General features: G+C 63.7%; 57 protein-coding genes and 2 pseudogenes (1 of these 59 running past the window's edge). 30 read left to right on the top strand and 29 right to left on the bottom strand.

The window, feature by feature from the left end:
• On the top strand, window positions 1-407 hold the 3' portion of the coding sequence (locus MVC20_RS09850; protein ID WP_297541443.1) for a GNAT family protein. It extends 178 nt beyond the left edge of the window; the window shows 407 of its 585 coding nt (coding positions 179-585); the start codon falls outside the window, past its left edge; its stop codon occupies window positions 405-407.
• 9 nt (window positions 408-416) lie between these two features.
• Here the strand turns inward: MVC20_RS09850 and MVC20_RS09855 are convergent, their stop codons facing one another.
• Both MVC20_RS09855 and MVC20_RS09860 read right to left on the bottom strand, forming a co-directional pair.
• Complete coding sequence (locus MVC20_RS09855) at window positions 417-1724, bottom strand: HlyD family type I secretion periplasmic adaptor subunit (protein WP_297540834.1); 1308 nt, start codon at window positions 1722-1724, stop codon at window positions 417-419.
• Window positions 1721-3445 (bottom strand): type I secretion system permease/ATPase, encoded by a 1725-nt coding sequence (locus MVC20_RS09860; RefSeq protein ID WP_297540836.1) that lies wholly within the window; start codon window positions 3443-3445, stop codon window positions 1721-1723. The genes MVC20_RS09855 and MVC20_RS09860 overlap by 4 nt, the downstream gene beginning before the upstream one ends.
• 204 nt (window positions 3446-3649) lie before the next feature.
• On the opposite strand from MVC20_RS09860, the gene MVC20_RS09865 reads away from it, so the two are divergent.
• Window positions 3650-4429, top strand: a complete 780-nt coding sequence (locus MVC20_RS09865) for a VacJ family lipoprotein (RefSeq protein WP_297540838.1) — start codon at window positions 3650-3652, stop codon at window positions 4427-4429.
• Entirely contained in the window at window positions 4419-5024 is a 606-nt protein-coding gene (locus MVC20_RS09870) for an ABC transporter substrate-binding protein (RefSeq protein WP_297540840.1), read from the top strand. Before MVC20_RS09865 ends, MVC20_RS09870 begins: the two co-directional genes overlap by 11 nt.
• Window positions 5025-5076: 52 nt before the next feature.
• Here the strand turns inward: MVC20_RS09870 and MVC20_RS09875 are convergent, their stop codons facing one another.
• Window positions 5077-7209 carry a transglycosylase domain-containing protein gene (locus MVC20_RS09875; RefSeq protein ID WP_297540842.1) on the bottom strand — a complete coding sequence of 711 codons (2133 nt, stop codon included), beginning with the start codon at window positions 7207-7209 and terminating at the stop codon, window positions 5077-5079.
• 255 nt (window positions 7210-7464) lie between these two features.
• Between MVC20_RS09875 and MVC20_RS09880 the strand changes: the two genes are divergently transcribed.
• The 5 genes and pseudogenes from MVC20_RS09880 (at window position 7465) to MVC20_RS09900 (ending at window position 13165) form a co-directional block, all read left to right on the top strand.
• On the top strand, window positions 7465-7803 hold the full coding sequence (locus tag MVC20_RS09880) for a P-II family nitrogen regulator (RefSeq protein WP_008279099.1): 339 nt from the start codon (window positions 7465-7467) through the stop codon (window positions 7801-7803).
• A gap of 25 nt (window positions 7804-7828) precedes the next feature.
• Window positions 7829-9163, top strand: coding sequence for an ammonium transporter (locus MVC20_RS09885; RefSeq protein WP_297540844.1), 1335 nt, complete (start codon window positions 7829-7831; stop codon window positions 9161-9163).
• Between the two features lie 124 nt (window positions 9164-9287).
• The gene (gene mutL / locus MVC20_RS09890; RefSeq protein ID WP_297540846.1) at window positions 9288-11123 is read left to right on the top strand and encodes a DNA mismatch repair endonuclease MutL; all 1836 of its coding nucleotides are present in this window, start codon (window positions 9288-9290) and stop codon (window positions 11121-11123) included.
• Entirely contained in the window at window positions 11120-12289 is a 1170-nt protein-coding gene (locus MVC20_RS09895; protein WP_297540848.1) for a DNA recombination protein RmuC, read from the top strand. The genes mutL and MVC20_RS09895 overlap by 4 nt, the downstream gene beginning before the upstream one ends.
• A gap of 71 nt (window positions 12290-12360) precedes the next feature.
• A pseudogene (locus MVC20_RS09900) lies at window positions 12361-13165 on the top strand (MBL fold metallo-hydrolase).
• Window positions 13166-13302: 137 nt separating this feature from the next.
• On the opposite strand, the gene MVC20_RS09905 reads toward MVC20_RS09900, so the two are convergent.
• Window positions 13303-13515, bottom strand: coding sequence for a hypothetical protein (locus MVC20_RS09905; RefSeq protein WP_297540850.1), 213 nt, complete (start codon window positions 13513-13515; stop codon window positions 13303-13305).
• 13 nt (window positions 13516-13528) lie between these two features.
• Here MVC20_RS09905 and MVC20_RS09910 point away from each other — a divergent pair, with 13 nt between their 5' ends.
• Window positions 13529-13768, top strand: a complete 240-nt coding sequence (locus tag MVC20_RS09910; RefSeq protein WP_297540852.1) for a hypothetical protein — start codon at window positions 13529-13531, stop codon at window positions 13766-13768.
• Window positions 13769-13850: 82 nt separating this feature from the next.
• On the opposite strand, the gene ispH is transcribed toward MVC20_RS09910, so the two are convergent.
• The 3 genes from ispH to MVC20_RS09925 all read right to left on the bottom strand — a co-directional run bounded on the left by ispH (window position 13851) and on the right by MVC20_RS09925 (window position 16002).
• Entirely contained in the window at window positions 13851-14801 is a 951-nt protein-coding gene (gene ispH, locus MVC20_RS09915; RefSeq protein ID WP_297540854.1) for a 4-hydroxy-3-methylbut-2-enyl diphosphate reductase, read from the bottom strand.
• Window positions 14802-14934: 133 nt separating this feature from the next.
• Window positions 14935-15387: a YqaA family protein gene (locus tag MVC20_RS09920; protein WP_297540856.1), complete on the bottom strand. Its 453-nt coding sequence runs from the start codon at window positions 15385-15387 to the stop codon at window positions 14935-14937.
• A 42-nt stretch (window positions 15388-15429) separates the two neighbouring features.
• The gene (locus MVC20_RS09925; RefSeq protein WP_297540858.1) at window positions 15430-16002 is read right to left on the bottom strand and encodes an NYN domain-containing protein; all 573 of its coding nucleotides are present in this window, start codon (window positions 16000-16002) and stop codon (window positions 15430-15432) included.
• A 176-nt stretch (window positions 16003-16178) separates the two neighbouring features.
• Here MVC20_RS09925 and folK point away from each other — a divergent pair, with 176 nt between their 5' ends.
• The 13 genes from folK to recO all read left to right on the top strand — a co-directional run bounded on the left by folK (window position 16179) and on the right by recO (window position 26654).
• Window positions 16179-16715, top strand: a complete 537-nt coding sequence (folK, locus tag MVC20_RS09930) for a 2-amino-4-hydroxy-6-hydroxymethyldihydropteridine diphosphokinase (protein ID WP_297540860.1) — start codon at window positions 16179-16181, stop codon at window positions 16713-16715.
• A gap of 79 nt (window positions 16716-16794) precedes the next feature.
• Window positions 16795-17148 (top strand): DNA-directed RNA polymerase subunit omega, encoded by a 354-nt coding sequence (gene rpoZ, locus MVC20_RS09935; protein ID WP_037272337.1) that lies wholly within the window; start codon window positions 16795-16797, stop codon window positions 17146-17148.
• A gap of 30 nt (window positions 17149-17178) precedes the next feature.
• Window positions 17179-19305, top strand: coding sequence for a bifunctional (p)ppGpp synthetase/guanosine-3',5'-bis(diphosphate) 3'-pyrophosphohydrolase (locus tag MVC20_RS09940; RefSeq protein ID WP_297540863.1), 2127 nt, complete (start codon window positions 17179-17181; stop codon window positions 19303-19305).
• Window positions 19306-19328: 23 nt separating this feature from the next.
• Complete coding sequence (locus MVC20_RS09945) at window positions 19329-20009, top strand: DUF2062 domain-containing protein (RefSeq protein WP_297540864.1); 681 nt, start codon at window positions 19329-19331, stop codon at window positions 20007-20009.
• Between the two features lie 39 nt (window positions 20010-20048).
• Window positions 20049-20798 carry a pyridoxine 5'-phosphate synthase gene (locus tag MVC20_RS09950; RefSeq protein WP_297540866.1) on the top strand — a complete coding sequence of 250 codons (750 nt, stop codon included), beginning with the start codon at window positions 20049-20051 and terminating at the stop codon, window positions 20796-20798.
• Window positions 20799-20850: 52 nt separating this feature from the next.
• On the top strand, window positions 20851-22302 hold the full coding sequence (locus MVC20_RS09955) for an alpha/beta fold hydrolase (RefSeq protein WP_297540868.1): 1452 nt from the start codon (window positions 20851-20853) through the stop codon (window positions 22300-22302).
• Window positions 22299-22709 (top strand): holo-ACP synthase, encoded by a 411-nt coding sequence (gene acpS / locus MVC20_RS09960; RefSeq protein ID WP_297540870.1) that lies wholly within the window; start codon window positions 22299-22301, stop codon window positions 22707-22709. Before MVC20_RS09955 ends, acpS begins: the two co-directional genes overlap by 4 nt.
• Before the next feature lie 53 nt (window positions 22710-22762).
• Window positions 22763-23593, top strand: coding sequence for a signal peptidase I (lepB, locus tag MVC20_RS09965; protein ID WP_297540872.1), 831 nt, complete (start codon window positions 22763-22765; stop codon window positions 23591-23593).
• Window positions 23590-24273 carry a ribonuclease III gene (gene rnc / locus MVC20_RS09970; protein ID WP_297540874.1) on the top strand — a complete coding sequence of 228 codons (684 nt, stop codon included), beginning with the start codon at window positions 23590-23592 and terminating at the stop codon, window positions 24271-24273. The genes lepB and rnc overlap by 4 nt, the downstream gene beginning before the upstream one ends.
• A gap of 31 nt (window positions 24274-24304) precedes the next feature.
• On the top strand, window positions 24305-24601 hold the full coding sequence (locus tag MVC20_RS09975; protein WP_297540876.1) for a hypothetical protein: 297 nt from the start codon (window positions 24305-24307) through the stop codon (window positions 24599-24601).
• Between the two features lie 69 nt (window positions 24602-24670).
• Window positions 24671-25576, top strand: a complete 906-nt coding sequence (era, locus tag MVC20_RS09980; RefSeq protein ID WP_297540878.1) for a GTPase Era — start codon at window positions 24671-24673, stop codon at window positions 25574-25576.
• Window positions 25577-25580: 4 nt separating this feature from the next.
• The gene (locus MVC20_RS09985) at window positions 25581-25913 is read left to right on the top strand and encodes a DUF1491 family protein (protein WP_297540880.1); all 333 of its coding nucleotides are present in this window, start codon (window positions 25581-25583) and stop codon (window positions 25911-25913) included.
• 6 nt (window positions 25914-25919) lie between these two features.
• A complete protein-coding gene (gene recO / locus MVC20_RS09990; RefSeq protein ID WP_297540882.1) occupies window positions 25920-26654 on the top strand; it encodes a DNA repair protein RecO in 735 nt (244 codons plus the stop codon).
• Between the two features lie 141 nt (window positions 26655-26795).
• Here recO and MVC20_RS09995 read toward each other — a convergent pair whose 3' ends face one another.
• The gene (locus MVC20_RS09995; RefSeq protein ID WP_297540884.1) at window positions 26796-27527 is read right to left on the bottom strand and encodes a sulfite exporter TauE/SafE family protein; all 732 of its coding nucleotides are present in this window, start codon (window positions 27525-27527) and stop codon (window positions 26796-26798) included.
• Window positions 27528-27746: 219 nt separating this feature from the next.
• Here MVC20_RS09995 and MVC20_RS10000 point away from each other — a divergent pair, with 219 nt between their 5' ends.
• Entirely contained in the window at window positions 27747-29435 is a 1689-nt protein-coding gene (locus MVC20_RS10000) for an acyl-CoA dehydrogenase family protein (protein WP_297540886.1), read from the top strand.
• A 206-nt stretch (window positions 29436-29641) separates the two neighbouring features.
• Here MVC20_RS10000 and MVC20_RS10005 read toward each other — a convergent pair whose 3' ends face one another.
• The 3 genes from MVC20_RS10005 to MVC20_RS10015 form a co-directional block, all read right to left on the bottom strand.
• Window positions 29642-30604: an SLAC1 anion channel family protein gene (locus tag MVC20_RS10005; RefSeq protein ID WP_297540888.1), complete on the bottom strand. Its 963-nt coding sequence runs from the start codon at window positions 30602-30604 to the stop codon at window positions 29642-29644.
• A 5-nt stretch (window positions 30605-30609) separates the two neighbouring features.
• Window positions 30610-31308, bottom strand: coding sequence for a fumarylacetoacetate hydrolase family protein (locus MVC20_RS10010; RefSeq protein WP_297540890.1), 699 nt, complete (start codon window positions 31306-31308; stop codon window positions 30610-30612).
• Between the two features lie 71 nt (window positions 31309-31379).
• Window positions 31380-32522, bottom strand: a complete 1143-nt coding sequence (locus MVC20_RS10015; RefSeq protein WP_297540892.1) for an alpha-D-ribose 1-methylphosphonate 5-triphosphate diphosphatase — start codon at window positions 32520-32522, stop codon at window positions 31380-31382.
• Window positions 32523-32572: 50 nt separating this feature from the next.
• Here MVC20_RS10015 and MVC20_RS10020 point away from each other — a divergent pair, with 50 nt between their 5' ends.
• Window positions 32573-33259 (top strand): DUF1045 domain-containing protein, encoded by a 687-nt coding sequence (locus MVC20_RS10020; protein WP_297540894.1) that lies wholly within the window; start codon window positions 32573-32575, stop codon window positions 33257-33259.
• Here MVC20_RS10020 and phnN read toward each other — a convergent pair.
• The 8 genes from phnN to phnG are packed head-to-tail and all read right to left on the bottom strand — an operon-like array spanning window position 33241 to window position 38859.
• Window positions 33241-33789 (bottom strand): phosphonate metabolism protein/1,5-bisphosphokinase (PRPP-forming) PhnN, encoded by a 549-nt coding sequence (gene phnN, locus MVC20_RS10025; RefSeq protein ID WP_297540896.1) that lies wholly within the window; start codon window positions 33787-33789, stop codon window positions 33241-33243. The two genes, MVC20_RS10020 and phnN, sit on opposite strands and share 19 nt — an antisense overlap.
• Complete coding sequence (phnL, locus tag MVC20_RS10030; protein ID WP_297540898.1) at window positions 33786-34469, bottom strand: phosphonate C-P lyase system protein PhnL; 684 nt, start codon at window positions 34467-34469, stop codon at window positions 33786-33788. The genes phnN and phnL overlap by 4 nt, the downstream gene beginning before the upstream one ends.
• 21 nt (window positions 34470-34490) lie before the next feature.
• Window positions 34491-35261 (bottom strand): phosphonate C-P lyase system protein PhnK, encoded by a 771-nt coding sequence (phnK, locus tag MVC20_RS10035; RefSeq protein WP_297540900.1) that lies wholly within the window; start codon window positions 35259-35261, stop codon window positions 34491-34493.
• A complete protein-coding gene (locus tag MVC20_RS10040) occupies window positions 35258-36127 on the bottom strand; it encodes an alpha-D-ribose 1-methylphosphonate 5-phosphate C-P-lyase PhnJ (protein ID WP_297540902.1) in 870 nt (289 codons plus the stop codon). Before MVC20_RS10040 ends, phnK begins: the two co-directional genes overlap by 4 nt.
• Complete coding sequence (locus MVC20_RS10045) at window positions 36124-36726, bottom strand: HAD family phosphatase (protein WP_297540904.1); 603 nt, start codon at window positions 36724-36726, stop codon at window positions 36124-36126. The genes MVC20_RS10040 and MVC20_RS10045 overlap by 4 nt, the downstream gene beginning before the upstream one ends.
• A 31-nt stretch (window positions 36727-36757) precedes the next feature.
• Window positions 36758-37846 (bottom strand): carbon-phosphorus lyase complex subunit PhnI, encoded by a 1089-nt coding sequence (locus MVC20_RS10050; RefSeq protein WP_297540906.1) that lies wholly within the window; start codon window positions 37844-37846, stop codon window positions 36758-36760.
• Window positions 37847-38416 (bottom strand): phosphonate C-P lyase system protein PhnH, encoded by a 570-nt coding sequence (gene phnH / locus MVC20_RS10055; protein WP_297540908.1) that lies wholly within the window; start codon window positions 38414-38416, stop codon window positions 37847-37849.
• Window positions 38416-38859 (bottom strand): phosphonate C-P lyase system protein PhnG, encoded by a 444-nt coding sequence (phnG, locus tag MVC20_RS10060; RefSeq protein WP_297540910.1) that lies wholly within the window; start codon window positions 38857-38859, stop codon window positions 38416-38418. The genes phnH and phnG overlap by 1 nt, the downstream gene beginning before the upstream one ends.
• 114 nt (window positions 38860-38973) lie before the next feature.
• On the opposite strand from phnG, the gene phnF reads away from it, so the two are divergent.
• Window positions 38974-39693: a phosphonate metabolism transcriptional regulator PhnF gene (gene phnF / locus MVC20_RS10065; protein ID WP_297540912.1), complete on the top strand. Its 720-nt coding sequence runs from the start codon at window positions 38974-38976 to the stop codon at window positions 39691-39693.
• 129 nt (window positions 39694-39822) lie between these two features.
• On the opposite strand, the gene MVC20_RS10070 is transcribed toward phnF, so the two are convergent.
• The 3 genes and pseudogenes from MVC20_RS10070 to MVC20_RS10080 form a co-directional block, all read right to left on the bottom strand.
• The gene (locus MVC20_RS10070; protein WP_297540914.1) at window positions 39823-40440 is read right to left on the bottom strand and encodes a chloramphenicol acetyltransferase; all 618 of its coding nucleotides are present in this window, start codon (window positions 40438-40440) and stop codon (window positions 39823-39825) included.
• A gap of 186 nt (window positions 40441-40626) precedes the next feature.
• Window positions 40627-40743: pseudogene (locus MVC20_RS10075) on the bottom strand (DDE-type integrase/transposase/recombinase); the annotation flags it as partial.
• Between the two features lie 74 nt (window positions 40744-40817).
• Window positions 40818-41693, bottom strand: coding sequence for a LysR substrate-binding domain-containing protein (locus tag MVC20_RS10080; RefSeq protein ID WP_297540915.1), 876 nt, complete (start codon window positions 41691-41693; stop codon window positions 40818-40820).
• Between the two features lie 106 nt (window positions 41694-41799).
• On the opposite strand from MVC20_RS10080, the gene MVC20_RS10085 reads away from it, so the two are divergent.
• The 5 genes from MVC20_RS10085 to MVC20_RS10105 all read left to right on the top strand — a co-directional run bounded on the left by MVC20_RS10085 (window position 41800) and on the right by MVC20_RS10105 (window position 45426).
• The gene (locus MVC20_RS10085; RefSeq protein WP_297540917.1) at window positions 41800-42216 is read left to right on the top strand and encodes a hypothetical protein; all 417 of its coding nucleotides are present in this window, start codon (window positions 41800-41802) and stop codon (window positions 42214-42216) included.
• 170 nt (window positions 42217-42386) lie between these two features.
• A complete protein-coding gene (locus tag MVC20_RS10090; protein ID WP_297540919.1) occupies window positions 42387-43262 on the top strand; it encodes an amino acid ABC transporter substrate-binding protein in 876 nt (291 codons plus the stop codon).
• Window positions 43263-43320: 58 nt separating this feature from the next.
• Window positions 43321-44040 carry an amino acid ABC transporter permease gene (locus MVC20_RS10095; RefSeq protein WP_297540921.1) on the top strand — a complete coding sequence of 240 codons (720 nt, stop codon included), beginning with the start codon at window positions 43321-43323 and terminating at the stop codon, window positions 44038-44040.
• 1 nt (window position 44041) lies between these two features.
• Window positions 44042-44698, top strand: coding sequence for an amino acid ABC transporter permease (locus MVC20_RS10100; RefSeq protein WP_297540923.1), 657 nt, complete (start codon window positions 44042-44044; stop codon window positions 44696-44698).
• On the top strand, window positions 44695-45426 hold the full coding sequence (locus MVC20_RS10105; RefSeq protein WP_297540925.1) for an amino acid ABC transporter ATP-binding protein: 732 nt from the start codon (window positions 44695-44697) through the stop codon (window positions 45424-45426). The genes MVC20_RS10100 and MVC20_RS10105 overlap by 4 nt, the downstream gene beginning before the upstream one ends.
• A 281-nt stretch (window positions 45427-45707) precedes the next feature.
• Here the strand turns inward: MVC20_RS10105 and MVC20_RS10110 are convergent, their stop codons facing one another.
• Genes MVC20_RS10110 through MVC20_RS10140 form a run of 7 tightly spaced genes read right to left on the bottom strand, consistent with a single transcriptional unit; the run spans window position 45708 to window position 54286 of the window.
• Window positions 45708-46604, bottom strand: a complete 897-nt coding sequence (locus MVC20_RS10110; RefSeq protein WP_297540927.1) for an FAD:protein FMN transferase — start codon at window positions 46602-46604, stop codon at window positions 45708-45710.
• A 9-nt stretch (window positions 46605-46613) separates the two neighbouring features.
• The gene (locus MVC20_RS10115) at window positions 46614-47162 is read right to left on the bottom strand and encodes a nitrous oxide reductase accessory protein NosL (RefSeq protein ID WP_297540929.1); all 549 of its coding nucleotides are present in this window, start codon (window positions 47160-47162) and stop codon (window positions 46614-46616) included.
• The gene (locus MVC20_RS10120; RefSeq protein WP_297540930.1) at window positions 47159-47980 is read right to left on the bottom strand and encodes an ABC transporter permease subunit; all 822 of its coding nucleotides are present in this window, start codon (window positions 47978-47980) and stop codon (window positions 47159-47161) included. Before MVC20_RS10120 ends, MVC20_RS10115 begins: the two co-directional genes overlap by 4 nt.
• On the bottom strand, window positions 47977-48864 hold the full coding sequence (locus MVC20_RS10125; RefSeq protein ID WP_297540931.1) for an ABC transporter ATP-binding protein: 888 nt from the start codon (window positions 48862-48864) through the stop codon (window positions 47977-47979). The genes MVC20_RS10120 and MVC20_RS10125 overlap by 4 nt, the downstream gene beginning before the upstream one ends.
• Entirely contained in the window at window positions 48839-50176 is a 1338-nt protein-coding gene (locus MVC20_RS10130) for a nitrous oxide reductase family maturation protein NosD (protein WP_297540932.1), read from the bottom strand. Before MVC20_RS10130 ends, MVC20_RS10125 begins: the two co-directional genes overlap by 26 nt.
• 2 nt (window positions 50177-50178) lie before the next feature.
• A complete protein-coding gene (gene nosZ / locus MVC20_RS10135) occupies window positions 50179-52107 on the bottom strand; it encodes a TAT-dependent nitrous-oxide reductase (protein WP_297540934.1) in 1929 nt (642 codons plus the stop codon).
• Window positions 52100-54286 carry a NosR/NirI family protein gene (locus MVC20_RS10140; RefSeq protein WP_297540936.1) on the bottom strand — a complete coding sequence of 729 codons (2187 nt, stop codon included), beginning with the start codon at window positions 54284-54286 and terminating at the stop codon, window positions 52100-52102. The genes nosZ and MVC20_RS10140 overlap by 8 nt, the downstream gene beginning before the upstream one ends.
• Between the last annotated feature and the right edge of the window lie 629 nt (window positions 54287-54915).

Here is a 54915-nt window from a genome sequence, read left to right on the forward strand (position 1 = left end):
TCTGGTGGGCGCAGCGGTCGATTGCCAGTGGCAGTGCGATGCCGCTCTTTCTTGTCCGCCGCGCGGATCAGGCGTTGCTCGGGGCGATCACGCTGGACAATATCCGTCGCGGTCCGGCGCAGGCGGGCACGCTGGGTTACTGGATCGGCCAGCCCTATGCGCGCCAGGGCTACATGCGCGAGGCGATTGCGGGGGTGGTGCACCACGCCTTTGACCGGCTGGATCTGAGCCGGATCGAGGCGGCCTGCCTGCCTGAAAATCAGGCATCACGCGCGCTGTTGGAAAAATGTGGCTTCAAATACGAGGGCGTCGCCCAGAGTTATTTGCAGATCAACGGACGCTGGCGGACGCATGTTCTCTATGCGCAATTGCGGGCGGACCGGCGCGGGCGGACCGATGTGGGCTAGGCCCACGGGTCATTCGCGGAATGCCTTGGCCAGATAATCGGTGAAGGGTTTGACCAGATAGGCCAGCGGCGTGCGGTCGGCGGTGCGGATGAACGCCTCGACCGGCATACCGGGGATGAGCGTGCTGCCCTCGGGCAAGCGGGCCTGTTCCCCCTCGCTCAGCGCGATTTCGGCGCGGTAATAACTGGCGCGCGTGGCCTCATCCTCGAACGCATCGGCCGAGATCTGCGTCACGCGACCAAAGAGCTCGGGCGTGGTGCGTTGATCCAGCGCCGAGAAACGCAGGGTCACTTCCTGTCCGACAAAGAGTTTGTCGACATGGATGCTGTCGACACGGGCGTTGATCACCAGCGGGCGATCCTGCGGCACGATGAAGAGGACCGGATCAGCCGGGCGGATGACCGAGCGCAGGGCAAAAACCTGAAGGTTGTAGACCACACCGGAAAGCGGCGCTGTAATGTCCAGCCGCCCCATCTGTTCGATCAGGGCGCGGCGCTGTTCCCGCAGCTCTAGCTCGCGGAATTGCAGGTCGCGCAGGGTGGTGATTGCCTCTTCGCGCCGGTCGGTCCCAAGCTTGAGGATGGATATTTCGATCTCGGTGATGCGCCCTTCGGCCTCGGCCTTTTGGGCGGCAAGATCGCCCATGGTGCCGCTCAGCCGCGCCTGTTCGCGTTGCAGCCCGAGAACGCGGGTCGCCTGTGCAAGGCCGCGATCCAGCAGCGATTGCTGGTCGGTCAGTTCCATCTCGATCAGGTCTAGTTGACGGGCGAGGGCCGCCTGCTGGGCCTCGATGCCGTCGATCTGGTTGGAAATCTGGCCACGCCGCTTGTCGAGTTGGTCGATTTCGGCGGCAACGGTCTGGGCGCGGGCCTCGAACAGGGTCTTTTGACCGATCATCAGACCGCTGGCGTCCGTGTTCCCGGCGGAGATTTCGATCAAAAGGGGGTCGAAAGTCAGGGTGTCGCGCCCGTCACGCTCGGCCTCAAGACGGCCACGGCGCGCCATGAGTTCGGCCAACTGGTTCTCGATGATCGAGAGCTCTGACTTGAGTTCGGCAGGATCGAGCCGCACGAGCACCTGACCGGTGCTGACCTTGTCGCCCTCCTTGACCTCGATGGCAGAGACCACGCCCCCGTCGGGATGTTGCACCACTTGCCGGTTCTGATCCACCTCGATGCGCCCCGGCGCGATGATCGCCCCGGAAATCTGGGTAAAGGCGGCCCATGTGCCAAAGCCGCCCACCAGCAGGACAAGGCCGATGAGACCGATGATCAGCGGTTTGCGTGCCGGCCAAGCGCTGTTTTCCCGGGCGCTCATCGCACACCTCCGGGGCCGGTTGATCCGGTGACCTGTTGATGGTTCTGGAGCACTTCCTTGAGCACCTTTTCGCGCGGACCAAAGGCGCGCATGACGCCGGCCTCAAGCATCAGAAGCATATCGCATTCCTTGATTGCGGCGGGACGATGGGCGACGACGACCACCGCCTTGCCTTCGGCCTTGAGGCTGCGAATGGCAAGATTGACCGCCTCGCTGCCTTCGTTGTCGAGATTGGAATTGGGTTCGTCGAGCACGAGGATCATGGGATCGCCATACATCGCGCGGGCAAGGCCGATGCGCTGCATCTGCCCACCCGAGAGCCGCCCGCCGCTGGCGGTGACGCGGGTGTCATAGCCGTTGGGCAGTTTGAGGATCATCTCATGCGCGTCGGCCTTGCGGGCGGCTGCGACGATCTTGGCGGGGTCGGGTTGCGGGGCGAGGCGCGCGATATTTTCCGCGATGGTGCCGTCAAAAAGCTGCACGCGCTGCGGCAGGTAGCCGATCAGCTCGCCCAACACGGAGGGCGCGTATTGGTCGAGTGTCGCCCCATCAAGCCGGATCTTGCCGCCCGCAGGCCGCCAGACACCGGTGATGGCGCGTGCAAGGGTGGATTTGCCCGCCCCGGAGGGTCCGATCACGCCCACCGCCTGCCCCGGTTCGATCTTGAAACTCAGGGTTTTCAGCACGGCCTGGCTCTCGCCCGGAGGGACCATGGTGAGCTGCTGCACCTCAAGCCGCGCCTTGGGGCGGGGCAGGGGCGTGCGCGGCTGTTCAGGCGGCACAGAGCCGAGAAGTTCGGCCAAGCTGCGCCAGCCTTTGGTGGCGCGCTGCACCAGCGCCCATTGGCCAATGGCTTGCTCGATGGGCGCAAGGGCGCGCCCCATCAGGATCGAGCCTGCGATCATCGCGCCGGGCGTCAATTCCCCACGCAGCACCAGCCACGCGCCAAGGCCCAGCATCGCCGATTGCAGCAGCAGGCGCAGCGTCTTGGTGGTGGTGGTAAAGGTGCCACCGAGATCGGCGGCGTCGATCGCGGTCGAGAGGGCACGCCCACGCATGGCCTGCCAGCGGTCAAAGGCGGCATCGCGCATGCCCATGGCCTGAATCATTTCGGATTCATTGCGCAACTGCTCTGAAATCGCTTCGGCCTGAACGCTTGCGCTGTTGGCCTGCCCCGTGGGGCGACGGGTCACGACCTGATTGACGAGGGTCACGACCACAAGGAGCGCGCCCCCGGTAAGGGCAAGTATGCCAAGCCAGGGGTGAAACACCCAGATCGCGGCCAGAAAGAACGGCGCCCATGGCATGTCGAAAATCGCCAATAGCACGGGCGAGGTCATCAGGCGCTGAATGGATTCGAGGTCGCGCAGGCCGGTGGCGGTGTTGGCATCGGGTTGAACGGCGGATTTGCGAATCACCGCGTCGAACACGCGCCGGTCCAGCCGCGCCTGAAAGCGTGCGCCCACCCGCCCCATGATGCGGCCCCGAGCGTAATCGAGAAGGCCCATCATCGTGTAAAGAAAGAGCACGAGAACCGAGAGCGCGATCAGGGTTTCGATCGAACGACTGCCGAGGACGCGATCATAAACCTGCAACATGTAGATCGGACCAGTCAGCATCAGCAGATTGGCGAAAAAGCTGAAGACGCCGACAAACCAGTAGAGACTGCGGCTTTCGCGTCGGGCCGCGCGCAATTCCTGGCGGCCCGCTTCCAGTTTCATCTTGTCCAAACGCGTATTCCGTCTTTTGTGTTCAAGCCTTTAAGGCATCAAAGCAATCCTGCCTTCCCATACAGTCAATGTCACCATTCTGCCACAGCATTGTGAACATGGGGCGTAGGATGATGGGTTTGTTCGGGCTATAGTTTATGTAAGGCTGAGACTCGTTTAATGACGGATACCCCATTGCTACGCTTATCTTTCCCCGTGCCCGCCGGATCTGTGTTGCGCTTGATCGCCCTGTCGGGCGTGGTCGCGCTGAGCGCCTGCGCAAAGCCCAGCCCGTCCGAGGCCACGCGCGACGTGTTCGATCCCTACGAATCTCAGAACCGCGAAGTGCATCAATTCAACCGGGGGTTTGACCGCGCGCTCGTGCGGCCGGTCGCAAAGGGCTACAGTGCCGCAATTCCCGATGACATCGAAACGGTGATCGGGCGTTTCGCGACCAATCTCTCGCTGCCCAGTGACATCGTGAACAATGTTCTGCAATTGAACATGCGCGGCGCGTTTCAGGACACTGCGCGGCTGGTGGTCAATACCACCTTTGGCCTTGGCGGCCTGTTCGATCCGGCGAGCGAAATGGGGATGCCTGCGGGCACCAACACCGATTTCGGCGAAACCTTGCACGTCTGGGGCGCGCGGGAAGGGGCCTATGTGGAACTGCCGGTCCTGGGGCCGTCGACCGAGCGGGATACCTGGGGCATCGCCGTCGATCTCTTTACCAACCCGTTGAGTTATATTGTAGAATCCCCTGAGAACCTGATCGGTACGGGGGCGGGTGTGGCCGCTGGCCTGTCCAAGCGCGACAAGTTCAGCGAGACGATTGACGCCATTCTCTACGAGAGCGCGGACAGCTATGCGCAGTCGCGGTCGATCTTCCTGCAAAACCGGCGCTTCAAACTGGGCGGCACGGCTGGTAGTGTCTATGACGACCCTTACGGTAGTCTCGAGCCATCCGCGCCATTGGAGGACCCCTATGCTGAGTGACATCTCCCGCCGCCATTTCATGACCACGGGCCTTGCCGTGACCGCCTTGGCCACGCTGCCCGGCACGGGCTGGGCGCTGGATGATGCGCGGGCGCGCACGCTGGTGGATGAAGTCGTGGTCAACATCAACCGCGTCATCGCCTCGGGCAAGCCGCTGTCGGGGATGATCAACGATTTCGAGCGGATTTTCAGCACCTATGCCGATGTGAACATCATCGCGCGCTCGACCCTTGGGGCGGACGCCAACCGGGTGTCGTCGGCGCAGATGCGCGCCTTTACCGAGGCGTTCCGCGGTTATATCGCGCGCAAGTACGGCAAGCGGTTCAACGAATTCGTGGGTGGTCGGATCGAGGTGAATTCGGTCAAACAGGTGAAATCCTGGCATGAGGTAAAATCCACCGCCTATTTGCGCGGGCAATCGCCGTTCGAGGTGAGTTTCCTTGTGTCGGACCGGTCGGGCAAGGACCTGTTCTTCGATATGATCATCGAGGGGATCAGCCTGCGGTTGAGCGAACGCACCGAGATTGGCGCGATGCTGGACCGTCGCAATGGTGATGTGAACGCGCTGATTGCGGACCTCAAGCAAGCGGGCTGAGGCGCCCTGCCCATTACGATTATCGAGAACGGCGCCCCTGCGGGCGCCGTTTTCAATTTCCGCCAAAGATGCTGCGCAGGATGTTCTCGATCGGGTTGCCGCTGGCCAATGGCGCGCGGCGTTGCTGGTTCTGCGGGGCGGGGGTGGGCGCGGGCCGGGGTTGCGGGCGCAGCATCGGCAGGGGTTTGGGATCAATCCCCTCATGCACGCGCACCATGGTTTCCTGCCAGATTTCCGCAGGCAGTCCGCCGCCGGTCACGCCTTTGAGGGGCGTATTGTCGTCATAGCCCATCCAGACCCCGGCCACGTAATCGGCGGTAAAGCCGAGAAACCATGCATCGCGGGCGGCCTGGGTGGTGCCTGTCTTGCCCGCGGCCTCGCGGCCCGGAAGGCGGGCACGGCTGCCGGTGCCGCCTTCGATCACCTTGGTCATCATGTAGATGAGTTCCTGCGCCGCGCTCTCCTGAATGACACGCTCGCCGATGCCGCCGCCGCTGCCCATGAGCGGCTCTGACTCGCCCAGAAGTTTCAACTCGACCAGGCCGTAGGGCGTGACCGACGAGCCGCCATTGAGGATGCCCGCATAGGCCCCGGTCATTTCCAGAAGCGTGCTTTCCGAGGCCCCGAGGGCGAGAGCCGGACCTGCGGCCAGATCGCTGTCGATGCCGAAATCGCTGGCCACCTTGCGCACGAGATCACGTCCGACGCTTTCGGAGATCTTGACCGCCGGGATGTTGAGCGATTGTGCCAACGCGTCGGTCAGGGTGACGCGGCCTTTGTAGTTTCGGGTGTAATTTTCCGGGCACCAGCGGCCCGAACCGGGGATGTCGATGCAATAGGGCTCGTCCACCACGACCGAATCATAGCTGTAGCCCAGCTCGACGGCGGTGGCGTAGACAAAGGGCTTGAAGGCCGATCCGGTCTGGCGCTTGGCCTGTGTGGCGCGGTTGAAGGCACCCACCACCTTGGTTTTGCGCCCGCCGACCATGGCCCGCACCGCCCCATCGGCGGACATGACCACAATGGCGGCTTGCGCCTCGGAGCCTTCGCGCACCTTTTCGTCAAAGATATAGGTTAACGCCTCTTCGGCGGCGCGCTGGATGCGCTGATCGAGCGTGGTGCGGATGATCACATCCTCGGTGGTGTCTCGGGTAAAGAATTCGGGGCCCGAGGCCATCACCCAATCGGCGAAATAGCCGCCCGCCTGCCGCTCTGCCGCCTCGGAGAGTTCGGCGGGATTGGCGAGGGCGAGGGCGGCCTCTTGGTCGCTCAGATAGCCTTGACGGCGCATGAGGCCCACCACGACCGAGGCACGGTTGCGCGAGCGTTCCAGATTGGCAGTGGGCGCAAGGGTCGAGGGCGCGGTCAGCAGACCCGCGATCATCGCACCCTCGGCGGGGTTGAGATTGGCGGCGGATTTGCCGAAATAGCGCTGTGCTGCGGCCTCTGCGCCATAGGCTCCGCCGCCCAGATAGGCGCGGTTGAGATAGACCGACAGGATCTCATCCTTGGTGAATTTTGCCTCCATCGCCATGGCATAGATCGCTTCGCGCGCCTTGCGCGACAGCGATGTGCGGCGGCAGTCGGCGATATAGTCGGCCTCGCTCTCCCACTCGCTCTCATTATAGGCGTTGCCAAAGCACAGAAGTTTTGCGGTCTGCTGGGTGATGGTCGAGCCGCCGTTGCCTTGCAGGGGGCCACGTCCTTCGCTCAGGTTGATGCGGATGGCACTGGCGATGCCGATGGGATCGACGCCGGGATGCAGGTAATAGCGGCGGTCCTCGGTGGCGATGACCGCGTTCTTGAGATGGGGGCTGACGGTGTCGGCGGTCACGACGCCGCCGAATTGATCGCCGCGCCAGGCAAAGACTTCGCCCTCGTGATCAAGCAGGGTGACGGAGCCCTTGGCGCGCCCATCCATGAGTGTCTGATAATCGGGCAGCGTGCTATAGGTGATCCCGACGAGCGCGCCCACGACGAGCGTGACCACCGCCGTCACCCGCCAAGTGATCCACCAGATCGCGCGGAAGATCCAGCGCAGGAACCCGCCGACAATCCGCACCACCACGTTGTTGGATCGCGCGCGGCGCGGCGCGCTCTTGGCCTTGCGCGCGGGCTTGGGCGGCGCCTTGGGGGTGCGCTTGGGTGCCACCAGAGGCGGCTTTTTCGGTCCTGTCTTGCTCATTGTTGCCCTGCTCGGCCTCACGTGTTCCGCGCAGTTTATAGTGCGGGATCGCAAAAGTAGAGACCCCGCGCGCGTGGATCGCGCTTTCCTGTTTGCCTAAAAATAATGCAAAATAATAAATCAGCCCAAATTTTGTGCATAAGAGGCGAATTTAAGCGGCGGTTTCCTGCCTTGACCCTTCCAGACTCTGCCATCTGCGCCTTTTCTGCATGTGCAAATAACGCGCTGAGACACCGCAAACCGAAAGGGGCAGACGTGAAACTCATCATTGCAACGATAAAGCCGTTCAAGCTGGAAGAGGTCCGCGAGGCGCTGACCGACATCGGCGTGCGCGGCATGATGGTCACTGAAATCAAGGGCTTCGGTTCACAATCCGGCCACACGGAGATCTATCGCGGTGCGGAATACGCCGTGAATTTCGTGCCCAAGATCAAGCTGGAAATCGCGGTCTCTGCCGCGATGGCTGATCAGGTCGTCGAAACAATCACCAAGACCGCCCGTACCGGCAAGATCGGTGACGGAAAGATTTTCGTGCTCGACATCCAGCAAGCCGTGCGTGTGCGCACCGGCGAAACCAACGATGACGCGCTCTGAGCGCGCAGGGGAAAGGATAACTACTATGAATTCCACGTTAAAACTCGGCCTTGCCGCAACGCTGATTGCGCTGCCGCAGATGGGGCTGGCTCAAGAGGCGGCGGCGGAGGCCGTGCCGAGCTTTGATGAAATCGGCCCCTACATCATGACGACGCTGCTGTTCTGCATGGCGGGCTTTCTGGTCTTCTTCATGGCGGCGGGCTTTGCCATGCTCGAAGGCGGGCTGGTGCGTTCAAAGAACGTCACGATGCAGATGACCAAGAACGTCGTGCTCTATTCCTTTGCAACGATCATGTATTGGCTGGTTGGCTTCAACCTCATGTATCCCGGTGATGGCTGGCTGGTGGCCGGTTGGCTCGGGCCGTTCTTCTCGATGACCGAGCTGGACCCGGTGGGTGTGGCGGCGGCGGATGCGGCGCTGGATTATGCCTCGGTCGGATCTGACTTCTTCTTCCAGCTTGTGTTCGTTGCGGCGACGGCGTCGATCGTGTCGGGTGCCCTGGCGGAGCGGATCAAGCTCTGGCCGTTCCTTGTGTTCGTGATCCTGCTGACCGGCTTCATGTATCCGATTTCCGGGTCCTGGCAGTGGGGCGGTGGCTGGTTGTCCGAAGCTGGCTTCTCCGACTTTGCAGGCTCGACCATCGTTCACTCGGTAGGTGGCTGGGCTGCTCTGGCTGGGGCGATCATCCTCGGGCCGCGCCTTGGGAAATACGGGAAGGATGGCAAGGTCACGCCGATGCCGGGCTCGAACCTCGCGCTTGCCACTCTGGGCACGTTCATCCTGTGGCTGGGTTGGTTCGGCTTCAATGGCGGCTCGCAGCTGGCCATGGGCACCGTGGGCGATGTCTCGGACGTGTCGCGCATCTTTGCCAACACCAATATGGCTGCGGCGGCGGGCTCGATTGCGGCACTCATCCTGACGCAAGTGCTCTACAAGAAGCCTGACCTTACGATGGTTCTCAACGGTGCCTTGGCTGGCCTTGTGTCGATCACCGCCGAGCCGCTTGCGCCCAGCCTCTTTGGCGCCCTCTGGATCGGTGCAGTTGGCGGCGTGATCGTGGTGCTGGCCGTGCCCATGCTCGACAAGTTCAAGATCGACGACGTGGTCGGCGCCATTCCGGTGCACCTCTTCTGCGGGATCTGGGGCACGATTGCTGTGGTGTTCTACGGCGATGCCAGCCTCGGCACGCAGCTTTTGGGGATCCTTGCCTACGGTGCCTTCACCTTTGTCGTGAGCTTCGTGCTCTGGCTGATCATCAAGGGCACCATGGGTCTGCGGGTCGATCAAGAGACCGAGATCAACGGGCTCGACATGGCGGAAATGGGCATGGAAGCCTATCCTGAATTCTCCAAGGGCTGATCCTTCTCCTTCCTGACAGATCTTGAGAGAGCTTGCCCGGGCGTTCGCGCCCGGGTTTTTTATATGCGGCTGCGGATATGCCTTCTCTGGCAGAATCGCGGTAATCCGTGCTAAGTGTTGCGGTATGAACAGCCCAAGCCCCAAGATAAGCGCCGCACACCCGCAGATTCGCCAGTTGGACGAGGCTGCGATCAATCGTATCGCGGCGGGCGAGGTGGTCGAGCGCCCGGCTTCGGCGGTCAAGGAACTGGTGGAAAACGCGCTCGATGCCGGGGCCACCCGGATCGAGGTGAGCTATGCGGACGGCGGCAAGACCCTGATCCGTGTGGGGGATGATGGTTGCGGCATGACGCCCGACCAACTGCCGCTCGCGCTTGCGCGGCATGCGACGTCAAAGATCGACGGCTCGGACCTGCTCAACATCCATTCCTTTGGGTTTCGCGGTGAGGCGCTGCCGTCCTTGGGGGCGGTGGGGCGGCTGACGATCGCATCGCGCGCAGGGGGCGAGGCCGCCGAAATCACGGTTGCGGGCGGGCAAATGGGGGCGGTGAAACCTGCGGCCCTCAATGCGGGAACGGTGGTCACGCTGCGCGATCTTTTCTACGCCACGCCTGCGCGGCTCAAATTCATGCGCTCGGACCGGGCCGAGGCGCAGGCGATTGCCGACACCGTCAAGCGGCTGGCGATGGCAGAGCCGTTCGTGGGCTTCGTGCTGCGCGATGTCTCGGGCGGGGGCGAGGGGCGGATCGTGTTCCGTGCCGACCCTGAGAATGGCGATCTCTTTGACGCGCTGCATGGGCGGTTGGCGCGGGTTCTGGGGGCCGAGTTTGCCGAGAATGCGCTGAGGATTGATGCAACGCGCGAGGGGCTGCGCCTGACCGGTTATGCCGCGCTGCCAACTTATGCGCGCGGATCGGCGGTGGCGCAGTATCTGTTCGTCAATGGTCGCCCGGTGCGGGACAAGATGCTCTACGGCGCGCTGCGCGCCGCCTATCAGGACGTGCTGAGCCGCGACCGCCATCCGGCGGCGGCGCTGTTTCTGGGATGCGACCCCACGCTGGTCGATGTGAATGTGCATCCGGCGAAATCCGAGGTGCGGTTTCGCGATCCGGGGCTGGCGCGGGGGCTGATTGTTTCGGGCTTGCGGCATGCCTTGGCTGACGCCGGTCATCGGGCCTCGACCACGGTGGCGGGGGCGACATTGGGCGCGTTCCGGGCCGAGCCGGTGGGGCGCATCTATCAGATGGATCGCCCGTCACCGCAGGCGCGGGCCCTTGCCTATAACGCACAGGCGCCCGGGTTTGCCGATATTGGCGCAGAGTGGAGCGCGCGGGTCGAAGCCGCGCCAGAGCCGGAGGCGCAAGAGGTGCCCGCCACAGCGCTGCCGCTTGGGGCTGCGCGGGCGCAGGTGCATGAGAATTACATCATCGCGCAAACCGAAACGGGCATGGTCATCGTGGATCAGCACGCCGCCCATGAGCGGCTGGTCTACGAGCGTTTGAAGCGCCAGATGGCCGAGAGCGGAATCGCGGCACAGGCGCTGTTGATCCCGGAAATTGTCGATTTCACCGAGGCTGACTGTGCGTGCCTGATGGACCATGCCGAGGAATTGGCGGGCATGGGGCTCGGGATCGAGCCGTTCGGGCCCGGCAGCCTTGCCGTGCGCGAAACCCCGGCCATTCTGGGGCCGGTCAACGCCAAGGCGCTGTTGCGCGACATTCTGGACGAATTGCAGGACGAGGGCGCAAGCGGCACGCTGAAATCGCGGATCGACGCGATCCTGAGCCGGGTGGCCTGTCACGGCTCGGTCCGGTCGGGCCGCCGGATGAGCGCGGACGAGATGAACGCCCTTCTGCGCGAGATGGAGCGCACGCCGATGTCGGGGCAATGCAACCACGGGCGGCCGACCTATGTGGAATTGCGGCTCGCGGATATTGAACGGCTGTTCGGGCGCACATGATCCAGATCGGCACGCAGACCTATGCCTTTGATGATCCCGTCGTTCTGGCGGGGCTCGCCGGCGTGGTGCTGGTGTTGCTCATCCTGCTGCTGCTCATTCTCGCCTTGCGGGCGGCCAATCGCTCGGCGCGGCTGGCAGAGCCTTTGGCCTATCAGGTCGGGCAATTGGGCCAGCGGGTGCAGGGCCTGTCGGATGGGCAGCATCAACTTGCCGGTGGTCTCAACCATGTGTCCGAGGCGCAGGCGGCGGCGCAATCGCATCTGTTGCAACTGATGGAAAAGCGGCTGGCGCAGGTGAGCCAGGCCATGACCGAGAACCTGCAAGGCACCTCGCGGCGCACGGCGCAATCGCTTGGGGAATTGCAGCAGCGCTTGCAGGCCATCGACAAGGCGCAGGACAATATCACCAAGCTGTCGGGCGATGTGCTCTCGTTGCAGGACATTCTGTCGAACAAGCAGACGCGCGGGGCGTTCGGGGAAATCCAGCTGACGGATATTGTCACCAAGGCGCTGCCGTCGGACAGCTACACGTTGCAAGCGACGCTCTCGAACGGGCGGCGGGCGGATTGTCTGATCCACTTGCCCAATCCACCGGGGCCGATCTGTATCGACAGCAAGTTTCCATTGGAGGCCTATGAGGCGCTGCGCCGCGCCAAGACAGAAGGGGAATTGACTGAGGCGGCACGCGGCATGCGTACAGCGGTGCGCAAGCATATCAAGGACATTTCCGAGAAATACATCATCGAGGGCGAAACCGCCGACGGGGCGTTGATGTTCCTGCCCTCCGAGGCGGTCTATGCGGAATTGCACGCCAATTTCGCCGAGGTGGTGCGCGATGGATTTGCCGCACGCGTCTGGATCGTGTCGCCCACGACCTGCATGGCCACGCTCAATACCATGCGCGCGATCCTCAAGGATGCGCGGATGCGGGAACAGGCGGGCGCGATCCGGCGCGAGCTGGGTCTTCTCTTTGCGGATGTGGAGCGGTTGGGCGCGCGGGTCGACAACCTTGATCGCCATTTCGCCCAAGCGGCCAAGGATGTGGCGGAGATCAAGATTTCGGCGGACAAGGCCGGGCGACGGGCGCGACGGCTGGACAATTTCGATTTCGAGGAACTGGCCCCCGAAACCGATCCAGCCATCGTGCCGCTCATCAAGGAAAGCTGAGCGCCCCTTTGGAAAAGGTGACGTGGCGGCAAAGCGTGCTATCTTGAGGCGGACCAACCGGAGGGCCGCCCATGATCCGATTAGTCCTGTTCGTCTTGATGCTGGCCGCGCCCGCCGCGGCGCAAGACCGCCGGCCAAGCCATTGCATTGCGCTTGCCGATGCCGCGCCGGGGCTGGAATATCTGCACCATGCCAGTTTTCGCGCGCCGCTGCCTGATTATACCGTGCGGCTGCGGTATATTGCCCATGCCTCGTTTCTCATTCAGGCGGGCGGACACAATGCGGTGACGGATTTCACGGGTTTTATCGGCAGCGCCGATCTGATCCCCGATCTGGTCACCATGAACCATGCGCATGAAACGCATTGGACCGCCTTTCCCGATCCGGCGATCCCGCATGTCCTGCGCGGTTGGGGAGAGAATGGCGCGGCGGCCGATCATCACCTCGATCTGGGCACACTGGTGGTGCGCAATGTGCCGACCGACATTCGCTCTGGTGGAGGCGAATGGCAATTCGATTTTCGTCTTCGAGGCGGAGGGGCTGTGTATTGCCCATCTGGGGCATCTGCACCACGAGCCGAGCGACGATCAATACGCCGCGCTTGGCCGGATGGATGTGGTGATGGCCCCGGTCGATGGCGGCTATACCATGAATATCGAGAACATGATGAACGTGCTCCGGCGGGTGAAAGCGTCGATCGTGCTGCCGATGCACTGGTTTGGCGATAGCACGCTGGAGCGGTTTCTGGCGGGGATGGAGGGTGAGTTCGCCATCTCGCGTCCCGGTGTGAGCGAGATCGAAGTGTCCCTGCGCAGCCTGCCGGACCGGCCCACCATCGTCGTGTTGCGGCCAGCGTGGCTCAGGGATAACGAGTGAGGGGTTGGCGGTCTGTGACGAGATCGCGGCCATTGGGCCGCGAGAAGCTGGTCTGCCGATGGCGTTGGCGCGCTCGCAATTTGATGGTGTCTGACACGGCAGTTTCCGTGCCAGACGCAAGGGCCGCTGACAGCCAATCAGACGCTGGTTTCGATCCGATCATACAAGAGATTGCCGGATTTGGAGCCCGTGATTTCAATGATCACCATCGAGCCGCTGGCGCGTTCATACTCGACCAGACGCGCCCCGCTGCGCCACGCGGCGCAGGTCGCGGAAAAAGCTGTCAGGCCATCTTCGCGCGGTTGCGTGTTGAACCCTCCAAGCGCACCCGTGCAGGTTTCGGCCACCACCTTGCGGACCTCCTTGGCGGAGAAACCGGCAGGGTTGAACGCGCCGAGCATCGTTCCTTCGGAAACGCGCGAAGAAAAGAAATTCGGATTACTGGTCGACAGGCTCGGACCAGATGTGCCGCCGCATGCGGACAGGATCGAAAACGCCGCCAAAACAGCACTCGTGCGAGCGATAGAAAAAAGTTTCAATGAAGGTCTCCTGCTTGATATTCAGGCGTTTTCAGCACGAACCACTGGGGCGGTCAATCCATGATCCCCACGTTTCATGTCATGCGCGGCCTGAAGCGGAACGAGCGCAACGGATTAAGAACTGTCCTAACCCTTTGTTTCCCGGCTCACACCTTCTCGCGCAGCACCCTTGGCACTTTGAACTCGACGTTTTCCTGTGCGGTTTCGATCACTTCGACTGTCACATCATAGCGGGCGCGGAAGGCGTCGATCACCTCGTTCACCAGCACTTCGGGGGCAGAGGCCCCGGCCGTGATACCCATGCTGCGGATACCGTCGAGTGCACGCCAGTCGATGTCGGAAGCACGCTGCACAAGCTGGGCATAGGCGCAGCCCGCGCGCGCGCCGACCTCGACCAGGCGTTTGGAATTGGACGAATTTGGCGCGCCCACGACAAGCATGGCCTCAGCCCGTTCGGCCATGGCCTTGACCGCCTCCTGACGGTTGGTCGTGGCGTAGCAGATGTCTTCCTTGTGCGGGCCGACGATGGCTGGAAAGCGCGTCTGGAGGGCGGCCACGACCTCGGCCGTGTCATCGACCGAGAGTGTGGTTTGGGTGACAAAGGCGAGGCGGTTCGCATCGCGCACGTCTAGCGTGGCCACATCGGCGGGGGTTTCGACCAAGAGCACCTCGCCATCCGGCAATTGCCCCATGGTGCCGACGGTTTCGGGGTGGCCCGCGTGACCGATCATCACGATCTGGAGTCCGTTCTCATGGTGACGCTCTGCCTCGATATGCACCTTCGAGACCAGCGGGCAGGTGGCATCGACATAGAGCATCTGGCGCGCGGCGGCCTCTGCCGGGACCGATTTGGGCACGCCATGGGCGGAAAAGATCACCGGGCGGTCGGTGGGGCACTCGTCGAGTTCCTCGACAAAGACGGCCCCCTTGGTGCGCAGATCGTCGACCACGTATTTGTTATGCACGATCTCGTGGCGCACGTAGACGGGCGCGCCCCATTTCGCGAGCGCCATTTCCACGATCTTGATGGCACGGTCCACACCGGCGCAAAAACCACGCGGCGCCGCGAGATAGAGGGTGAGGGGGGGCTTGGTCATCGCGCGTCTCCTGATCCGGCATAGAGGTAAGGCAGGTGGGCGCGCAGGTAAAGGGCGGGGTTGGAAATAGGCTTTGTGACGTCTGTCGAACCACGCGGGACCTGAATGAAGGCTCTCTTGACTGCCCCGCCCCTCAGCCCGCCGCCTGCGCCGTGATCCAGGCCAGCACGATGTAACGCCCGGTCTTGGCAATCGTGACCAGCAGCAGGAAAAGCCACACCGGCGTGCGCAGGACCCCGGCGATCACGGTAAAGGCATCGCCCAAGGGGGCCCAGCTGAGCAGCAGGGTCCAGACGCCCCATCGCGCATACCACCGCTCTGCCCGTGCCATTTGCGCGGCATTGGCGGGAAACCAGCGGCGGTGGCGAAACCGCTCGATCCCGCGCCCCATCGCGTAATTGACCACGGCCCCCAGCGTGTTGCCGATGCTGGCCACGACGATGAGACTTGTCAAAGACACCGTGCCCGCCAGTTGCAGGCCGACGAACACCACTTCGGACTGAAAGGGCAGGATGGTCGCCGCGCCAAAGGCCGCAGCAAAAAGCCCTGCCAATTGTGCGAAAACGCCCGGATCACCCATGTTCATGCAGGGGCAATCCGGGCGGTGTCGCAGGGCCGAGGAACCAGATCAGTTGGTTTCGGCATAGGCCTCTTGGCGGTCGTTCTGGGTGTCACGCGGCGGGCGGCCGATAACATCCTTGAGGTCTGCCAGTTCGATGAAATTATCCGCCTGACGGCGCAATTCATCCGAGATCATCGGCGGCTGGCTGCGGATGGTCGAGACCACCGAAACGCGCACGCCCTGACGTTGCAGGCTCTCGACCAGGGGCCGGAAATCACCATCGCCAGAGAACAGCACGATATGATCGACGCGCGGGGCGAGTTCCATCGCATCCACGGTCAACTCGATATCCATGTTGCCCTTGACCTTGCGGCGGCCTTGGCTGTCGGTGTATTCCTTGGCCGGTTTGGTGACCATGGAATAGCCGTTGTAATGCAGCCAATCGACCAGCGGGCGGATCGGCGAATACTCGTCATTTTCCAGCAGGGCAGTGTAGTAAAACGCACGCAGCAGCTTGCCGCGGCGCATGAACTCGGATCTTAGCAACTTGTAGTCGATGTCGAACCCGAGTGCCTTGCCCGCGGCGTAGAGATTCGAGCCGTCGATGAACAAGGCTAAACGCTCGTCCTTGTAAAACATCTTAAATGTCCTTCCGAATGGTCATGTCTTGCCTGGGAGTGTGTGAGTGGTGTGAGTGGTGAAGGCAGGACAAGGTAGCCGCAATAATTAGGGGTTAAGAATTCTGCATGCAAGTGCATGTTACGTCGCGATAGGATAGGGGAGTGCTGACTTTGGATCAACAATGCTTGATCGCGATGGGTGGAAACTTGCCATTTGGCACGTTGGACCCGAAAGCGATCCTGACAGAGGCTCTTGTGCGCCTACGAGAAGAGGGTGCGGAAATCGAGGCTGTCAGCCGGTTTTTTCGCACACCGGCGTTTCCTGCGGGGGCGGGGCCGGATTTCGTCAACGCGGCGGCAGTGCTGCGCAGTACGCAAGACCCCGAAGGAATGCTGGCGCTCTTGCACCGGGTTGAGGCGGTCTTTGGTCGCAGGCGCGAGACACGCTGGGGCGGGCGCACGCTGGATCTGGATCTTCTCGCTATGGGCGCGCAGGTGCTGCCCGACCGGGCGGGGTTCGAGGCGTGGCGCGGTCTGACGCCCGAGGCGCAGCAAAGCCGCGCGCCAGACCGGCTGATCCTGCCGCATCCGCGCCTGCACGAGCGAGCCTTTGTGTTGGTGCCGCTGGCGGATGTGGCCCCCGACTGGGTGCATCCGGTGCTGGGCCGGTCCGTGCAACAGATGCTGGACGACTTGCCGCAAGCCGCGCGCGACGAGGCCCTGGTGCTTTGATTCTCTGCTTGTAAATCCCGGTTCAACGCCCTAAATACAAGGCTTCTTGAAATCTGCCCCAACCCGTTCCGGAGGTCTGATGGCCCGCGTTACCACAGAAGATTGCGTTGACAAGGTTCCAAACCGTTTTGATCTGGTGATGCTTGCTGCACACCGGGCCCGCGAAATTGCGGCAGGATCGCCATTGACGGTGGACCGCGACAACGACAAGAACCCGGTCGTGGCGCTGCGCGAAATCGCCGAGGAAACCCAATCGGCGGATGATCTGCGCGAGCGGCTGATCGAATCGAATCAGACCCAGATCGAGGTGGACGAGCCGGAAGAGGATTCCATGGCTCTCTTGATGGGTGGCGATGTGGACAAGCCCGACACCGACGATATGTCGGAAGAAAAGTTGCTGCGCGCCCTGATGGAAGCACAGGGTCAGGGGTAACTCCGGCCCCTACGGCAAGGCGCGACCCCGATGATCGCCGTTGACGACCTGATCACACTGGTGCGCCACTACAATCCCCGCACTGACGAGGCGCTCATTCGCGCGGCCTATGATTTTGGTCGCGCGATGCATGAGGGGCAATTTCGTCATTCGGGCGAGCCCTATTTCACCCATCCTGTCGCCGTGGCCGCGATCCTGACCGAGCAGCGGCTGGATGATGCGACGATCATCACCGCGCTCTTGCACGATACGATCGAGGACACCAAGGCGTCGTATCAGATCGTCGCCGAGAAATTTGGCCGCGAGGTGGCCGATCTTGTGGATGGCGTCACCAAGCTGACCAATCTGCAACTGTCGAACTCCGAGACCAAGCAGGCCGAGAATTTCCGCAAGCTCTTCATGGCGATGTCCAAGGATCTGCGGGTCATTCTGGTCAAGCTGGCGGACCGTTTGCACAACATGCGCACCATCAAGGCGATGCGCCCGGAAAAGCAGGCGCAAAAGGCGCGTGAAACCATGGATATCTATGGGCCGCTGGCTGGCCGCATGGGTATGCAATGGATGCGCGAAGAGCTTGAGGATCTGGCCTTTCGCGTGCTCAATCCCGAGGCGCGCGCCAGCATCATCCGCCGGTTCATCACCCTGCAACGCGAGACCGGCGATGTGGTCGAGCGGATCACCGGCGACATGCGGCACGAATTGGACAAGGCGGGGATCGAGGCGGATGTCTTTGGACGCGCCAAGAAACCCTATTCGATCTGGCGCAAGATGCAGGAAAAGGAGATGGGGTTCTCGCGGCTGTCGGACATCTACGGCTTTCGCGTGATCACGCGCTCCGAGAATGATTGCTACCGCGCGCTCGGGGCCATCCACCAACGCTGGCGCGCGGTGCCGGGTCGGTTCAAGGATTACATCAGCCAGCCCAAATCGAACGGCTACCGTTCGATTCACACCACCGTGTCGGGCCGGGATGGCAAGCGGGTCGAGGTGCAGATCCGCACGCAGGCGATGCATGATGTGGCCGAAACCGGCGTCGCGGCGCATTGGTCCTATCGCGACGGTGTGCGCTCGGAAAACCCCTTTGCCGTCGATCCCGCCAAGTGGATCTCGAGCATGAGCGAGCAGTTCGACGCCGAGGAGGATCACGAGGATTTTCTCGAGGCGGTCAAGCTCGAGATGTATGCGGATCAGGTATTCTGCTTTACCCCCAAGGGCGATGTGATCAAGCTGCCGCGCGGGGCCACCCCGATTGACTTTGCCTATGCGATCCACACGCGGATCGGCCATGCCTGTGTCGGGGCCAAGGTGGATGGCATGCGCGTGCCGCTCTGGACCCGGATCAAGAATGGCCAATCGGTCGAGGTGATCACCGCCGACGGCCAGACGCCGCAGGCCACCTGGCTCGATATTGCCACCACCGGCAAGGCGCGTGCCGCCATTCGTCGCGCCCTGCGCGAGTTGGACCGCGACCGCTATATCAAACTGGGTCGCGAACTCGCCCGCTCGGCGTTCGAGCATGTGGGCAAGAAGGCCACCGACAAGGCATTGGAGGCGGCCGCGCGCACGTTGCGTCTGCGCGATGCCGATGAGGTGCGCGCAAGGCTGGGCAGCGCCGAACTGACCGCGCATCAGGTGCTCCATGCCGTTTATCCCGATCTCATGCCCGAGGCTGGCAACGAGGTGACGCGCGACCGCGCGGTGATCGGTCTGGAGGCGGACCAGAGTTTCGAGCGGGCGCGCTGCTGTCAGCCGCTACCGGGCGAGCGGATCGTGGGCATCACCTATCGCGGGCGGGGCGTGGTGATCCATGCCATCGACTGTGAAACGCTGTCGCAATACGATCAGCAACCCGACCGCTGGATGGACCTGCACTGGCATACCGGCACGCATCCGGCGGCCTATGATGTGACGCTCGATCTGACCATCGGCAATGATGCCGGGGTCCTGGGGCGGATTTGCACCTTGATCGGCGAGCAGAAGGCCAATATCTCGGACCTGACATTCGTGGACCGGAAACCGGATTTCTATCGTCTTTTGATTGATGTCGAGTTGCGCGACGCCGAACATTTGCACGGCGTGCTCTCGGCGCTTGATGCGGAAAGCGATGTCGCCGCTGTCGAGCGCTATCGTGATCCGTCCCGCGTGGGGGCGGGCTGAGACCAATTCAAGGAGCCGCGCAGGTGGTATTCAGACGTCGTGACAGACGCCCCTGGTGGAAGGTCATTGCCGGATTTCTCTGGCCCAAGGGCGGATGGGGGCGGGCCTTTACCTATGTCCGCCATCGACTGAACCGGCTGCCTGACCCGCCCAACCGCATTGCGCGTGGCATTTTCGCGGGCGTGTTCACAACCTTTACCCCGTTTTACGGCCTGCATTTCATCGTGGCCGCGACGCTGGCGTGGATCTTGCGCGGCAATATCCCGGCGGCTCTCCTGGGGACGTTCTTTGGCAATCCGCTCACCTATGTGCCCATCGGGGTTGTCTCGCTTCAGACCGGGCATGCGATGCTGGGGCGCGGCGCGATGGCTGAGGATGAAATCAGCCGGTCGCTCGGGGGCAAGTTTCTGGACGCGGGCGACGATCTCAAGAACAACTTTCTGGCCATGTTCATGGATCACAAGGCCGACTGGAGCGGTCTCAAGCTGTTTTATGACGATGTGTTCTTTCCCTACATGATTGGCGGCATTGTCCCGGGAATCGTCACCGGGCTTGCCGCCTATTACATCAGCCTGCCGGTCATCACCGCCTATCAGCACCGTCGCAAGGGCGCGCTCAAGGCGAAATGGGTGGCGATGAAGGAAAAGAAGGCGGCCAAGGAAAAACAGACGCACCCGGCTGACGAGGCGGGTAAACCGGACTAGCTTGCGTCACGAGTCGCGGATCAATTACGGGAGAGGCCGATGTCGGCAGGAAAGAAGCTACGCCTAGGCGTCAATATCGACCATGTGGCCACGGTGCGCAATGCGCGCGGCGGGGCCTATCCGGACCCCCTGCGCGCCGCGCGGCTGGCGCAAGAGGCGGGGGCCGATGGCATCACCGCCCATCTGCGCGAGGATCGGCGCCATATCTCGGACGCGGATATCGACGGGCTGATGGAGGTGCTGACGGTGCCGCTCAACTTCGAGATGGCGGCAACCGAGGAAATGCAGCGGATTGCCCTGCGCCACAAGCCGCACGCCGTCTGCATCGTGCCGGAAAAGCGCGAGGAGCGCACGACCGAGGGCGGGCTTGAGGTTGCGCGCGAGGAAAACCGGCTGGCGCATTTCATCGCTCCCTTGCGTGAGGCCGGATGCCGGGTGTCGATCTTTATCGCGGCCGACAAGCGGCAGATCGAGGCCGCGCACCGGATCGGGGCCGAGGTGATCGAATTGCACACCGGCGCCTATTGCGATGCCCATGCCGAGGGGCATGTCGAGGCGCGAGATCGCGAACTGGCCGCCTTGCGCGAGATGTCCGCCTATGCCCATTCGCTTGGGCTTGAGGTCCATGCCGGTCACGGGCTGAACTACGAGACGGTGCAGCCGGTCGCGGCTTTCCCCGAGGTGATGGAACTCAATATCGGGCATTTCCTCATTGGCGAGTCGATCTTTCGCGGGCTGGGGCCGGCCATTGCGGAAATGCGGCGGCTGATGGACGAGGCGCGGGGGTGAGGCCGCGCCGGGCCGCTCGGGCATGACACCATGGCGAGGCCTTTTGGCCGCGGTGGCCGTTCTAGTTGCCTGCCTTGCCCTCTGGCAGCTTGAGGGGCAGCGGCGTGGCGTGGACATCACCAGCTTCACGGTCTCGGACACGCCGATCACGCGGATGGCCATGCCGGGGGCCGATGGGCCGGTGGTTGTCGTCGCGCATGGCTTTGCCGGGTCGCGGCAGATGATGCAGGCCTATGGCCTCGATCTGGCGCGGGCGGGTTATCGGGTCTGGGCGTTTGATTTCGAAGGGCACGGGCGCAATCGGGTGCCGATGTCGGGCGATGTGACCCGCATCGACGGCACGTCGCGGCTCTTGATGGCGCAGACGGGCCGGGTTGTCACAGCAGCCATGGCGCAAGAGGGCTTTGCGGGCGAGGTCGCGCTCTTGGGGCATTCCATGGCCACGGATATCATCATCCGAACCGCGCTGGAGGATGCAAGGATCGGTCCCGTGGTGGTGATTTCGGCATTCTCACAAGCGGTGACAGCGACAGAGCCAGACAATCTTCTGCTTATCACCGGCGCGTGGGAGGCGGGATTGCGCAGCTTTGCCCGCGCGGCGGTGGCGATGGTCGCGCCCGGCGCGGGCGAGGGCGATACCGTGCAGGCCGGGGCGGTCACGCGCCGCGCGGTGGTGGCACCCTGGTCCGAGCATGTGGCGGTCCTGCACAGCCGTCTGGGCCGGGCCGAGGCGATTGGCTGGCTCGATGCCGCCTATGGCCGCACGAGTGATGTCGCGGTGCGTGCAACGGGGCCATGGTTTCTGGTGCTGATGGCGGCTATCGTGGCGCTCGCGGCCCCATTGGCGCGGCTTTTGCCGCAGACGGCGCCGCGCGCGCCGAGGGCCTTGCGCGGGGGGCAATTCACCCTTGTCGTTCTGGTACCTGCGCTGCTTGCGCCGTTTTTGGCGGTGCAGGTGCAAACGCGGCTCTTGCCGGTCTTGGTGGCGGATTATCTGGCGCTGCATCTGGTGCTCTACGGGCTGATCCAGGTGGGCTTGCTGGGCTACGTTGGGCGGCGTCCAAGCGGGTTTCACCCCGTCGCGGTGCTGGCGCTTCTGGTGTGGGGTCTCGGTGTCTTTGGCTTGGCCCTCGACCGGTATGGCGCGAATTTCTGGCCCACGCCCGAACGGTTGGCGATCATCGCCGCGCTGAGCCTTGGTGCGGTTCCTTTCATGGTGGCGGATGCGGTTTTGACACGCGGCGCGCCGCTCTGGCAGAGGTTGACGGCGCGGGCGGGCTTTCTGGCGTCGTTGGGGCTGGCCATCCTGCTCGATACCGAGCGGCTTTTCTTCTTGGCGATGATTGCGCCGGTGATCCTGCTCTTTTTCCTGATATACGGGCTGATGGGCCGATGGGTTGCGGCGCGGGCGGGGGCATTGAGCGCGGGTCTGGCGCTTGGCATCGTCCTCGCCTGGGCGCTTGGCGTCAGTTTTCCGCTGTTTTCAACGGGGATGAATGGATGATCTTGGGGATTGGTACAGATCTGGCGAATATCGAGCGGATCGCGCGCACGCTGGAGCGGTTCGGCGACCGCTTTCGCAATCGGGTTTTCACGCCGGTCGAGCAGGCCAAGGCCGAACGTCGCGCCGATGTTGCAGGCACCTATGCGAAACGCTGGGCCGCGAAGGAAGCCTGTTCCAAAGCGCTTGGCACGGGCCTGCGCATGGGCATCGCGTGGAAGGACATGGCGGTCACGAACCTTCCTTCGGGGCAGCCGGTGATGCAGGTGACGGGCTGGGCCGCGACGCGTCTGGCCGAGATGACGCCACCGGGGCACGAGGCGATCATCCATGTGACGTTGACCGACGATCACCCGTGGGCACAGGCCTTTGTGGTGATCGAGGCGCGGCCTGTCGCAGCCCCGGCTTGACACCATGGTCCCGGCCCCGCATGTAGCGCCGGAGAGATAGCGGAGGACGCCAAATGGCCGCCACAGGCAAGACATCGAGCTCTATCTGGGAAACCGTCAAGACGGTGTTCTGGGCCCTCGTGATCGCGGGGCTGTTCCGCACACTGTTCTTTCAGCCCTTCTGGATTCCCTCCGGGTCGATGAAGGACACGCTGCTGATCGGTGACTTTCTCTTCGTCAACAAGATGGCCTATGGCTATTCCTATGCCTCTTGTCCGTCGATCCGGCTGGGTGGCTTGAACCTCGATGCGCAAAAGATCTGCGCCTTCATCGACGGGGATAACACACGGATCTTTGGCTCAGAGCCCGAGCGCGGCGACATCATCGTCTTTCGTCAGCCGACCGACGGCACCGATTTCATCAAGCGGGTGATCGGCCTGCCGGGGGATCGCATCCAGATGAAGGATGGCGTGCTGCATATCAACGATGTGGCTGTCGGTCTGGAACCGGCGGGTGATTTCGTCGAGGAATTCACGCGCCAAGGGCCCATGGGCATTCGCCCGCGCTGTGAGAATGGCGTGGTGGGCGAGGGGGCCGATTGCATCAAATCCCGCCAGATCGAGACGCTGCCCAACGGTCGGTCACACGCGATCCTGAACATCGGCGACCAGCGCTCGGACCATACGGGCGTCTTTACCGTGCCTGCGGGGCATTACTTCTTCATGGGCGACAACCGCGACAATTCCACCGACTCGCGCTTTCCGCAGGCGGTGGGCGGTGTCGGGTTTGTGCCCTTCGAGAACCTGATCGGGCGTGCGAACCGGGTGATCTTTTCCTCGGGGGGGCGGTCGATGCTGGCCTTCTGGACATGGCGCGGCGATCGCTTCTTCAAGAGGCTTGAGTGAAGGTTTCGGCGGAAACAAAGGCGTTTCAGGCGCGGCTCGGGCATCAGTTTTCCGATGCGGGCCTCTTGGTGCGGGCGCTCACGCATTCGTCGATGGCGACGCCCAATCGCGATGACAATCAACGGCTTGAATTCCTGGGCGATAGGGTGCTCGGTCTCGTGATGGCCGAGGCGCTCTTGTCGCAGGATCAGGGCGCCACCGAGGGGCAGCTTGCGCCGCGGTTCAACGCGTTGGTGCGCAAGGAGGCCTGCGCCGATGTCGCACGCGAGATCGACCTCGGCGCGGTGCTGAAATTGGGGCGCTCCGAAATGCTCTCGGGTGGGCGGCGCAAAGAGGCGCTGTTGGGCGATGCGATGGAGGCGGTGATCGCCGCCGTCTATCTCGATGCCGGGTTCGAGGCGGCACGCGCGGTGGTGCTGCGGCTCTGGGGCAAGCGGATCGGCGCGGTCAAGGACGATGCGCGCGACGCCAAGACCGCGTTGCAGGAATGGGCGCAGGCGCGTGGGCTGCCGCCGCCCGATTACGTCGAGCTGGCCCGTTCGGGTCCGGATCACGCGCCGGTCTTTACGATTTCCGCGCAATTGAAGAGCGGCCAGAGCGCCGAAGCCACCGCCGGGTCCAAGCGGCAGGCGGAACAGGCAGCGGCGCGCGCGCTGCTGGATGAATTGCAGGCGGAATGAGCCTGTGCGCGGGGCTGTTTTCGTGGCCGTGATGCTGGTCCTGGGCGCGTTGGCCGAGGCAGAAGAGGCCCCCGCCGATGCCTGGACGCTCCGCAAATGCGCGCTCTATGCGCAGGCCACCGACGATGCCTTGGCCGCCCTTGGGGTGGAGGGGATAAGCCCAAGATTTTTAGAGGAAAACCAAACCTTTATAAGGTCTGGATGTGTCGCGCCCGCGGGCATTTGCGCACAGACTGCACAGGACTATGCGTTGGCCGATTTGCTGACCATGATGACGATGAACGAGGGCATGGCGAGCACCTTTGTCCCCTTCGGATGCGAGAACTGACGCTCTGCTCTGGTCGCGGGGCGTCAAATCGGCTAGAGCCTGTCAATCATAACAGTCGAGACGCCTCCCATGACCACGCGCGCCGGATTCATTGCCCTGATCGGAGAGCCCAACGCGGGCAAATCCACCCTTCTCAACCGCATGGTGGGGGCCAAGGTCAGCATCGTCACCCACAAGGTGCAGACCACCCGTGCGCGCATCCGGGGCGTGGCAATGGAGGGCGAGAGCCAGTTGGTGTTCGTGGACACGCCCGGCCTCTTTCAGCCGCGCCGCAGGCTGGACCGCGCGATGGTCGCGGCCGCTTGGGGGGGGGCATCGGATGCCGATGTGGTGATCCTGCTCATCGAGGCGCATCGCGGTATCACCGAAGGGGTGGAGCGCATCCTTGAAGGGCTGGCGGGGATCGCCAAGGGGCGCAAGGTGGCGCTTGCGATCAACAAGATAGACCGGGTGCAGGCACCGGTTCTGCTGGCCTTGACCAAGGACATGAACGAGCGCTTTGCCTTTGAAAAGACGTTCTTAATTTCCGCCGAGAAGGGGCACGGGGTTGATGATCTGCGGCAATGGCTGGCGGGCGAGTTGCCCGAGGGACCATGGCTTTATCCCGAGGATCAGATCGCCGACCTGCCGATGCGGATGATCGCCGCCGAGATGACCCGGGAAAAGCTGACGCTGCGGTTGCATCAGGAATTGCCCTATCAATTGACCGTCGAAACCGAGAATTGGGAAGAGCGCAAGGATGGCTCTGCGCGGATTGATCAGGTGGTCTATGTGGTGCGCGACGGGCACAAGGGCATCGTTCTGGGCAACAAGGGCGAGACCATCAAGGCCGTCTCCAAGGCCGCGCGTGAGGAGTTGGAAGAATTCCTTGGTCGCCGTATCCATCTGTTTTTGCAGGTAAAAGTGCGAGAGAACTGGCAAGAGGAATCCGAGCGCTATTCCGAGATGGGGCTGGATTTCAAGGACGGGAACTAATCCCATGGCCCGACTGAGTGCGCGCTTTTGGGTGGATGCCTATCTGGCGCGGCTCAGGTTGGTGGATATTCCTGCCTTTGTGGTGGCGCATGGTGACGACACGGGCGGCGCGGTTCTGGTCAAGCTCAACACGCTGGATGGAAAAGCGAAGGTTTTTCAACGCTCTATCGACCTCATGAGTGGCGCGCGGGTCTGGATCACCTTGGCCGAGGGCGCGGAATCCGACGTGGATGCGGCGGTCGCGCGGCAAAAGGGCTATGATCCCGACCTGTGGGTGATCGAGGTGGAGGACCGGGAGGGGCGGCATCTGCTCGATCAGGATGGGTTGGAGGGCTGACGGCCGATGGAATGGCGCGATCAGGGCATTCTTCTGAGCAGCCGCCGACATGGTGAAGCCTCTGTTATCATTGAAGTTTTTACGCCAGAGCGGGGGCGGCATGCCGGGGTGGTGCGCGGCGGGGCGTCGCGCAACATGGCCCCTGTGCTGCAACCGGGGGCGCAACTGGATGTGGAATGGCGCGCGCGGCTGGAGGATCACATCGGCACATTCCGGGTTGAGCCTTTGAAATCAAGGGCTTGGACCATGGGAGACCGGATGGCGCTGGCCGGGTTGAACGCGGTCTGTGCGCTGTTGCTGTTTGTGCTGCCAGAGCGCGAGGCACACGCGGAGCTATACCGCAAGACATTGATATTGCTTGATCTTCTGGATCAGCCCGAGATCTGGACGCTGGCCTATCTCAATTGGGAACTGGCGTTGCTGGACGAGATGGGCTTTGGTCTCGACCTGCGGCGCTGTGCGGTTCTGGGAGAAAAGGCCAATGATCTCAGTTACATATCCCCCAAGACCGGGCGCGCTGTGTCACGTGCGGGGGCGGGGGAGTGGGCGGATCGCCTCTTGCCGCTGCCGCCCTGTCTGATGGGGCATGGTCCGGCGCCCGATGCGGAAATCCTGCAAGGGTTTGAAGTAACGGGACATTTCCTGAAAAACCACCTTGCCCCACAACTGGGCAATCGGCCTCTGCCCGAGGCGCGGGCGCGGTATGTGGCGCGGTTCGCGGCAGAGGTGGCGCGGGGCTGAGCCGCGTGTAAGCTCTGTAAGGTTTACCCCTCGATTTTGTAAGGTCTGAGGCCTGTCACATCGCCCCAGCCTCTACCCCGCCGTGGCGAGGTCCCGGGTCAAGCCCGGGACGGGTGTGATTTCGATGGGGCGCACCACGCCCTAAAGCAGCATCACCCCACGCCGGACGAGATTGAGCCCGGCAATCAGCAGCACCCAGAGCGTGATCTTGCGAAAGGTGGCCTGATCGAACCGGTCCTGAAGGCGAAAACCGATCCAGATCCCGAGGAGCGCCGGGGCGACCATCGCCGCCGAGAGCGGCAGGGTTTCGGCGCGCAACACGCCCGATCCGATATGCGAGCCAAGCAGCACCAGCGCGCCAAGACCGTAGATCACGCCCTGCACGCGCATCTGTTCGGTTTTCTCGGTGCCGCGGGCGATCAGCATGGCGACGGTGGGTGGCCCCCAGATGCCCGAGAGACCGCCAAAGAGACCGGCGAGCGCGCCCATGCCCGCCTCGCCCTTGACCCCCGGCTCTGGCGGCAGGCGCAGACCGCGCCCGAGCAGGGTAGAGGCGGCGTAGAGCGTGATCAGCGGGCCGATGAAGAGCAGCATCGCGGAGGGCGGCAGCACCGGGACCAATTGCGCGGCGCAAACCATGACCAGACCGCCCGCAATGAGAAACACCCGGAAACGGGCGACAGAGCCAAGCGCGGCGCGCGGACCCTGGCGCAGCGCCTGCCACAAGTTGGTGGCCAGTGTCGGCAGGATCAGCCCGGCAAGGGCCAGATCGGGGGGCATCATCGTGCTGAGCCCCGCGATCATGACCGTGGGCATGGCAAAGCCCACCACGCCCTTGACCATGCCGGCACAGACCGCCACGGTTAAGGCCATGGCCCAACCCCAAAGCGGATTCCAGAGAGGGCTTATGTCGAAAAATGCGTCCATTTCGCCTCTTATCATGGCGTTTGGGCGGCTGACCATGGCGTTAGTGCTGCGCTGCAAAAAATCAACGCGTAATTTTCGAACAAAAGCCTGCGACAAAAAGCATAATAGTTGCGCTGCACCTGCATAATGGATAAAAGGCACCAGATCAGGAAAAGGATGCGATTCATGGCACATGACGGACAGGATCTTGCGATGGCACAACCGATCATTCTGGGCGACCTGCTGGCGCTGACGGGTGTGGCTCTGGCCCCGGCCGAGGCGTTGCTGGAGCGGGCTACGGGGGCGGTGCGTGCCATGGTGACGGTCGAGGGCCGTGTGTCGGGGGCGGCGATCGAGGCGCATCAGACGGCGGCGCACGGGCTGGCTTGGCTGGCGACCTATGTCGAATCGCTGCGCCAGATGCAGAACTGGGCGGTGCGGCTCGACGAGAAGGGACAGTTTGGCGAGGTCGAGCAATTGATCCTGCAAATCGCCTATGGGGAATACCTGAGCCAGATCGCGGGCGGCATCCAGATGAACCAGGGCGAGATGGTGCGGCTTCAGGATCTGGGCCTGAGCCCGGATGATGCGCATATGCTGATGGACCCGGCCGCGCAAATGCTGATGCAGGCCGGTAATACCCAAGCGGCGCGGACCCGGTTGGTGGCGTTGATGCAGGAACGTGCCGCCGAGATCACCGTGGGGCGCACGGGGCTGGATGACGAGCTGGAGATGATCCGCGAGCAGTTCCGCCGCTTTTCCGTCGAGAAGGTCGAGCCGCACGCGCATGAGTGGCATCTCAAGGATGAGCTGATCCCGATGGAGATCATCGAGGAACTGGCGGAAATGGGTGTCTTCGGCCTGACCATTCCAGAGGAGTTTGGTGGGTTTGGCCTCAGCAAGGCGTCGATGGTGGTGGTGTCGGAAGAGCTGAGCCGGGGCTATATCGGTGTGGGCTCTCTGGGCACGCGATCCGAGATTGCCGCCGAGTTGATCCTCTGCGGGGGAACCGATGAACAAAAGGCGCAGTGGCTGCCCAAGCTGGCCAGTGCCGAAATCCTGCCGACGGCGGTCTTTACCGAGCCCAATACCGGATCGGATCTGGGCAGTCTGCGCACCCGCGCGGTCAAGGACGAGAATGGCGACTGGAAGGTGACGGGCAACAAGACCTGGATCACCCATGCCGCGCGCACCCATGTGATGACGCTTCTGGCGCGCACCGTGCCTGACACCACCGATCACCGGGGGCTGTCGATGTTTCTGGCCGAGAAGACGCCGGGCACGGATGAGGCCCCGTTCCCGACCCCCGGCATGACCGGCGGCGAGATCGAGGTGTTGGGCTATCGCGGCATGAAGGAATACGAACTTGGCTTCGACAATTTCCATGTGAAGGGTGAGCACCTGTTGGGCGGCGAAGAGGGCAAGGGATTCAAGCAGTTGATGGAGACCTTTGAATCCGCGCGCATTCAGACCGCCGCGCGGGCCGTGGGGGTGGCGCAATCGGCGCTCGATGTGGCGATGCGCTATGCGCAGGACCGCAAGCAGTTCGGTCGCGCGCTGATCGAGTTTCCGCGCGTGTCGGGCAAGCTGGCGATGATGGCGGTCGAAATCATGGTGGCGCGGCAATTGACCTATTTCTCGGCCTGGGAAAAGGATCACGGGCGGCGCTGTGACCTGGAGGCGGGGATGGCCAAGCTGCTGGGTGCGCGCGTGGCGTGGGCGGCGGCGGATAACGGGTTGCAGATCCATGGTGGCAACGGCTTTGCGCTGGAATACACGATCAGCCGGATTCTCTGCGATGCGCGGATTTTGAACATCTTTGAGGGGGCGGCCGAGATTCAGGCGCAGGTGATCGCCCGGCGGCTGTTGGGGTGAGGATGAGCTGAGATTAGCCGTGATTGACTAATTAGTCATCTGTGCCTCAAGGAGCGCGGCGCGGATGATTTATGGAGCACTTTGCGTCTGATCGTGGTCACGTCGCCCCTGCCCCCGTGACGGGGCCTTCACGTCGCCTCGGCGAGGTCCCGGGTCAAGCCCGGGACGGGTGTGGTTTTGATGAGACGCAACACGCCTCGGCCATGTCAATCCGGCTGAAAGATCGCATCCGCGCGCAGCGCCTTGAGCGTGCGCCACAAGAGCCCGCCAATGATCACGCAGAGGGCACCAAGCAGGGCAAGGCCGATCAGGCGATGCCCCGGTGATCCTGCCGCCTCGGCATAGGTGAAACTGGCGATGGTGACGCCCGCCATGGGAAAGCTGAGGGCCCAGAAGCTGAGGGAGAACCGCAATTTCAAGAGCCGGGGCAGTTGCACCGCGACAATCAGCGTAAAGAGATAGGCGCAATTGAGCAGCACATGGGCGAAGGCATCGACCCCGCCCACCAATTGCACCCAGGCGAGAAAGCCCACCGAGGGCGGCGCGATCAGGATCACGAGCGAGGGTTGCAGGCGTTCGGGCAGGGGATCGTGAAAGATCAGCCGGTTCATCACCAGCGTGAGCAGGACAATCCAGAAGATGAGGCCGACACTGGTGAAGAACCAGCTTATTTCCGGGTAGCCGAGCGGCACGCCCCCGATGGCCACGATCACATTGCCCACCGCCGGGATGAACCATGCCGGTGAGAGGTGGCCGTGTTGAAAGGCGCGCGCGCTGATCCAGCCGCTGACCACCGCGAGGGTGAGGACCAGTTGCATCGGCACGGCGATCAGCCACATGACATGGGCGATCGCGGGTGCGGGGGCGAGCATGACGATGGACATCAGCACGAGCGCGATGGAAATCGCCGGGAAGAAGGCGAGTTTCACCGGGTGCCGCCATTCGGCGGCGACGGCGGCGGGGTGGCGGATCGCCTTGGCGAGATAGCCGAGCGCCACGGCGGCAAAGACCGCCATGGTCAGCCCATGCGCGGCCCAGGAGATGGCATGGCCCAGCCCGAGGGCCGCTTCGCCCGCGCGCAGCGCGAGGGTAAAGCCGCAGAGGCCCATCACCACGGTAAAGAGTGTCACCGGCACGAATTGCAGGCGGCCTTGGGCCGGGTCGGTCATCGGGGCTACTCTGCGTCGGTGATGGTCAGGTGCAGGGGGCTGAGCCCGTCGATTTCACCCAGGAGCGTATTGCCGGGTTGCACGGGGCCAACGCCCGCAGGCGTGCCGGTATAGATCAGGTCGCCGGGGGCGAGGTGGTAAAAGCGCGACAGATGCGCGATGATTTCGGGCACGGACCAGATCATGTCGGCGAGCGTCGCCTCTTGCACGGTGCGCCCGTCCACCGAGAGGCGGATGCTTTGGTCCGCGATGTCGCCGAACTCGGACTTGGGGGTCAGCGGGGCGATGATCGAGGCGTTTTCGAAATCCTTGCCGATGTCCCAGGGGCGGCGCTTTTCCTTGGCCACGCCTTGCAGGTCGCGGCGGGTGAGGTCGATGCCGCAGGCATAGCCGTAGACCGTATCCATCGCCTCGGCCACGCTGACGCGGAAGGCGGGGGCGCTGAGGGCCACGACGAATTCCATCTCGTAGTGGCAATCCGAGGTTTCCAGCGGATAGGGGATGCTGGCGCCACTGAGGCAGAGGGTTTGCGGGGCCTTGTTGAAGTAGAAGGGCGCTTCGCGGTCCACCTCGTTGCCCATTTCAAGCGCATGGGCGGCGTAGTTGCGCCCGACGCAGAAGATGCGCTGCACCGGATAGCCCAGGTCCGTGCCGGAGATCGGCACGAGGGGCGGCTGGGGCAGGTTAAAGAGCGGTTGGGTCATCGGGGCCTCCGGGGCAAGCGATTGAATTCGCGCCTCTTATGCGCCCCGATTTGGCCCTTGTCAAAGCGGGGTCAGGCGACGCGGCGGCCCTGTGACCAGACACCGCGCAGCGCCGGTGCGCCGCCACGCAGGCGAAAGCGGATGAGGTCGGCACGGGCGTCCACAGCCAGTTGACCACGATCCGACAGGCCCACGGCACGGGCGGGATTGGCGGTGACCGTGGCCAGACCGCGCGCCATGTCGCCCCAGCGCGTGCCCAGTTGCACCGCGCTCAGGAGAAGGGCCGAGGGCACGTAATCGGACGAGAGAATATCGAGGTAGCCCAGATCGGCCAGCTCGGCGGCGGCGACATTGCCCGAGTGCGAGCCGCCCCGGATGAGATTGGGCGCGCCCATGATGACGCTGATGGTGTGGGCATGGCAGGCGCGCGCGGCCTCGACCGTTGTGGGAAACTCGGCCAGGCGGATGCCATAGCCGCTGGATACCGCCACCTGTTCGGCGGTCGTGTCGTCATGGCTGGCCAGCACCGCGCCGTAGCGGGCGGCATGGGCCACGGCGGCGGCCTCGTGGCGGGCGCCATTGGCGGCGCGCAGGGCCTGAAGCTGGGCCACGTGTTCGGCAAATTCCGCGTCCGAGAGCGCGTGTTTGCCCTTCACATAGGCTTCGAGCTTTGTCAGGTCGCGGAATTGGCGCTGCCCCGGCGTATGGTCCATCAGGCTGACGATGCCGACGCGGTCCTCGGGGCCGAATTCCTCCATTTCCTCTTCCAGCGTTTCCGAACAGACCTCGGCGCGCAGGTGCAGGAAATGGCTGATCTTGAGCGCATCCTCGGCGCGCAGGCTGAGAAGCTCGTTGGCGAGACCGCGCGCATATTTACCGTAGCGCCCGACGCCGGTCGGGATCGAGCCCACGCGCATGGCGTCGAAAACCGTGGTGATGCCCACACTGGCCAATTCCGCATCATGGGCGAGGATCGCGGCGTTATGCGGCCAGTCGACCTTGGGGCGGGGTTGGATGTGTCGCTCCAGATTGTCGGTATGCAGCTCGATGAGGCCAGGGGCGAGGTAATCGCCGTCGCAATCGACCGCGCCGGGGGGCAGGGCCGCGCCGCTGTCGATGGCGGTGATCCTGCCACCTTTGAGGTGCAGCGCGCCGCGGATCACCTCGTTGGGCAGAACAAGGAGGGCATTGGCGAGTATGATGTCTTCTGTCATTGGGATGTCACGCTTTCCTGGCACGTCACGGCAACCCGACGAGAGAGATCATGGATTTTCACCGCTACGCTGTTTATTTCACGCCCCCCGAGGGGGGCTTTGCCGCGCTTGGTGCGGCGTGGTTGGGATGGGATGCGGCACAGGGCCGTGCCGTGGCGCATCCGGATGTTTCGGGCCTGCCCGCGCCCGTGGCCGAGATCACCGAGACCCCGCGCAAATACGGGCTGCATGCGACGATCAAGCCGCCCTTCGCCCTGGCGGAGGGGCGGGCAGAGGCCGGTTTGATCGCGGCCTTCGAGCGGTTCTGCGCAGGCGAGGCGGCGGTCACGCTGGAGGGGCTGCAGATCGCGGCGCTGGGCCGGTTTCTGGCGCTGGTGCCGGTGGGGGATCAGGGCGCATTGCACGCCCTGGCCGCGCGGGCCGTGGCGGCGTTCGAGCCGTGGCGCGCGCCCCTGAGCGAGGCGCAAGTGGCGCGGCGACGGGCGGGGGGGCTGACCCCCGCGCAAGACGCGCTCTTGCTGCGCTGGGGCTATCCCTATGTGATGGAGGAATTCCGCTTTCACATCACGCTCACGGGCAAGCGGCCCAAGGGCGAATTGCCGGGGATCACGGCGGCGCTGGAGGGGCTGTTGCTGCCCGTGCTGCCGCGCCCCTATGAAATCGACGCGCTGTCGCTGATGGGCGAGGATGCGGCGGGGCGGTTTCATCTGATCCACCGTCAGACCCTCACCGCATAAATGGATTTGAGCGCCGACTTGGTCAGTCGGGGCAGGGGCGCGTCGGTGTCGAGGGTCACGATCGGGCCGACCCCCTCGGGCAGGGCCAGATCGGCGCCGGTCAGGCGTTCGGCGATGTCCTGTGGGGTTTCGCGCCCGCGCGCGGCAAGGCGGGCGGCCAGAACCTGCGGCGTGGCGGTCAGGTGCAGGATGACGAAGGGCTGAAACCTCGCCTGCGCCTGCTCCAGGACGCCGCGCGAGAGGTTCACGAGCAGGTCGCGCCCCGCCGCCAGATCAAGACAGATGCCCACCGGCACACCGTAGCGCAGCCCGTGCGCCCGCCAGTGGAGCGAGAAGCCCCCTTCCTTGAGGCGGGCGTCGAATTCGGTCTCGCTTACTGCCTCGTGGCCTTCGCCCTCGGGGTCGGGGGCGCGGGTGATGACACGGCGCACGCGGCGCAGGCCGGGACGCTCTGCGATCATGGCGCGCATCAGCGTGTCCTTGCCCACGCCCGAGGGGCCGACCACGGCGATGAGGCGGCCGCGCGTCATGCCGCGCGCGCCGGGGTAAAGGCGGTCACGTCCACCTCTCGGTCGCAGACGCGGGCGCGGGCGGCCTCGTCGTGGAAGATGCCGATGATCGCCGCGCCACGCGCCTTGGCCTCTTCGATCAGGGTCAGCACCACCTCGCGGTTGGTGGCGTCAAGGCTTGCGGTGGGCTCATCGAGCAGGAGCGCGGGAAAGGCATGGGCAAAGCCGCGCGCGATGTTGACGCGCTGTTGCTCGCCGCCCGAAAAGGTCGTGGGGCTGAGCGACCAGAGCCGTTCGGGGATGTTGAGGCGCGCGAGCAGCGCCTCGGCGCGCGCGAGGGCCGCCTCGCGTGGGGTGCCAAGGATCAGGAGCGGTTCGGCCACCACGTCGCGGGTGGGCACGCGCGGGACGACGCGCAGGAACTGGCTGACATAGCCCAGGGTATGACGGCGCAACTGGATGATGTCGCGCGGCGCGGCGCGGGCGACATCGGTCTCACCCACGAGGATGCGGCCCGCATTGGCGCGGTAGTTGCCATAGATCATCCGCATCAGGGTGGATTTGCCCGCGCCGGAAGAGCCGGTCAGCGCCACGCAGTCGCCGGGGCCGACGTGCAGATGTGCGCCCGCCATCACCGGGATGACCGCGCCGCCCTGATTGTGCAGGGTGAAGCTCTTGCTCAGGTTTTCGATCTCGATCATGGCTTGCGTCCCTTTCATCGGTCAGACCTGCAACACGCTGGAGACAAGCAATTGCGTGTAGCCGTGTTGCGGATCGTCGAGCACCTGATCGGTCAGCCCGTCCTCGACCACGCGGCCATCCTTCATCACCATCAGCCGGTCGGCGAGCAGGCGCACGACGGCCAGATCATGCGTGACGATAATGGCCGAGAGGCCCATTTCGCGCACAAGCCCGCGCAGGAGATCGAGAAGCCGCGCCTGAACACTGACATCAAGCCCGCCGGTCGGTTCGTCCATGAACACAAGGCGCGGGCCGGTCACGAGGTTGCGGGCGATTTGCAGGCGCTGCTGCATGCCGCCTGAAAACGCCTGCGGTTTGTCATCGACACGATCGGCGGCAATCTCGACCCGGCCAAGCCAATCAATCGCCTGTTCGCGGATATGCCCGTAATGCCGCGCGCCCACGGCCATCAGCCGCTCGCCCACATTGCCGCCTGCACTTACCCCCATGCGCAGCCCGTCGCGGGCATGTTGATGGACAAAGGCCCAATCGGTGCGCATGAGCATCCGGCGTTCGGGTTCGGACATGGTGAGCGTGTCGCGCGGACCCTGGCCGCGCGTGTCAAAGATCACCTCGCCCCGGTCTGGGGGCAGATGCCCGGCAAGGCAGGACAGAAGCGTGGATTTGCCTGAGCCGCTTTCGCCCACGATGCCCATCACCTCGCCGGGCCAGAGATCGAAACTGACGCCTTCGCAGCCGCGGCGGGGGCCGTAGAACTTGGCAAGATCGTGAACCTGCAAGAGGGGGGTCATGCTGTGGCCTCTTCATAGGGGGCGCCCTGGGCGCCGATATGGCCCGCCGCGCGCCGCGCGCGGCAATAATCGGTGTCGGAGCAGACGAACATGCGCCCGCCCGCGTCATCCGTGATCACCTCGTCGAGATAGCTGTCGTCGGCGCCGCAGAGGTCGCAATCGTGATCGGCCTTGCTGGCCTCGAACGGGTGATCCTCGAAATCCAGGCTGACGACCCGGGTATAGGGGGGCAGGGCATAGATGCGCTGTTCGCGCCCCGCGCCGAAAAGCTGGATCGCGGCCATGCTGAGTTTCGGGTTGTCGAATTTGGGGATCGGGGAGGGGTCCATCACATAGCGCCCCTCGACCTTGACCGGATAGGCATAGGCGGTGGCGATTGCGCCATGCTGGCTGATGTCCTCATAGAGTTTCACATGCATGAGGCCGTATTCCTCGAGCGCGTGCATCTTGCGGGTTTCGACCTCGGAGGGTTCGAGGAACCGCAGCGGTTCGGGGATCGGCACCTGGTAGACAAGGATCTGATCCTCGGTCAGCGGTTCCTCGGGGATGCGGTGGCGGGTCTGGATGAGGCTGGCGCGGGCGGTTTCCTCGGTCGTGGCGACCTGCGCGGTCTTTTCAAAGAATTTGCGGATCGAGACCGCGTTGGTGGTGTCATCCGCGCCCTGGTCGATCACCTTGAGCGTATCGCCGGGTGTCAGGCAGGCGGCAGAGACCTGCACGCCGCCCGTGCCCCAGCCATAGGGCATCGGCATTTCGCGGCTGGCAAAGGGCACCTGATAGCCGGGGATCGCGAGCGCCTTGAGAATGGCGCGGCGGATCATGCGCTTGGTCTGCTCGTCGAGATAGGCAAAGTTGTAATCGCTCATAATAGCCCCCGGTCGCGCAGGTCGGCATTGAGGGCCTCTGGCCCGGTGAAGTGATGCGCCTGCCAGCCTGCGGCGCGGGCACCCGTCACGTTGTCGGCGCTGTCGTCGATGAAATAGCAGTGCTCTGGCGCGGCATTGGCCCGGGTGCAGAGGAGATCAAAGATCGCGCGCTCGGGTTTGGCCATGTTCTCGTGCCCAGACACGACGATGCCCTCGAACAGCGCGGGCAGTTCGGGATGCAGTTGCAGCGCCTGCGGCCAGGTATCGGCCGAGAAATTGGTGAGCGCCCAGAGGCGGTGGCCGCTGTCCTTGAGCGCGGCGGCGATGTCCCATGACCCTTGGATGCGGTTCTGGATGGTCAGGCCGAAGCGGTCGAAATAGCCGTCCATGAGGTCTGCATGGTGTGGCCAGCGGGCGGCAATCGCCGCCACCGCCTCGGGCCGGCTCCGGCCCCGGTCCTGTTCATAATTCCAGTCGTAGAAACCGACCTCTGCCAGCAGCGCGTCAATCTCGGCGTCGCTGCCGATGGCATGGCGAAAGGCCGCCTGCGGGTCCCAGCGCAAGAGGACATTGCCGATGTCAAAGACGATGAGGGTCATGGGCGCGCCTGTTTCTTTATGGCGAAAATACTCATTCCGCCGCCTCCCGGTGGGCTGCGCCCTCGGCCTCGCGGCGGAGTTTGCGCACCAGTTCGAGTTCGGACTGGAAATCGACGTAATGCGGCAGTTTGATATGTTCGAGAAAGCCGGTGGCCTGAATGTTGTCGGCATGCATGAGGACGAATTCCTCGTCCTGTGCGGGGGCGCCCTGGTCTTCTTCGCCCAGTTCCCGCCAGCGCAGCGCGCGGTCCACCAGCGCCATGGCGATGGCCTTGCGCTCGGTCTGGCCAAAGACCAGCCCATAGCCACGGGTGAATTGCGGCGGTTCGGTTTTCGAGCCGGTGAACTGGTTGACGGTTTCGCATTCGGTGAGGGTGATTTCGCCCAACTCGATCGCAAAGCCCAGTTCGGGGATGTCCATTTCCACCGCCACGGCGCCGATCCTGAGTTCCCCCACAAAGGCGTGGTTGCGGGCATAGCCGCGCTGGGTGGAATAGGCGAGCGAGAGGATGAACCCCTCATCGCCGCGCGTGAGCGCCTGAAGCCGCAGGGCGCGGTCTGCGGGCAATTGCATCGGTTCGCGGGTGAGGTCGGGGGGCGTCTCGTCGCTGCCGGGTTCCTGCTGGATCAGCCCCTCGCGGTCGAGATAGCCCATGATATGCGGCGTGGGGCCGGGGGCGGGCGTGGCGGTCGGCGCTTGGGGTGTTTCGCCCTCTGCCGCGAGTTTGAAATCCAGCAAGCGATGCGTGTAGTCAAAGGTCGGGCCCAGCACCTGACCGCCCGGCGCGTCCTTGAACGTGGCCGAAATGCGCCGGTCGCAGCGCATGGCGGCGGTGTTCACCGGATGCGACGCGCCAAAGCGGGGCAGGGTGGTGCGATAGGCGCGGATGAGAAAGATCGCCTCGATCAGGTCGCCGCGCGCCTGTTTGATGGCGAGTGCGGCGAGGTCGGGATCGTAGAGCGAGCCTTCGGCCATGACGCGGTTGACGGCGAGGCTGAGCTGTTCGCGGATCTGCGCCACGCTGAGGTTTGCCACGCCCGTATCGCCGCGCCGCTCTTCGGCGAGCCAGGCGTGGGCATTGTCGATGGCGCGTTCGCCGCCTTTGACTGCGACATACATCTATTGGGCCTCCACGCGGGTTGAGCGCGGCAGGGCCGCGAGGTGATCGCCAGCGGTAAAGAGGAAATCCAGCCCCAAGGGATAGAGCGCCGCGTTGCGTTGAAAGGCGGCGCTTTCGGGCAGCGAGAGGGCGGCGGCGGTTTCGATCCCCGGCCCGGCGAGGCGCGCGCCGGTTTGCGTGATCTGCGGCATCTCGACAATCAGGGTGGTGGAGCGGTCGGGATATTGCGCGCTGCCGATGGGATAGTCGGTGAGGGGCAAGAGCGCCTGCCAGGAGCCGAGCGCAAAGCTGGCGCTGGCGCGGGCGACCAGCGGCGCGCCGGTGTGAAAGGTGATCCAGTCGCGCACAGCCGGGGTATCGGCCGCCCCCGCCAGATGCAGGGGCGTTTCGGGATCGCAAAGCGTCAGGATCACGGCGCCGGCGGCAGGTGAGAGCGGCAGCGGCGGCCGTGCCCCGGTGATCCGTTCGACGGTGCCGGGGCGGGCCATGGCGCGCATCACCGCGCGAAACGCCTCGGCGGCTTGGGTCGGGGCGGTGGTAAAGCCGCCGGTCAGGGCTTCGGTCTGCATCAATCCTCTCCTCGTACGAGGGTGAAGAAATCCACCTTGGTCGCGGCGGCGCGGGTGGCGCGGGCGGTGTGGCGGGCGGTCTCGGCCTCGGTCAAAGGGTTCAGAATCATGGTGCGGACCCTCTCTGCCTCGGCCCCTTGCATCAGCGCGTCGATCAAGGCGGCTTGCGTCGCGTGACGCTTGTCACGGCCCTGCACATAGCCGTGACCGACCCGGCCATCGCCCAGCTGCAGCGCGCAGCGGGTAACGGTCATTTCGCCAAGGTTGAAGGCGGCCCCGGTGGCCCCGGCGCGCCCCCGCACCATGACGCCGCCCACCTCGGGGGCGCGCAGATAGGCGTGATCGGGGGTCAGCCCGGTGTCAGACCAGAGCCGGTGCAGATCCTCGGCCGGGGCGCGCGCCAAGAGGCCCATCCAGCCCTTGCGTTCGGTTTCTGTGCTCATGCGGACACCTTGTTGGACATCTTGCGAAGTTGTCGGAGATACTATACAACTAGACAAATCTATACGCGAAACCCCGCCCCCTAGCAAGGCCGCAACAGGTGAAACTTCTGTGACATGAGCCGAGAAAAATCTGACGCCCTGTGGCGCGCGATCCATGACAACCTGAGCGATGACATCGCGGCGGGGCGCTATGGCCCCGGAGACAAGCTGCCGACCGAGGCGGCGCTCTCCGCGCGATTCGGGGTCAATCGTCATACGGTGCGGCGCGCGCTTGCAGCCCTGGCCGAGGCGGGGGCGATCTTTACCCGGCGCGGGGCTGGGGCCTTTGTGGCGCATCGCCCGACCGAGTATCCGATTGGCCGGCGGGTGCGGTTTCACCAGAATCTGCAGGCCGCCGGGCGCTTGCCGACCAAGGAGATTCTCGCGCTTGAGACCCGCAGTGCCGATGCCGCCGAGGCCGAGGCGCTGCGGCTGGTTCCAGGGGCGATGGTGCATGTCTGTGACGGGGTGTCGCTGGCGGATGGCGTGCCGGTGGCGGTGTTTCGCAGCACATTCCCGGCCGCGCGGTTCCCCGGCCTGCCCGAGGCGCTGAGGCGGCTGAGATCGGTGACGGCGGCGCTGGCCGCGCAGGGGGTGGCGGATTTCACCCGCGCCTCGACCCGGCTCAACGCGAAACTGGCCAGCCCGACGCAGGCGGTGCATCTGAACCTCAGCCCCGGCGCGCCGATCCTGCGCACCCTCGCGGTCAATGTCGATCCCGAGGGGCGGCCCATCGAATATGGGCGCACCTGGTTTGCCGGGGATCGGATCACGCTGACACTGGCGGAGAGCTGAAAAACCGCCCGTCTTGTCACGGTCCTGTCACACCCGGTGCCTATCAGCGGGGCATATTCCGACTGCCGTTTCAATCCATCATTTCAGCATCCAGCGGGCGGCCCTTTGTGGCCGCCTTTTTTCTTGTGCTCAGCCGCCGTGCTTTTCGAGAAACGCCTCGGCGCTCAGGCTGCGGAAATCATCCAGGGTTTCCCGCAGGCGGGCGTGATCCCAGTCCCACCACGCCAGCGCCATCATGCGTTCTGCCACCGCAGGGGCGAGGCGCGGGCGCAGCGGCTGGGCGGGCACGCCCGCGACGATGGTATAGGGGGCCACGTCATGCGTGACCACGGCCCCTGCGGCAATCACCGCGCCATGGCCCACGGTGATCTCGGGTTTGACTTGCGCATTATGGCCAATCCAGGTGTCATGGCCGATGCGCGCCACACGCGCGCGGCGTTTGTCGAACCAGAGCGCATCATCGGCGGCATCGTCCCAATAGCTGGCCGAGCGATAGAGAAAATGATGCAGGCTGGCGCGGTCGAGCGGGTGATCGGTGGCGCCAATGCGCACGAAGCTGGCGATATTGGCGAATTTACCGATCTCGGCATTGGCGAGGTCGCAATATCGGTCGCAATAGGAATAATCCCCCATCGCCACATGCGCGAGGCGGCTGCCGCGCCCGACCTCTGTGTAGATGCCGAATTCGCAATCGGTGATGTCGCACTCGGGGTGGATCAGGGCCTCGTCGGCCTGCAATCGGGGCATCGCGTGTTCCTTAAGGGTTTCGGGTCTCTGGTGGGAGTGCTGTTAGCAGATAAAGTTATTAGTTTTATGGTGCTGCGGTGGTCTCGATACAGAAATCCACTTTCCCCCCATGCTTTCTGGTGGTCCTGGAAACATGGCTGTCGGTCACGACCGTCAGTGGATGGCATGGGTGTCAGGTTTCCTGGGTTTGTCGCAGAAAGCCTGTATCGCATGGGCATTTCGCTTCGCGGTCAGGCGAAAATCAATCAACTGCCCAAACGGATCCACCGCTTTCCACAGGTAGCGCCATCGCCTGCCAACTCTTGTCCTTGCGGTGAACTTTGCGCTCGCGCTGGCACGCGCCGGTTTTGTCAGGGTGTTGGAGCGGGTCCGCGGCATTACTCTCGCAGGTCACACAGTTGCATGGAGACTGGATCGGTTGGTCGGGCAAAGAGCGATATTCTGAGCGGCAATGTTTCGGTATCTTCGTTGCACACGATCAGCGCCCCGCTCTGAACTTCGCGATAAACGAGGCTCATGGGAAGCCATGCTTGCGCGAATCCCATCAGGACCATTTCCTTGATCCCGACGGTGAACGCGCTCTCGGCAAAGATTGTCCCTGTATGGCGGGAATAAGAGGTGCTCGCCCCCGCAAGCATTTCGGCGAAGAAGCTGCCGGGGGGGTAGCGGATCATCGGCGTATCCGGCGGAGTGATCCCCGTGGGACCCAAGGCATAGCGCAGCGGGCCGCCAACCACAGGGACGAGCCGGTCCCGCCCCCAAGTCGCACGGACAATACTGTCGTCAAAGGGCATCGGGGCACCGCCATCACGCTCGTAGCACATCAAGAGAGAGGCCTCGCCGCTCAGGAAAAGCGAGATGCAGTCATTGTGGTTCGCGGCCCTGAGGCGAAATTCGACACCTTGGTGCTCTGCGCACGCACCGGCTGCGAAATCAGGAAAGATCGAAACGATCAGGGAATGCTGTGCCGCGACGGTCACGGTCGATCTGCCGGGGTCATATCCGGCGATCCGCTGGCGAAATGCCCGAAAATGACCGGCCAGGGCCTGAAGCTCGGTTGTGTTTTCGGACAGTGCCGGTTCGATGTCCACGCGATTGGCCGCACGTTTGACGATCGGACGCCCCAGCCAGTGCTCGAAGCTCTGAATCCGCCGTGAAAAGGCCGGTTGCGTGATGTTCCGGCGCTGCGCGGCACGGCTCATGTTGCCCTCTTCCAAAAGCACGAGAACGTCGTCGAAGATACTCAGGTCCATTAAGCCTCCTTTACTCATACTTTTAGTATGAGCAGCCTAAGAAAATAGCATTTTCCAATTGGATGAAAGGGCGTTTAGCCTTGGTTTGATATTGGGTGAGGGATTGATGGACGAAGCAGGTATTTCCGCGACGGTTCAGCAAAGCCAGTTGCGCGCTTGGCCGTCTGCTGCGCGCGGACAAAGCGTGGCGCGGGCGCTTGCCGCTTTTCCGAGGGCGCGTTTTGGGCATTTCCCGACATCGTTCAAACCCATTAACCGGCTGACCGAGCATTTGGGCGGTCTCCGCATCCGGGTAAAGAGCGACGTGTGCACCGGCCTGTCGTCAGGCGGAGACAAGACGCGCACGCCCGAAATCCTGATGGCCGATGCGTTGGGACAGGGCGCGGATACGATCATCACCCAAGGGGCCACGCACACCGCGCGGGCGCGTGCATCGCAACTGAAGCGGTTGTGCGGCGGGACGGTGTCCGGGCCAATCGCGATGACCCGGGGGCGGGCGATGACAGTCCCACCCAAGGCATGAACCAGATCGTCCGGCATTTGGCACAGATCGTGGGGCTGCTGTTCGATCCGGTCTATTCCGGCAAGGCGCTTGACGGGCGGATGTGCCGCGCAACTGGGATACCCCGACGCGACTGATCCACCGGGCCACCAGATAAATCAACCACCAACGAAAAGAGGGAGAACATGACCATGGACTTCAAATTTGCGCGCCGCATGCTTGCCATTGCGGCTATAACGACGGGGCTCGGCCCGGCCGCGCTCTGGGCGCAGGACCTGACGGGAACGCTCGCCAAGATCAATGACAGCGGAGAAATCGTGATCGGCCACCGCGAAAGCTCGGTGCCATTTTCCTATCTGAATGATCAACAGCAGCCCGAGGGCTATTCCATCGACCTCTGCATGAAGGTGGTCGAAGAGGTCGAGAAAACGCTCGGCAAGGAGATCGAGGTCCGCTATGTGCCCGTCAATCCCAAGACGCGCATCGCCCTCATGGCGAATGGCACGATTGATCTGGAATGTGGTTCCACCACCAACAACCTGACGCGCCAGCAGCAGGTGGAATATCTGCCCGTAACCTTCGTGACCGGGACCAAAATCCTGACCCGCAAGGATTCAGGCATCACCTCGGTTGCCGACCTTGATGGCAAGGCCATTGCATTGGCCCAAGGCACAACCAACGAACGCGCCGTCATGGCGGCGGTCGACGCTCTGGGGCTTGATGTAAAGATCCTGCCGGTGCGCGATCACGCCGAAGGCATGCTCTCGCTCGAGACCGACCGGGTTGACGCCTATTCCACGGACCACATCCTGCTGCACGGCCTGATTGCCAAGTCGAAGACACCGGATGAATTTGCCGTTGTCGGGGATTTCCTGTCCTTCGATCCCTATGCCCTGATGGTCCGTCGGGATGACAGCGCCTTTGAGCTTGTGGGCAAGACCGCCCTGGCCAACGTGTTCCGCTCCGGCGAAATTGACCAGATCTATGCAAAGTGGTTCGATCCGCTTGGCGTGCCGGCCGACCCGCTCCTGAAGGCTGCATTCCAGCTTGGTGCCCTGCCGGAATGACAGGCTCGCGGCCCGCGCGTGACAGGGCGGGCCGCGCAAGATCGGGGGACCGGACGCGATGAACTACAATTGGAACTGGAGTGTTCTGTGGGAGCCGGAATACCTTGGCTGGCTGCTGAGTGGTCTTGGCTGGACCGTGTCCGTTGCCCTCTGCGCCTGGGGGATCGCCATGGTCGTGGGGGCGCTGGTGGGTGTGGGCCGGACGCTGCCCAGCAGACTGGTGAGCACGCTCTGCACCGCCTATGTCGAGCTCTTTCGGAACGTGCCGCTTTTGGTGCAGATGTTCATCTGGTATTTCGCCGTCCCTGAAATGCTGCCCGAAGAGGCCGGGCGCTGGATGAAGCGCGAGATGCCGCAGCCGGAATTCGTCACGGCGGTGGTGGCCCTCGGTCTCTATACCGCCAGCCGCGTGGCTGAGCAGGTGCGCGCCGGGATCGAGGCGGTGCCGACCGGGCTCAAGTCGGCGGCGACCGCACAGGGCATGGGCGTGGCGCAGGTTTATCGCTACGTTCTCCTGCCGATTTCCTTTCGGCTGATCGTGCCGCCGATGACATCGGAATTCCTGACCGTCTTCAAGAATTCGTCGCTTGCCCTCACCATCGGCCTTCTGGAGCTGACGGCGCAAAGCCAGCAGATCGCAGAATACACCTTTCAGAGTTTCGAGGCCTATACTGCCGCCACCGTCATCTATGTTCTGATCGCCCTCTGCGCCACGATCGTGATGACGCTCGTGGAACGCTACACGCGTATTCCGGGCTACGTCGGCAAGGGGAACTGAGATGGGCGATTTCGATTTTGGCGTCATCCTGAACAACCTGCCGTTCCTCTGGCAGGGGTTGCAGCTCAGTCTGTGGCTCACGTTTCTCGCGGTGCTCGGGGGCATTGCTCTGGGCACGTTGCTGGCGCTGGCGCGGCTCTCGGGGATCAAGCCGCTGGCGTTTCTCGCTGCGGCCTATGTCAACCTGATCCGCTCGGTGCCCCTGATCCTCGTGATTTTCTGGTTCTACTTCCTTGTGCCTCTGGCGCTCGGGCGGCCTATCGGCGGTTTCTATTCGGCGCTCATCGCCTTTGTGATGTTCGAGGCCGCCTATTATTCCGAGATCATGCGCGCCGGTATCCAGAGCGTCAGAACAGGCCAGGTTCACGCAGGTCAGGCGACGGGGCTCAGCTACTGGCAAATCCAGCGGTACATCGTCCTGCCGCAGGCCTTTCGCAACATGATCCCTATTCTGGTCACGCAGGGCATCATCCTGTTTCAGGATACCTCTCTGGTCTTTGTCGTGTCGCTGCGCGACCTGATGACCGCCTCTTCCATCGTGGCCCGGACCGAGGGCCGCCTCGTCGAAATGTATCTCTTTGCCGCGCTCGTCTACTTCGTGATCTGCTTTGCGGGTTCGCTGTTCGTGCGTCGGCTTCAAACGCGGATGGCGACATGATCGAAATGCAAAACGTGAGCAAATGGTATGGGGACTTCAAGGTTCTTACCGATTGCACGACCAAGGTGGCGACGGGCGAGGTTGTGGTGGTTTGCGGCCCCTCGGGATCGGGCAAGTCCACGCTCATCAAATGTGTGAACGGGCTGGAGCCGGTGCAGCAGGGGCGCATCACCGTCGACGGCGCCGAGGTGACAGGCAGCGGCGCAAAGCTGACCAAGCTGCGCGCCAAGATCGGAATGGTCTTTCAGCATTTCGAACTTTATCCCCACATGAGCGTGCGCGACAACTTGTGTCTGGCTCAGGAAAAGGTGCTGGGCCGGAGCCGCAAGGAAGCCGAGGCCAGAGCCGAGACCTTGCTGACGCGCGTGGGCATGATCGACCACATCGCCAAATATCCGGGGCAATTGTCCGGCGGTCAGCAGCAGCGCGTGGCCATTGCCCGCGCCCTTGCGATGGACCCGATCGCCATGTTGTTCGACGAGCCGACTTCGGCGCTTGATCCCGAGATGATCAAGGAGGTGCTCGACGTCATGGTGGGGCTGGCCCGTGACGATGGCATGACCATGATGGTGGTGACACATGAGATGGGATTTGCGCGCAAGGTTGCGGATCGCGTCGTGTTCATGGATGCCGGTGCCATCGTAGAGGACCGCCCGACGCAAGAGTTCTTCGACGCGCCCGAAAGTGAGCGCGCCAAGGATTTCCTGTCAAAGATCCTGCAACATTAAGAGCTCGGAGCCCTCAACTCGTCTTGTGTCGTGCGGCGCGCAAGGGGGGCCGCAGGCGGGTCGTGGTTCAGTTTGAAATCCATCCCCATCGGACCGACCCTGATCCAGGATGCTGCCGAGGATCGGCAGATGCTTCTGTCCGCACTCCCGGCTATGCCCGAGGACATGCGATCCTGGAAACCGAGCGATCCCGTGGTCAGGTCCCGGATGGGAGCGCCCCGGACCCGGGATCGACGTTCGCGAGCGGCTTGCCGCTTTGCGGCGCGGTCCCGGGCGCTGCGTCAGACGAGGCGGCAATCCCGCAGCCGCCCAATGGCCTCTTTCGCCTCTGCGTCGGCGAGCAGGCAAAATCCGGTCGAAAGGGCGTCGGCCAAGGCTGCCGTGGGTGCGGTGACCGATACGGTGCGTGCTGTTGCCGGGGCGGGCAGTCCGGTCCGGGGGTCGAGGATATGGCCGATGGTTTCAGCCGCGTCGAAGGACGTGCCAAGTGGCGCTGATGTCGCCAGCGCGCGGTCACGGAACCTGAACGCCCTGCCATCGGGCAGCGACACCGACCAGGGTGCGCCAGACGGCATGCCCCCCAAGGCGCGAACCTCTCCTGTGTCGATGAGGATCCGATCAAGACCTTGCGCCTCCAGCATCCTCGCCACGCGATCGGCGACATAGCCTTGGGCGATGCCGTTCAGGGTGAGGGCCATGCCGGATCGTGCGAAGGCGATCTGCGACGGCGCGATTGACACGGACGACCAGCCGATGCGAGATCGGGTCTTTTCCAGCATCGGGCCCGTCACGGTGCCGCCTGCGGCATATGCCTCGGCATAGGTCGTCCAGAGTGGCTGAATCGTCGGGTCGAAGGCGCCGCCGGTCGCGTCATGCACGGCACCGGCGATGCCAAGGCATTCGACAAGCTCGAACGGCGGCGCATCCAGTGACCCGTCGCGGTTCAGTCGTGACAGGGCAGAGTCCGGCCGATAGAGGCTGAAGACATCCTCGAGGCGGTCGATTTCGCGCAGCACGGCCATCACGATCTCGGCGGCATCCGGGTGGTCTAACGTGATCGACGCCCGCGCTCCAAGCGCAGTGCCGGTCCAGTAACGCTTCGGCGCGGCCGAAGCAGGGCCCGCCAGAGCGGTGGCGGCGGAAATCGCGATGAAGCGACGGCGGGAAAGGCGCGGCATGGTGGTCTCCTAGTCGATGGCCGCCCCCTCGGGCGGAATGAAATTGCCCTCGTCGTCGAGCCGGAACTCAACCGGGGCCAGCACCATCTCGTCCGGCACCGAGAGCAGTGACAGGACCTCGCCACCGTTTCTGGTGGCAAAATCCTCGGCAGCGGCGCGGTCGGCAAAGGGGACCAGCTCGGGTGCCCCCATGCCGCCGGCAACGGTGGCGCCAACCACGTAGACGGCTGTGTCGGCGGCGATCCAGTTGTCGGCTCCGGGGGCATGCCAACTGGGGGCGGCCCCCATGTCGCTGACATAGATCGCGGTGATGGCGTAGTTTTGCTCGGGCATCCGTTGGTAGGCGATAGCATCACGCACTTGGCTGAAGAACAGCGGATCGGGCGGACCCGCCAGGTGGACCTGCGCCTTGGGGCCGGGATGTTCCAGCAGATCCATCTGGCAGTAATGGCCCACGGCTTCGGCAGTCATGGTGACAGGCAACGGCCTTTCAGCCGAATCTTCCTTGCAGCCCGACAGAGCGAGAGCAACAAGCGTGAGCGCTATAAGGCGGGTCATGGTCGTACCCTCCGGAATGCGACCAGGGCCAAGGCAAAACCGCCCGTCGACCAGACCAGCAACGAGGAAAGAGCCAAGGCCGGAGGAATGGTCTGCGCCGCCCCTGCGACGCCCGCCGCCACACCCGCCGCCTCGGAGGCGGCGAGGTTGTAAAGCCGAAAGGCGTCGGCCGGGTTCGCAAGCAGAAGCCAGGGAAAAACATGCGTGGTGAAGTCTCCGCCGCCATCGGCGACCACCGCAGCCAGCAGACCCAGATCGTAAAGCACCACGAAGACCAGCCACAACCCGATGGCCGCGCCGGCGGCCGCGCCCGGGCGGCGCGATACCGCCGAGACAGCATATCCCACTCCGAGGAAAGCCGCGCCCAGCACCAGGGAGGACAGCAGCAGCCGCACGAGCGCAGGCAGGCCTGCCGCCGCCCCCGGATCGAAAGCGAAAGCCGCCAAGGCGGCGACGCCGTAGCCGGCCACAAGGGCGATGCCAAGAACAGCCAGATGCGCGAGAAATTTCCCCGCCAGTATCTCGCCACGGCTGACGGGATAGGTCAGGATCAGCGGCAGCGTACCTCGCTCGACCTCGCCCGCCACGGCGTCGAAGGACATCAGCAACGCGAGAAGCGGAACGAGGTACACGGCGAGAGAGGTGAGGCTTGCGACCGTGACCGAGAGTTTGTCGGCGCCGATTTCACCGGTTGGCGCGCTGCCTGCCGCCGACAGGACAAGCGCAAAGAGCGCCATCATTGCGACCGCGATCGCGACCCAGCGGTTGCGCATCGCGATGCGGACCTCGGATCCGGCCCCGGCCATTATACGGGTCATTGATCTGTCCTCCGGCTGAAATGGGTGTACAGGTCTTCGAGGCTCGGCGGGATCACCTCGACGTCCTCGATCATGCCGCCGAGACCGGCGATCTGGCCGAGGCGGGACAGCTTGTCGTCATGCGTGCATGTTAGATCGACCCGCACGCCGTTGACGCGGGTGCCATCCAACCGCCGTGCCACGTCGCCCACCGTGTCGGGCCGGGCCGCGACCTGGATGTGGATCGGCAGCCCCGCCGCGCGCCGAAGCGCCGCAAGCGTGTCGTTCGCGACGAGCCGCCCCCTCGACAGGATCGCGATGCGGTCGGTCCGCGCCTCGACCTCGGTCAGCGCGTGGGAGGACAACAGGATGGCCGCACCCTCGCGGGCAAGGTCGTCGAGGATGTCGTAGAACTCGCGCCGCGAAACGGGGTCAAGCCCGCTTGTCGGCTCGTCAAGGACCATCAGGCGCGGCCGTCCGATCAGCGCCTGCGCCAGCCCGACGCGCTGCCGCATCCCCTTGGAGTAGGTGCCGATCCGGCGGTCTGCGGCCTGCTCCAGCCCGACCCTTTCCAGCAGGGCGCCAGCTTTCGAGGCCGGTTCACCACGCAACCGCAGGTATACCGCGAGCTGTTCACGCCCGGTCAGGGCCGGGTGAAAGGCCGCATTTTCCGGTAGATAGGCCGTGGCCTCGCGCGCGGCGCGTTCGCCGGGCGCAGCGCCCGCCACGCGGATCTCGCCCAAGGTCGCCGGGATCAGCCCCAGAACGGTCTTCATCAGGGTCGACTTGCCCGCCCCGTTGTGACCCAGCAGCGCCACGCGCTCGCCTTCGGCCACCGCAAGGCTGACATCCTGTAGCGCCTCGACGGTGCCAAAGGTCTTAGTGACCCGAGAGCAGGTCAGCATCGCTCATCTCCTCAATCTCTCCGGCGCGGGCCAGTGCATCGGCCTCCAGCGCCGCGATGTTGCCCGGCACCGCGATCTCGGGCGCCGTCATCAGCGGCGCGCTGTCCAGAACGCCGCCCGGCAGGGTTGCCGGAAAGGCTGTCTGGCTCCAGCGCACCAATTGCACCGCGGGCGAGCCAAGCAACAGCTTGGCCGAAGGCTGCGACCAAAGGATGTGATCCATCAGGTCGTTCGGCCGGAAGGCCCCGTCTGCGATCCCGTCGCCGTCTAGGTCGAAGGCCGGGTGGTCCGACCAGAAATTGCCGCGGCCTTCCGCGCTCCATTCCATTTGTCGGGTTCCGACGTATTTCACCTGGGTTCGATTGCCGACAAAGGCATTGCCGGTGATCTGGTTGCGTTCGGAGCCGGCGGTGAAGTGAATGCCGATCTCGCATCCCTCGAAACGGTTGCCCTCGATCCGGTTCTTGTGGGCATTGTAGATGAAGGTGCATTTTTCATGCGTGCCGCCGCGCACCAGGTTGCCGGTGACCTGCGCGTTGTTGGCGTAGTTCAGCATGATGCCATGCGTGCGATCACCCAGCGACAGGTTGTCCCGCACCTCGATTCGGTTCGAGAACATCAAGGCAAACCCCAGGGTGTTGCCCACCGAGATGTTGCCGATGATCCGGGAATTGTTCGTGTACATGTAGTGCACGGCAAAGCGCAGGTCGCGGAAGGTGTTGTTGCGAAAGACGTTGTTCTTCGAGGCATTGGCGAAGATTCCGTCCCGTCCCCAGATCACGTCATTGGCCTCGACAATCGTTCCAGGCGCATTCCAGACGTAGATCCCGTTGCCCCGGTCGTTCACCCGCCGATCACGGCGGCCTTCGATCCGGTTTCCACGCACGATACTGTCGCGCGCGCCGTGCACGGTGATGCCGTGCAGGTTGCCAGTCAGGTGGTTGTTTTCGACAATCGCGTTCGTGGCCGTCCGTTCGAGCTTTACTCCTGAATCGATTTCTGCGCCGTCATTGCCCGAGCCGCGGATCGTCAGGTTGCGGATCACCGCGCCGTTGCTGCTCACGGAAACGACGCTGCCCGTTCCGTTGCCTTCGAGGATGGTGCCGTCCTGGCCTTCAAGGGTCAGCGGAAGGTCGATGGACACCGGGCCTTCATGCAGGCCCGGCATCAGGATCAGCACGTCGCCGGGGTTGGCCCCGGCGACGGCGGCGGCAAGCGCACCCGGCGCGGGCGCTACCGTCCGCGTTTCTGCCGCTGCAGGGACCGCGAGAGCGGCCAGGATAGCGACAAGGAGGAGCCGGATGCGCGCCATTCTCAGGCGCCCCGCGGTTCGACGAACATCCGGCCGCGCATCTCCATGTGGAGCGCGTGGCAGAACCACTGGCAATAATACCAGTAGACGCCCGGTTGCGCCGCCGTGAAGGTCACCGATGCGGTGGCCTGCGGCCCGACCTCCATCGCGACGCCATGGTTGCCCATTGTGAAACCGTGGGTCAGGTCATCGATGTCGTCAAGGTTGGTGACGTAGACCGTGACCTCATCGCCCTGCTTCACCGTGAAGGATGGCAGCGAGAACATCGGCGCCTGGGACGACATGTAGACCCGCACCTTGTTGCCGTCGCGGATCGGCTCGTCATGGCCCCAGTCAAGGTCCACGCCGTCCGCCTCGGCCTGACGGCGCGCGTCTTCCCACATCGGATCGTCGCGTTTCCAGACATGGAGCGGAGTCACGACCGAGCGATGAACCAGGATCGAGTCATGGGGCTCTGCGAAGGTCGGGCCATCATGGACGAGGTTGAGCTTGTCGCCGTCGATGACGAAAAGCTGTTCGTTCTCGGGCTTGAGGGGGCCGACGTTGATGAACCGGTCCTTGGAGAACTTGTTCATCGAGATGAAGTATTTGCCATCAGCATCCAGCGTCTCGCCCATGGTGGTCGAGTTGTGGCCGGGCTGATAATGCACGTCGGTCTTGGACAGGATCGGATCCTCGCCGGCCACGGCCTTGGCGATGTTCCACTTCACCACCTGGCTGTCGAGGAAGAGCGTGGTATAGGCGTTGCCCTTGCCATCGAAGGCGGTGTGAAGCGGCCCAAGGCCAAGTTCGGGCTCCGCGACCACGGCCGAACGGGGATCCGCCCCCTCGTAGAACACCGCGTCGAGCTTGCGCACGTCGATCACGCTGACCGTCGGCGACAGCTTGCCAGCGATGCACAGGTGCACCTTGTCGGGCGCCATGTTGCAGCCGTGGGGGTTGTTCGGGATCGGGATGTAGCGAACGTAGTTCTTTTCCGATCCCTTGCGCCCGTCGATCACCTTGACGCCGTTGAGTTCGGTAAAGTCCCCGGCAGCGATACCCTTTTCGATCTCGGCGATGTTGTAGACCACCACATGGTCCTTGTCCGCCGCCGTCATGTCGGCGAGGTCCATCCCCATTTCCGAGTTGTACGAGGTCGAGAACGCGTATTTGCCGTCGTAATCCGCGTCGGTGTTGTCGAGGTTGCCGGTGACCATCACCTGCCACGCAATGCTCATGTCATCGGCATTGATCGCGGTGTAGAAGTTCACGTATTTCGACGGATCGTCGAGGATCATGCCGTCGTTGACCATTGGCACCTCGTCCTCGCCATTGGCGAACACGTAGTTGGTGCGCGGCCATTTCTGCGGGCGCAGGCCATGGATGCCCTTGGCGTTCGGGATCTCGATGATCTTGTCAGGTTTCATCACGTCGCAGCGCACCCGCGCCACGCGCGTGTTGGCCTTGTCGTTCATGAACAGGAAGCGGCCGTCATATTTGCCCTCGGTGAAGGACATGTGGACGTGGTGCAGGTCGCCATTGCGGGGGAACTCAAGCCCGTTTGCCGCGAGATAATCCTTGGTCTTCTGGGTCAGACCCTCGGTCAGGATCTTCTTCGATTCATTGGTGATGCCCCAGCCGGTGGCCGAGCAGATGTTGAACACCGGCACGCGCATCAGCTCGCGCATCGAGGGGATGCCGAGTATGCGCATCTCGCCGGTCTGGCCCGAGGACCAGAAGCCATAATACTCGTCCAGTTCGCCAGGCGCGACATGGCCGACTTCGCTTGCGGCCCGGGCCGGGGTTGCCGATCCCAGGAAGGCCGCGCCCGTTGCGCCGCCCAGCATGGCCCCGCCGGATATGCCCAGCGTGCCGAGCGCGGCCCCTCCGGCCGTCGCGCCCAGAAGGCCACGCCGGCTGATGCCGCTTTTCCCCATTTTTTCAGACATTTCGAGTCTCCTTTCTGTTGGGGTGATTGGTCAGAACCCTGTCGAGCGCCTCGGAGCTCGCCGAAGCGTTCGCGCGGCGTTTCTCGCGGCGCTGGACGACAGGGCATTTCGTTTTCGACCTGTAGAGGACCTGGCAGTTCAGACAGTTCAGGCACTCGTTCGGATTGATCTCTCCGGTCGGGTGGATCGCCTGCACCATGCAGTCGTTTGCACAGGTCTGGCAGGGATTGCCGCATTCGCGGTAGCGCTTGAGCCAGTCGAACATCCGGATTCGGGCCGGAATTGCGAGGGCTGCGCCCAGCGGGCAGAGGTAGCGGCAGTAGAACCGCTCGACGAAGAGCCCGATGAACAGCAGGACACCGGCATAGAGCACGAAGGGCCAGGCGCGGTCGAACTTCAGCACGATCGCGGTCTTGAACGGCTCGACCTCGGCCAGATGCTCGGCCTGTCCGATGGAGGCGAGGGAGACACCGAACAGCCCCAGAAAGAGCATGTACTTCACTGCCCAAAGGCGTTCATGCAGCCCCCAGGGCAGCTCCCATTGCGGCACCTTGAACACTTTCGCGATGCGGTTCGAGAGCTCCTGAAGCGCGCCGAACGGGCAGAGCCAGCCACAATAGGCACCGCGCCCCCAGAAGATCAGCGCAGCAGCGACCGAGAACCACAGGATGAAGGTCAGTGGATCCAGCAGGAACGCTTCCCATGTGAAGTCGTTGGCAAGCGAATTGGCCAGCGCCATCAGGTTCACGACCGACAGCTGCGCGTTGGCATACCAGCCGAGAAAAACCAGCGTGACCGTCAGAAAGCCCATGCGGAACCAGAGCGTTGCGCGGGCAGAGCGCGTGACGAGGTCCTGAAAGAAGAACACGATTGTCAGAACCGCGAGCATCACCGTCAGACCGGCGATCTCCACCGTCTTGTCGCGCCAGATGCGCTGCCAGAGCGCCGTCTTTGCGGTGGCCTCGTCGATCCGGGTCGCGGTCGCTGCGGCGGGCGCGGGGTCGGGCGTGATCGGTTCCAGGAAGGTGGCGGGTGGCTGCCAACCCATTTCGAAGGTCGTATAGACACGCTCGATGGCACCCACATCGCGCTGAACCAGAAGTTGCAGGCGGAACGGTTCGGTCGGATCGAAGCCGATGTCAGCCGGAATTCGGAACAGGTCCATCTCGGACAGGGTGGGTGCCCCGTCCGTGGCGATGGTGCCCACCCGGCGGTGGTCGCGGTCCCGGAAGCGCACCGAGATATCGCCCTGGATCAGCTGGATGCGGTCGAAGATCCCGCCACGGACATAGCCTGAGCCCTTGAAGGAATACTGCCCGCGGCCAGCGACCAGCAGAGCGTGCTCGCCCCCGGTCAGCCAGTCGCGCAGGTTCTGGACCTCGGCCGGTTCGAGAAGCGCGCCGGCGATCCCGGGGATCGAGACAAGCGTGGCATAGAGATCGATGAACGTGCCGTCTTCTGCACCGGCAATGGGACGCGCCGCCGCGCGCGGGTCTTCAACCTGCTCAAAGGCGCGGTTCACCTGTCCGACATCCAGCGACAGACGCCGGATCGTGCCGTCCCCGACCAGCGTCTGCCAGTCGCCAGCCGCAGTCGCCTCGGCGTCGATTGCGTATTTCGGCCCTTCGGGCGCGGTTTCGGGGGCGAGCCCACCCAGACCCAGGGTGCGCGCCACCCGTATCGAGGACCGGACGACCGAATCGTCGATAACCATGATCGTGACCGTCGCGCCGGAGATGATGTTGAGATCATGCGCGACACCGCCAGCCGCCGCTTCGGCCGCGATGTCGAGACCGGCGTAAGAGCTGGTCAGCGCCTGCACCTTGGCCTCGGGAATGCCGATCAGGACGATGGGTTCGGAATGCTTGACCAGACGGACCGCGCGTAGCACGGCATCCTGTCCGATGGCGACCATCACGTGGATGGGTTTGCCGGAATAACCGGTCGTGCCGACAAAATCCGACGTGACGAAAGCCCAACCTACGGTTTCGCCTTCGCTCTGGACGGCGACAACTGGAAGGTCGTCACGGATCGATCCGAAGGCGTCTGCGCCTTCGATAAGCTCGGAAGGGGAAACTTCAGCGAGGAACTGTTCGAGCACCGGGCTCTGCGCGGATGCGGGCGCGGCGACTGCGGCAAGCAGGAACAGCATGCAAAAGAGGCGTTGGAACAGGAACATCAGGCTTCTTTCTCGGTCGGGGGAGCGCGCGGGACCGGCAACCGGCCGCGTTCACGGGGGCGGATTGCCGATTTCAAGATGCATGGAACGGCGGTCGCAAAGAACATCGGCCGGTCCTGGGCAGAAGCTTCGAGGATCAGGCAAACGCCACCGGACGATGGACAGGCGGCACAGCCGCAATCGCAAATGGCCTCGTCCGGTGCCTCGATTGGATTGCCCTCTCGATCGACCGTTATCGTTTTTGCACCGTCGCCAGAGCAAATGACGATCTCGAACCCATCAACGCTCTCACTTGCATGGGCGCGACCTGCTCGGGCAACATCCGTGACCAATCCAATGACCCCGAGGATCACAAGAACGCGGCAGAAGACCTTGCAGAGGTTTCGAACGCGTACCGGGATTGTATGTGGTTCAGCCCTAGACATTCCAATACCGAGATATTTGGGTTATTACAGATCGCCCTTTTATGAGAGGCTTGTCGCAGCCAGCGCGAGTCGGCGCCTTGATTAAGATCAAATAAAATGATCTTTTTTCGAACCGGTCTTTCGGGCTGGGTGAATCCGGTCAACTAACGTGCTTGGAAAGCGAGAGCCTTTAGGGCGAGAAAGGTCCAACTCGTTCGGCAGGGC

This window comes from Roseovarius sp., from assembly GCF_027019125.1.
Taxonomy (GTDB): domain Bacteria; phylum Pseudomonadota; class Alphaproteobacteria; order Rhodobacterales; family Rhodobacteraceae; genus Roseovarius.

Excerpts from the sequence above, each read along its gene's own strand:
- MVC20_RS10090 (WP_297540919.1), top strand. The coding sequence starts at position 42,387 with ATGGACTTCAAATTTGCGCGCCGCATGCTTGCCATTGCGGCTATAACG.
- mutL (WP_297540846.1), top strand. The coding sequence starts at position 9,288 with ATGAACAGCCCAAGCCCCAAGATAAGCGCCGCACACCCGCAGATTCGC.
- MVC20_RS09985 (WP_297540880.1), top strand. The coding sequence starts at position 25,581 with ATGGCCCGACTGAGTGCGCGCTTTTGGGTGGATGCCTATCTGGCGCGG.
- MVC20_RS09925 (WP_297540858.1), bottom strand. The coding sequence starts at position 16,002 with ATGTTTTACAAGGACGAGCGTTTAGCCTTGTTCATCGACGGCTCGAAT.
- MVC20_RS10020 (WP_297540894.1), top strand. The coding sequence starts at position 32,573 with ATGGATTTTCACCGCTACGCTGTTTATTTCACGCCCCCCGAGGGGGGC.
- rpoZ (WP_037272337.1), top strand. The coding sequence starts at position 16,795 with ATGGCCCGCGTTACCACAGAAGATTGCGTTGACAAGGTTCCAAACCGT.
- phnN (WP_297540896.1), bottom strand. The coding sequence starts at position 33,789 with ATGACGCGCGGCCGCCTCATCGCCGTGGTCGGCCCCTCGGGCGTGGGC.
- MVC20_RS10085 (WP_297540917.1), top strand. The coding sequence starts at position 41,800 with ATGGACGAAGCAGGTATTTCCGCGACGGTTCAGCAAAGCCAGTTGCGC.
- acpS (WP_297540870.1), top strand. The coding sequence starts at position 22,299 with ATGATCTTGGGGATTGGTACAGATCTGGCGAATATCGAGCGGATCGCG.
- MVC20_RS10050 (WP_297540906.1), bottom strand. The coding sequence starts at position 37,846 with ATGTATGTCGCAGTCAAAGGCGGCGAACGCGCCATCGACAATGCCCAC.
- MVC20_RS10000 (WP_297540886.1), top strand. The coding sequence starts at position 27,747 with ATGGCACATGACGGACAGGATCTTGCGATGGCACAACCGATCATTCTG.
- MVC20_RS09885 (WP_297540844.1), top strand. The coding sequence starts at position 7,829 with ATGAATTCCACGTTAAAACTCGGCCTTGCCGCAACGCTGATTGCGCTG.
- MVC20_RS09860 (WP_297540836.1), bottom strand. The coding sequence starts at position 3,445 with ATGAAACTGGAAGCGGGCCGCCAGGAATTGCGCGCGGCCCGACGCGAA.
- phnK (WP_297540900.1), bottom strand. The coding sequence starts at position 35,261 with ATGACCCCCCTCTTGCAGGTTCACGATCTTGCCAAGTTCTACGGCCCC.
- MVC20_RS09870 (WP_297540840.1), top strand. The coding sequence starts at position 4,419 with ATGCTGAGTGACATCTCCCGCCGCCATTTCATGACCACGGGCCTTGCC.
- MVC20_RS10005 (WP_297540888.1), bottom strand. The coding sequence starts at position 30,604 with ATGACCGACCCGGCCCAAGGCCGCCTGCAATTCGTGCCGGTGACACTC.
- phnG (WP_297540910.1), bottom strand. The coding sequence starts at position 38,859 with ATGAGCACAGAAACCGAACGCAAGGGCTGGATGGGCCTCTTGGCGCGC.
- MVC20_RS10115 (WP_297540929.1), bottom strand. The coding sequence starts at position 47,162 with ATGACCCGCCTTATAGCGCTCACGCTTGTTGCTCTCGCTCTGTCGGGC.
- MVC20_RS10080 (WP_297540915.1), bottom strand. The coding sequence starts at position 41,693 with ATGGACCTGAGTATCTTCGACGACGTTCTCGTGCTTTTGGAAGAGGGC.
- MVC20_RS09895 (WP_297540848.1), top strand. The coding sequence starts at position 11,120 with ATGATCCAGATCGGCACGCAGACCTATGCCTTTGATGATCCCGTCGTT.
- MVC20_RS10105 (WP_297540925.1), top strand. The coding sequence starts at position 44,695 with ATGATCGAAATGCAAAACGTGAGCAAATGGTATGGGGACTTCAAGGTT.
- phnH (WP_297540908.1), bottom strand. The coding sequence starts at position 38,416 with ATGCAGACCGAAGCCCTGACCGGCGGCTTTACCACCGCCCCGACCCAA.
- lepB (WP_297540872.1), top strand. The coding sequence starts at position 22,763 with ATGGCCGCCACAGGCAAGACATCGAGCTCTATCTGGGAAACCGTCAAG.
- MVC20_RS09855 (WP_297540834.1), bottom strand. The coding sequence starts at position 1,724 with ATGAGCGCCCGGGAAAACAGCGCTTGGCCGGCACGCAAACCGCTGATC.
- MVC20_RS10095 (WP_297540921.1), top strand. The coding sequence starts at position 43,321 with ATGAACTACAATTGGAACTGGAGTGTTCTGTGGGAGCCGGAATACCTT.
- folK (WP_297540860.1), top strand. The coding sequence starts at position 16,179 with ATGGGTGGAAACTTGCCATTTGGCACGTTGGACCCGAAAGCGATCCTG.
- phnF (WP_297540912.1), top strand. The coding sequence starts at position 38,974 with ATGAGCCGAGAAAAATCTGACGCCCTGTGGCGCGCGATCCATGACAAC.
- MVC20_RS10120 (WP_297540930.1), bottom strand. The coding sequence starts at position 47,980 with ATGACCCGTATAATGGCCGGGGCCGGATCCGAGGTCCGCATCGCGATG.
- MVC20_RS10010 (WP_297540890.1), bottom strand. The coding sequence starts at position 31,308 with ATGACCCAACCGCTCTTTAACCTGCCCCAGCCGCCCCTCGTGCCGATC.
- MVC20_RS09875 (WP_297540842.1), bottom strand. The coding sequence starts at position 7,209 with ATGAGCAAGACAGGACCGAAAAAGCCGCCTCTGGTGGCACCCAAGCGC.
- nosZ (WP_297540934.1), bottom strand. The coding sequence starts at position 52,107 with ATGTCTGAAAAAATGGGGAAAAGCGGCATCAGCCGGCGTGGCCTTCTG.
- MVC20_RS10130 (WP_297540932.1), bottom strand. The coding sequence starts at position 50,176 with ATGGCGCGCATCCGGCTCCTCCTTGTCGCTATCCTGGCCGCTCTCGCG.
- MVC20_RS10100 (WP_297540923.1), top strand. The coding sequence starts at position 44,042 with ATGGGCGATTTCGATTTTGGCGTCATCCTGAACAACCTGCCGTTCCTC.
- MVC20_RS10040 (WP_297540902.1), bottom strand. The coding sequence starts at position 36,127 with ATGAGCGATTACAACTTTGCCTATCTCGACGAGCAGACCAAGCGCATG.
- phnL (WP_297540898.1), bottom strand. The coding sequence starts at position 34,469 with ATGATCGAGATCGAAAACCTGAGCAAGAGCTTCACCCTGCACAATCAG.
- MVC20_RS09975 (WP_297540876.1), top strand. The coding sequence starts at position 24,305 with ATGCTGGTCCTGGGCGCGTTGGCCGAGGCAGAAGAGGCCCCCGCCGAT.
- MVC20_RS10140 (WP_297540936.1), bottom strand. The coding sequence starts at position 54,286 with ATGTTCCTGTTCCAACGCCTCTTTTGCATGCTGTTCCTGCTTGCCGCA.
- MVC20_RS10045 (WP_297540904.1), bottom strand. The coding sequence starts at position 36,726 with ATGACCCTCATCGTCTTTGACATCGGCAATGTCCTCTTGCGCTGGGAC.
- era (WP_297540878.1), top strand. The coding sequence starts at position 24,671 with ATGACCACGCGCGCCGGATTCATTGCCCTGATCGGAGAGCCCAACGCG.
- ispH (WP_297540854.1), bottom strand. The coding sequence starts at position 14,801 with ATGACCAAGCCCCCCCTCACCCTCTATCTCGCGGCGCCGCGTGGTTTT.
- MVC20_RS10070 (WP_297540914.1), bottom strand. The coding sequence starts at position 40,440 with ATGCCCCGATTGCAGGCCGACGAGGCCCTGATCCACCCCGAGTGCGAC.
- MVC20_RS09950 (WP_297540866.1), top strand. The coding sequence starts at position 20,049 with ATGTCGGCAGGAAAGAAGCTACGCCTAGGCGTCAATATCGACCATGTG.
- MVC20_RS10125 (WP_297540931.1), bottom strand. The coding sequence starts at position 48,864 with ATGCTGACCTGCTCTCGGGTCACTAAGACCTTTGGCACCGTCGAGGCG.
- MVC20_RS10110 (WP_297540927.1), bottom strand. The coding sequence starts at position 46,604 with ATGCCGCGCCTTTCCCGCCGTCGCTTCATCGCGATTTCCGCCGCCACC.
- MVC20_RS09940 (WP_297540863.1), top strand. The coding sequence starts at position 17,179 with ATGATCGCCGTTGACGACCTGATCACACTGGTGCGCCACTACAATCCC.
- MVC20_RS10015 (WP_297540892.1), bottom strand. The coding sequence starts at position 32,522 with ATGACAGAAGACATCATACTCGCCAATGCCCTCCTTGTTCTGCCCAAC.
- MVC20_RS09995 (WP_297540884.1), bottom strand. The coding sequence starts at position 27,527 with ATGGCCTTAACCGTGGCGGTCTGTGCCGGCATGGTCAAGGGCGTGGTG.
- MVC20_RS09920 (WP_297540856.1), bottom strand. The coding sequence starts at position 15,387 with ATGAACATGGGTGATCCGGGCGTTTTCGCACAATTGGCAGGGCTTTTT.
- recO (WP_297540882.1), top strand. The coding sequence starts at position 25,920 with ATGGAATGGCGCGATCAGGGCATTCTTCTGAGCAGCCGCCGACATGGT.